Annotated in this window: 43 protein-coding genes; 22 read left to right on the plus strand and 21 right to left on the minus strand. The window is 59.3% G+C overall.

The window, feature by feature from the left end; genetic code table 11:
- Positions 1-117 precede the first annotated feature (117 nt).
- Both IC37_RS25380 and IC37_RS25385 read right to left on the minus strand, forming a co-directional pair.
- Positions 118-1,068 (minus strand): homoserine kinase, encoded by a 951-nt coding sequence (locus IC37_RS25380; protein WP_030127885.1) that lies wholly within the window; start codon positions 1,066-1,068, stop codon positions 118-120.
- A gap of 59 nt (positions 1,069-1,127) precedes the next feature.
- Entirely contained in the window at positions 1,128-1,415 is a 288-nt protein-coding gene (locus IC37_RS25385; RefSeq protein WP_030127884.1) for a DUF2782 domain-containing protein, read from the minus strand.
- A 74-nt stretch (positions 1,416-1,489) separates the two neighbouring features.
- Here IC37_RS25385 and polA point away from each other — a divergent pair, with 74 nt between their 5' ends.
- On the plus strand, positions 1,490-4,258 hold the full coding sequence (gene polA / locus IC37_RS25390; RefSeq protein ID WP_030127883.1) for a DNA polymerase I: 2,769 nt from the start codon (positions 1,490-1,492) through the stop codon (positions 4,256-4,258).
- Between the two features lie 300 nt (positions 4,259-4,558).
- On the opposite strand, the gene yihA is transcribed toward polA, so the two are convergent.
- The gene (gene yihA / locus IC37_RS25395; RefSeq protein ID WP_030127882.1) at positions 4,559-5,200 is read right to left on the minus strand and encodes a ribosome biogenesis GTP-binding protein YihA/YsxC; all 642 of its coding nucleotides are present in this window, start codon (positions 5,198-5,200) and stop codon (positions 4,559-4,561) included.
- 191 nt (positions 5,201-5,391) lie between these two features.
- Here yihA and IC37_RS25400 point away from each other — a divergent pair, with 191 nt between their 5' ends.
- The 7 genes from IC37_RS25400 (at position 5,392) to IC37_RS25435 (ending at position 12,655) form a co-directional block, all read left to right on the plus strand.
- Entirely contained in the window at positions 5,392-5,682 is a 291-nt protein-coding gene (locus tag IC37_RS25400) for a cytochrome c5 family protein (protein ID WP_030127881.1), read from the plus strand.
- A 46-nt stretch (positions 5,683-5,728) separates the two neighbouring features.
- On the plus strand, positions 5,729-6,340 hold the full coding sequence (locus IC37_RS25405; protein ID WP_030127880.1) for a cytochrome c4: 612 nt from the start codon (positions 5,729-5,731) through the stop codon (positions 6,338-6,340).
- Positions 6,341-6,537: 197 nt separating this feature from the next.
- Positions 6,538-7,179, plus strand: a complete 642-nt coding sequence (locus IC37_RS25415) for a thiol:disulfide interchange protein DsbA/DsbL (RefSeq protein ID WP_030127879.1) — start codon at positions 6,538-6,540, stop codon at positions 7,177-7,179.
- Between the two features lie 14 nt (positions 7,180-7,193).
- Positions 7,194-8,054 carry an endonuclease/exonuclease/phosphatase family protein gene (locus IC37_RS25420; RefSeq protein WP_030127878.1) on the plus strand — a complete coding sequence of 287 codons (861 nt, stop codon included), beginning with the start codon at positions 7,194-7,196 and terminating at the stop codon, positions 8,052-8,054.
- Positions 8,055-10,079, plus strand: a complete 2,025-nt coding sequence (locus IC37_RS25425) for a GGDEF domain-containing protein (RefSeq protein WP_030127877.1) — start codon at positions 8,055-8,057, stop codon at positions 10,077-10,079.
- A gap of 106 nt (positions 10,080-10,185) precedes the next feature.
- Positions 10,186-10,965 carry an N-acetylmuramoyl-L-alanine amidase gene (locus tag IC37_RS25430; protein ID WP_030127876.1) on the plus strand — a complete coding sequence of 260 codons (780 nt, stop codon included), beginning with the start codon at positions 10,186-10,188 and terminating at the stop codon, positions 10,963-10,965.
- A gap of 73 nt (positions 10,966-11,038) precedes the next feature.
- Positions 11,039-12,655, plus strand: coding sequence for an EAL domain-containing protein (locus IC37_RS25435; protein ID WP_030127875.1), 1,617 nt, complete (start codon positions 11,039-11,041; stop codon positions 12,653-12,655).
- A gap of 12 nt (positions 12,656-12,667) precedes the next feature.
- Here the strand turns inward: IC37_RS25435 and IC37_RS25440 are convergent, their stop codons facing one another.
- Both IC37_RS25440 and algB read right to left on the minus strand, forming a co-directional pair.
- Complete coding sequence (locus tag IC37_RS25440) at positions 12,668-14,458, minus strand: KinB sensor domain-containing domain (RefSeq protein WP_030127874.1); 1,791 nt, start codon at positions 14,456-14,458, stop codon at positions 12,668-12,670.
- A gap of 10 nt (positions 14,459-14,468) precedes the next feature.
- Positions 14,469-15,815: a sigma-54-dependent response regulator transcription factor AlgB gene (gene algB / locus IC37_RS25445; protein WP_030127873.1), complete on the minus strand. Its 1,347-nt coding sequence runs from the start codon at positions 15,813-15,815 to the stop codon at positions 14,469-14,471.
- Positions 15,816-16,255: 440 nt separating this feature from the next.
- On the opposite strand from algB, the gene IC37_RS25450 reads away from it, so the two are divergent.
- The 4 genes from IC37_RS25450 (at position 16,256) to IC37_RS25470 (ending at position 20,270) form a co-directional block, all read left to right on the plus strand.
- Complete coding sequence (locus IC37_RS25450) at positions 16,256-16,543, plus strand: hypothetical protein (protein ID WP_030127872.1); 288 nt, start codon at positions 16,256-16,258, stop codon at positions 16,541-16,543.
- 81 nt (positions 16,544-16,624) lie between these two features.
- The gene (locus IC37_RS25455; RefSeq protein WP_003177151.1) at positions 16,625-16,789 is read left to right on the plus strand and encodes a DUF1328 domain-containing protein; all 165 of its coding nucleotides are present in this window, start codon (positions 16,625-16,627) and stop codon (positions 16,787-16,789) included.
- Between the two features lie 700 nt (positions 16,790-17,489).
- Entirely contained in the window at positions 17,490-18,821 is a 1,332-nt protein-coding gene (gltP, locus tag IC37_RS25465) for a glutamate/aspartate:proton symporter GltP (protein WP_030127871.1), read from the plus strand.
- A gap of 219 nt (positions 18,822-19,040) precedes the next feature.
- Entirely contained in the window at positions 19,041-20,270 is a 1,230-nt protein-coding gene (locus IC37_RS25470; protein ID WP_030127870.1) for a nucleoside recognition domain-containing protein, read from the plus strand.
- A 117-nt stretch (positions 20,271-20,387) separates the two neighbouring features.
- On the opposite strand, the gene IC37_RS25475 is transcribed toward IC37_RS25470, so the two are convergent.
- From IC37_RS25475 to IC37_RS25515, 9 genes are all read right to left on the minus strand, one after another.
- Positions 20,388-21,014: an ABC-type transport auxiliary lipoprotein family protein gene (locus tag IC37_RS25475; RefSeq protein ID WP_030127869.1), complete on the minus strand. Its 627-nt coding sequence runs from the start codon at positions 21,012-21,014 to the stop codon at positions 20,388-20,390.
- Positions 21,011-21,949 carry an MlaD family protein gene (locus tag IC37_RS25480; RefSeq protein WP_030127868.1) on the minus strand — a complete coding sequence of 313 codons (939 nt, stop codon included), beginning with the start codon at positions 21,947-21,949 and terminating at the stop codon, positions 21,011-21,013. The genes IC37_RS25475 and IC37_RS25480 overlap by 4 nt, the downstream gene beginning before the upstream one ends.
- Position 21,950: 1 nt before the next feature.
- Positions 21,951-22,754 carry an ABC transporter ATP-binding protein gene (locus tag IC37_RS25485; RefSeq protein WP_030127867.1) on the minus strand — a complete coding sequence of 268 codons (804 nt, stop codon included), beginning with the start codon at positions 22,752-22,754 and terminating at the stop codon, positions 21,951-21,953.
- Entirely contained in the window at positions 22,751-23,899 is a 1,149-nt protein-coding gene (locus IC37_RS25490) for an ABC transporter permease (RefSeq protein ID WP_030127866.1), read from the minus strand. Before IC37_RS25490 ends, IC37_RS25485 begins: the two co-directional genes overlap by 4 nt.
- 54 nt (positions 23,900-23,953) lie before the next feature.
- The gene (locus IC37_RS25495) at positions 23,954-24,982 is read right to left on the minus strand and encodes a DUF5924 family protein (RefSeq protein WP_030127865.1); all 1,029 of its coding nucleotides are present in this window, start codon (positions 24,980-24,982) and stop codon (positions 23,954-23,956) included.
- A 256-nt stretch (positions 24,983-25,238) separates the two neighbouring features.
- Positions 25,239-26,618, minus strand: a complete 1,380-nt coding sequence (locus IC37_RS25500; RefSeq protein WP_030127864.1) for a pitrilysin family protein — start codon at positions 26,616-26,618, stop codon at positions 25,239-25,241.
- A 56-nt stretch (positions 26,619-26,674) separates the two neighbouring features.
- On the minus strand, positions 26,675-28,333 hold the full coding sequence (locus tag IC37_RS25505; protein ID WP_030127863.1) for a Na/Pi cotransporter family protein: 1,659 nt from the start codon (positions 28,331-28,333) through the stop codon (positions 26,675-26,677).
- Between the two features lie 306 nt (positions 28,334-28,639).
- Positions 28,640-29,407 carry a TerC family protein gene (locus IC37_RS25510; protein WP_030127862.1) on the minus strand — a complete coding sequence of 256 codons (768 nt, stop codon included), beginning with the start codon at positions 29,405-29,407 and terminating at the stop codon, positions 28,640-28,642.
- An 83-nt stretch (positions 29,408-29,490) separates the two neighbouring features.
- The gene (locus IC37_RS25515) at positions 29,491-30,798 is read right to left on the minus strand and encodes a CitMHS family transporter (protein ID WP_030127861.1); all 1,308 of its coding nucleotides are present in this window, start codon (positions 30,796-30,798) and stop codon (positions 29,491-29,493) included.
- A 320-nt stretch (positions 30,799-31,118) separates the two neighbouring features.
- Between IC37_RS25515 and IC37_RS25520 the strand changes: the two genes are divergently transcribed.
- Positions 31,119-31,520: a GFA family protein gene (locus IC37_RS25520; protein ID WP_030127860.1), complete on the plus strand. Its 402-nt coding sequence runs from the start codon at positions 31,119-31,121 to the stop codon at positions 31,518-31,520.
- On the opposite strand, the gene IC37_RS25525 is transcribed toward IC37_RS25520, so the two are convergent.
- A complete protein-coding gene (locus IC37_RS25525; protein ID WP_030127859.1) occupies positions 31,521-31,847 on the minus strand; it encodes a DOPA 4,5-dioxygenase family protein in 327 nt (108 codons plus the stop codon).
- 83 nt (positions 31,848-31,930) lie between these two features.
- Here IC37_RS25525 and IC37_RS25530 point away from each other — a divergent pair, with 83 nt between their 5' ends.
- The gene (locus IC37_RS25530) at positions 31,931-32,596 is read left to right on the plus strand and encodes an NAD(P)-dependent oxidoreductase (protein ID WP_030127858.1); all 666 of its coding nucleotides are present in this window, start codon (positions 31,931-31,933) and stop codon (positions 32,594-32,596) included.
- 6 nt (positions 32,597-32,602) lie between these two features.
- Here IC37_RS25530 and IC37_RS25535 read toward each other — a convergent pair whose 3' ends face one another.
- Positions 32,603-33,553 carry a LysR family transcriptional regulator gene (locus IC37_RS25535; protein WP_030127857.1) on the minus strand — a complete coding sequence of 317 codons (951 nt, stop codon included), beginning with the start codon at positions 33,551-33,553 and terminating at the stop codon, positions 32,603-32,605.
- 114 nt (positions 33,554-33,667) lie between these two features.
- On the opposite strand from IC37_RS25535, the gene betC reads away from it, so the two are divergent.
- The 3 genes from betC to IC37_RS25550 all read left to right on the plus strand — a co-directional run bounded on the left by betC (position 33,668) and on the right by IC37_RS25550 (position 37,853).
- Entirely contained in the window at positions 33,668-35,182 is a 1,515-nt protein-coding gene (gene betC, locus IC37_RS25540) for a choline-sulfatase (RefSeq protein ID WP_030127856.1), read from the plus strand.
- A 16-nt stretch (positions 35,183-35,198) separates the two neighbouring features.
- Positions 35,199-36,131, plus strand: coding sequence for a choline ABC transporter substrate-binding protein (gene choX / locus IC37_RS25545; RefSeq protein ID WP_030127855.1), 933 nt, complete (start codon positions 35,199-35,201; stop codon positions 36,129-36,131).
- Between the two features lie 153 nt (positions 36,132-36,284).
- Positions 36,285-37,853, plus strand: coding sequence for a SulP family inorganic anion transporter (locus IC37_RS25550; protein WP_030127854.1), 1,569 nt, complete (start codon positions 36,285-36,287; stop codon positions 37,851-37,853).
- A gap of 174 nt (positions 37,854-38,027) precedes the next feature.
- Here the strand turns inward: IC37_RS25550 and aroE are convergent, their stop codons facing one another.
- Together aroE and hemF are read right to left on the minus strand one after the other, a co-directional pair.
- On the minus strand, positions 38,028-38,849 hold the full coding sequence (aroE, locus tag IC37_RS25555; RefSeq protein WP_030127853.1) for a shikimate dehydrogenase: 822 nt from the start codon (positions 38,847-38,849) through the stop codon (positions 38,028-38,030).
- An 81-nt stretch (positions 38,850-38,930) separates the two neighbouring features.
- A complete protein-coding gene (gene hemF, locus IC37_RS25560; protein WP_030127852.1) occupies positions 38,931-39,845 on the minus strand; it encodes an oxygen-dependent coproporphyrinogen oxidase in 915 nt (304 codons plus the stop codon).
- A gap of 159 nt (positions 39,846-40,004) precedes the next feature.
- Here hemF and IC37_RS25565 point away from each other — a divergent pair, with 159 nt between their 5' ends.
- On the plus strand, positions 40,005-40,982 hold the full coding sequence (locus IC37_RS25565) for an NADPH:quinone reductase (protein WP_030127851.1): 978 nt from the start codon (positions 40,005-40,007) through the stop codon (positions 40,980-40,982).
- 134 nt (positions 40,983-41,116) lie between these two features.
- Here the strand turns inward: IC37_RS25565 and IC37_RS25570 are convergent, their stop codons facing one another.
- The 3 genes from IC37_RS25570 to IC37_RS25580 form a co-directional block, all read right to left on the minus strand.
- Positions 41,117-41,674, minus strand: coding sequence for an L-threonylcarbamoyladenylate synthase (locus tag IC37_RS25570; RefSeq protein WP_030127850.1), 558 nt, complete (start codon positions 41,672-41,674; stop codon positions 41,117-41,119).
- A gap of 54 nt (positions 41,675-41,728) precedes the next feature.
- Positions 41,729-42,835, minus strand: coding sequence for a DNA-processing protein DprA (gene dprA / locus IC37_RS25575; protein WP_030127849.1), 1,107 nt, complete (start codon positions 42,833-42,835; stop codon positions 41,729-41,731).
- Between the two features lie 80 nt (positions 42,836-42,915).
- On the minus strand, positions 42,916-43,941 hold the full coding sequence (locus IC37_RS25580) for a LysM peptidoglycan-binding domain-containing protein (protein WP_030127848.1): 1,026 nt from the start codon (positions 43,939-43,941) through the stop codon (positions 42,916-42,918).
- A 169-nt stretch (positions 43,942-44,110) separates the two neighbouring features.
- On the opposite strand from IC37_RS25580, the gene def reads away from it, so the two are divergent.
- From def to trkA, 4 genes are all read left to right on the plus strand, one after another.
- The gene (gene def, locus IC37_RS25585) at positions 44,111-44,617 is read left to right on the plus strand and encodes a peptide deformylase (protein ID WP_008007919.1); all 507 of its coding nucleotides are present in this window, start codon (positions 44,111-44,113) and stop codon (positions 44,615-44,617) included.
- Positions 44,618-44,687: 70 nt separating this feature from the next.
- The gene (gene fmt / locus IC37_RS25590; RefSeq protein ID WP_030127847.1) at positions 44,688-45,647 is read left to right on the plus strand and encodes a methionyl-tRNA formyltransferase; all 960 of its coding nucleotides are present in this window, start codon (positions 44,688-44,690) and stop codon (positions 45,645-45,647) included.
- A complete protein-coding gene (gene rsmB / locus IC37_RS25595) occupies positions 45,644-46,954 on the plus strand; it encodes a 16S rRNA (cytosine(967)-C(5))-methyltransferase RsmB (RefSeq protein WP_030127846.1) in 1,311 nt (436 codons plus the stop codon). The genes fmt and rsmB overlap by 4 nt, the downstream gene beginning before the upstream one ends.
- Before the next feature lie 22 nt (positions 46,955-46,976).
- The gene (gene trkA / locus IC37_RS25600) at positions 46,977-48,350 is read left to right on the plus strand and encodes a Trk system potassium transporter TrkA (RefSeq protein ID WP_030127845.1); all 1,374 of its coding nucleotides are present in this window, start codon (positions 46,977-46,979) and stop codon (positions 48,348-48,350) included.
- Positions 48,351-48,509 lie beyond the last annotated feature (159 nt).

Genomic DNA, 48,509 nt, shown 5'->3' on the forward strand with positions numbered 1-48,509 from the left:
TGGTTGGCATACATGCACCTCTTCAACATGTTATGCCCGAACACAAAATTTATGACAGTCCCTGCTCCGCAGCCCAACGGGGCGGTGCGGCGTTCCGACAAGCCCCCTCGCCACAATTTAAAGGGCGAACGGCAGCGGCGTACTGACCTTCTGCCGCTGTGCCAAGCGCAGCTGAAATTCCATCGGGTCGTGAATCAACACATCCTGCCCGGCGAAAGACTCCGCGGCGATCAACCGCGACAACCAGAACCGTACGCACGCCACGCGCAGCATGGTCGGCCATAGCTCGGCTTCGGCAGCGGTAAACGGTCGCAGCGCCGCATAAGCGCCCAGCAATGCCCGCGCCCGAGCGCCATCAATCTGCCCTTGCTCATCCGAACACCAATCGTTCAAGGCAATTGCCACGTCATAGAGCATCGGCCCCGAACAGGCATTGTAGAAGTCAATCAACCCGGTCAGGTGCGTGCCTTCGAACATCGCGTTGTCGCGGAACAAGTCCGCGTGGATGTTGGCCCGCGGCAGTGCCAGAATTTTCGTCTTCTGCTGCGTGATTTCATCCAGAGCCCGTTGCAGCAGATCGCTTTGCTCGGCATTCAGGTGTGAGAGCAACTGCGTGCCCTCCTCCAGCATCCAGTCCAGGCCACGATCGGTTTTACGTTTGATCATGTTGGCCTGGGTCGCCAGATGCAGATGAGCCAGCAACTCGCCGACCTGAGCGCAATGCTGCGCATTGGCGTCCTTGATGTGCTTGCCCGCCAGACGTGGCTGCAACAGCGCAGGTTTACCGGCCAGTTCGCGCAACGCGACGCCGTCGGTAGTACGCAGTGCATAAGGCACCGGCAGGTCGGCGTCATGCAGCACGTCGAGCAGTTCAATGAAGAACGGCATCTCCTGCACCGGACCGCGCTCGACCAGGGTCAGGACAAATTCGCCCTGCTCCAGGCTGATAAAGAAATTGGTGTTTTCGCTACCGGCGGCGATCCCCTGGAAATCAAGCAGGCGGCCAAGCCCGAAAGGGGCGAGAAAGGTTTCCAGCTCGGGCCGAGCCAGGGGGGTGAACACAGACATGGTTAAAACTGCCAGTACGGGCGCCGCGACTGCCGACGCCGATTTAAGTTAGGAGCGGTTTACCACTCGAATATTTTCCACGACGGAATCAGCATATCCGGCTGGTCCGAGCGGATGAAGTTTGCATCCGTCCCATCCGAGCGCACCAGGAAGTACGGTTTACCGCCCTTCGGAGTGATCTTGATGGCATACAGAAAACCGTTTTGCCGGTATTCCTGAATGGTCTTGTCGCCTTCCGTGCGGATCGTTACATCCGGGTCCGCCGAGGGCGCGTCGTCCGCCGCCATGACAGCCAATGGGGTGATTGCAAACAAACCAGCCAGCAACAAGCGATTTAGTGTGCGCATGATAACCTTGTCCCTTTGTCGTCAACGGTCCCGCTATTCTAGCGCCGGACCCGCCGAAAAGGTTGATCCTGCTCATGAGCCAAGCCCCCCTCGTCCTGGTGGACGGTTCTTCTTATCTGTACCGCGCCTTTCACGCGCTGCCACCGCTGACCACGTCCAAAGGCCTGCCGACCGGTGCGGTCAAAGGCGTATTGAACATGCTCAAGAGTCTGCGCAAGCAGTACCCGGACAGCCCGTTTGCCGTGGTGTTCGACGCCAAGGGCGGTACATTCCGCGACGCGATGTTCGCCGAATACAAGGCCAATCGACCAAGCATGCCCGACGACATGCGGGTTCAGATCGAACCGTTGCACGCCAGCGTCAAGGCCTTGGGCTTTCCATTGCTGTGCGTGGACAACGTCGAAGCGGACGACGTGATCGGCACTCTGGCCCGCAGCAGCGCGGCCGCCGACCGTCCGGTGGTGATCTCCACCGGCGACAAGGACATGGCGCAACTGGTCGACGGGCACATTACCTTGGTCAATACGATGACCGGTAGCGCGCTGGACGTGGAAGGCGTGAAGGAGAAATTCGGCGTCGCTCCCGAGCAGATCATCGATTATCTGGCACTGATGGGCGATTCGTCCGACAACATTCCGGGCGTTCCGGGCATCGGTCCCAAGACCGCTTCCGGCCTGCTGGTCGGCGTGAACGGCGGCCTGACCGAGCTCTATGCACAGCTCGACATCGTCCCGACCCTGCCGATTCGCGGTGCCAAGACCCTGCCGGCCAAGCTCGAAGAGCATAAGGAGATGGCGTTCCTCTCCTATCAACTGGCAACCATCAAGATCGACGTACCGCTGGACATCGGGCTCGACGATCTGCAAATGGGCAAGCCGGATCACGACAAGCTCGCCGAGCTCTACACCCTGCTGGAATTCAAAAGCTGGTTCGAAGAGAACCAGCGTGACGCCAAGCGCTCGGGTCAGGACATTGTCGAGGTCGTCCAGGAGCAGCCGGGCGCCGCCGAAGCGAAATACGAAACCATCCTCGACCAGAAGCACTTCGAGGCCTGGCTGGACAAGCTCGACAAGGCGCCGTTGATCGCCTTCGTCACCGAAACCAATGGCAGCGATGCCCAACATGCACAACTGGTGGGTCTGTCGTTCTCCGTCGCGGCCAACGAAGCGGCCTACATTCCGCTGACCCATTCCTACATGGGCGTGCCGGAGCAACTGAATCGCGACACTGTGCTGCTGGCGTTGAAACCGCTGCTGGAAAACCCGAATAAGCTGAAAGTCGGCCAGCACGCCAAGTTCGAAACCAATATCCTCGCCAATTGCGCCATCGGAGGTGATCAGAACAACGGGATTGTTGTTCGGGGTATTGCCTACGACACCATGCTCGAGTCTTACGTACTGGACTCGACGGCCACCCGCCACGACATGGACAGCCTGGCGCTCAAATACCTGGGCCAAAGCAAGACCGACATTCAAGAGATTGCGGGCAAAGGCGTCAAACAGCTGAGCTTCGACCAGATATCTCTTGAGCTCGCTGGCCCCTATGCCGCCGAAGACGCCGACGTCACGTTCCGCCTGCATCTGGCATTGCAGGAAAAACTGGCAGCGACGCCAAGCCTGGGCAAAGTGCTCAACGACATTGAAATGCCGCTGATGCCGGTTCTGGCCCGAATCGAGCGCCAGGGCGCGCTCGTGGACGCCAACCTGCTGGGCATCCAGAGCGTCGAGTTGGGCGAGAAACTGGTCGCCCTTGAGCGTGAGGCTTTCGCCATTGCCGGTGAAGAATTCAACCTGGGTTCGCCGAAGCAACTGGGCGTGATCCTCTACGAAAAGCTCGGCTTGCCCGTACTCAGCAAGACCGCCAAGGGCCAGGCCTCGACGGCCGAAGCGGTATTGGCCGAGTTGGCGGAACAGGACTACCCGCTGCCCAAGGTACTGATGCAGTACCGCTCACTGAGCAAACTCAAAAGCACCTACACCGACCGTTTGCCAGAGCAGATCAATGCTCGCACCGGGCGCATTCATACGTCTTACCAGCAAGCGGTCGCCGCCACCGGACGTTTGTCGTCCATCGACCCGAACCTGCAGAATATTCCGATCCGTACCGCCGAAGGTCGTCGAATTCGTCAGGCGTTCGTCGCACCGAAAGGCTACAAGCTGCTGGCGGCGGACTACTCGCAAATCGAACTGCGGATCATGGCGCATCTGGCCAAGGACGAAGGTTTGCTGCACGCCTTCCGCAATAACCTTGATGTACACCGGGCAACGGCCGCAGAAGTGTTTGGCGTCGAGCTGGACGCGGTCACCAACGATCAGCGTCGTAGCGCGAAAGCCATCAACTTCGGTTTGATCTACGGCATGAGCGCGTTTGGCCTGGCCAAGCAGATCGGCGTTGACCGCAAACAGTCCCAGGCCTACATCGACCGCTACTTCGCCCGTTATCCCGGCGTGCTGGAGTACATGGAGCGCACGCGCGCCCAGGCCGCCGAGCAAGGTTTTGTCGAAACCATCTTTGGTCGTCGCCTGTACCTGCCGGAAATAAACGCGAAAAACCAGGCCCTGCGCAAAGCTGCCGAGCGCACGGCAATCAACGCCCCGATGCAAGGCACCGCGGCGGACATCATCAAGAAAGCCATGGTAACGGTGGATAACTGGCTGACATCGTCAGGCCTGGACGCCAAAGTCATCCTGCAGGTACACGATGAATTGGTGCTTGAGGTGCGTGAGGACCTGATCGACCAGGTCAGTGAGGACATTCGCGTGCACATGAGCAGCGCCGCACAGCTGGATGTGCCGCTCCTGGTCGAGGTGGGCGTAGGCAACAACTGGGATGAGGCGCACTGAACCGCCCCAAAAAGCTCGTGCTGCGGCCTTATGCCGCAACACAAAATAACGAAGGGCTATAGTGCGGAAATTGACGTCGATTATTTCCAAAGGTTTTTGAAAATAGTCTGAACTAAATCCGTGAACCGCCACTCAGAGATACTGAATGGCTGGTGAAGCCCTTCGATGCTCCTATGTTGTGTTAAGTGTTGGCAGATATCTGGACCCCGCCCTAGCGGTCCGGAAACTTGAACCCCGGAACTTCTCCCTCCCCATACGAAGTCCGGGGTTTTTTTTGTCTGCTGATTTGTCTGGAGAGCTTTACTCGGCAGCCTCAGCGCCTTTGTCCGCCAACTCCATCCAGCCTGCCAATACAGTGTAGGCGTCTTCCAGACCCATGCGTTTGGGTGCCGAAAACAGCTGGATAGTGATCGTGTCGCCCCAGCCCTTGCGGATTTCCGACTGAACCTTGAGCAGCGTGTTCTTCGCCGCGCCGTAGGTCAGCTTGTCTGCCTTGGTCAGCAAAATATGCATCGGCATGCCACTGGCGACGGCCCAATCGAGCATCAGCAGGTCGAAATCGGTCATTGGATGACGGATGTCCATCATCAGAATCAAACCTTTCAAACTCTCGCGACCGCCCAGATAGGCTTCCAGGTGACGCTGCCAGTGCATCTTCAACGGGATCGGCACTTTCGCGTAACCGTAGCCCGGCAGGTCGACCAGACGGCGTTCATCGTCTAGCTTGAAGAAGTTCAACAGCTGCGTGCGACCCGGAGTTTTCGAGGTCCGCGCCAGGCTGGCGTGTGTCAGGGTATTCAACGCGCTGGACTTGCCGGCGTTGGAACGCCCGGCGAAGGCCACTTCAAAGCCTTCGTCGTCGGGGCATTGGTCGACTTTGGCGGCGCTGAGCATGAAGGTGGACTGTTGGCACAGGCCGAGGATGGGATTCTTGAGTTGCATGGGATTTCCGATGTGGGCGGCGCCGGGAATGGACGCGGCAAGCAGTGTCGTTTCCGTTTCAGTGACGCCAGTATATAATGCCGCAGATTTTGTGTGCGCTTTGTCCCAGCGTAGGATGAAGTTCACGAGAGCGATTGACCTTGATTGCGCACTAGAACGCAGCACGCTCTCAACCCTGAAAAGGTCGTTTTATGACGAAATGGCTGCTAGCTGCCGGTGTCTTGATGCCGCTTTACAGCGCTCAGGCTACACAGGATCCGGAAGCTGTGTACAACCGTGTTTGTGGTGCCTGTCATTCCGGCCAACTACCCATGGCGCCCCGCAAGGGCGATCAGGAAGCCTGGACGCCGAGGTTGGCGAAAGGTATGGAGACGCTGGTGCAACACGTGACCCAGGGTTTCAAGGCGATGCCGCCGCGTGGTTTGTGCATGGACTGCAGTGCCGAGGATTACCGAGCCATCATCCACTGGATGAACGAGTAAACCCGGTCCATAACTCTTTAACCCTTAGCCGTAGTTGGATTAGCTGATGAACAAATTGATCGTGAGTCTGCTGTTGACCGTGGGGATCTCCGGCATTGCCCATGCTGCAGGTGATGCGACTGCTGGTCAGGCGAAAGCCGCAGTATGTGGCGCCTGTCATGGCCCGGATGGCAATAGCATGGCGCCTAACTTTCCGAAACTGGCAGGTCAGGGCGAGCGTTATCTGAACAAGCAGCTGCACGACATCAAGTCCGGCAAACGCACGGTACTGGAAATGACCGGCCTGCTGACCAACCTGAGTGATCAGGACCTGGCTGATATCTCCGCCTACTTCGCCAGCCAGAAAGGCAGCGTTGGCGCCGCCGACCCGAAAGTCGTGACTCGCGGTGAAGCACTGTTCCGTGGTGGCGACCTGGCCAAGGGTCTGCCGGCCTGCACCGGCTGCCACTCTCCGGATGGCAAGGGCAACGCAGCTGCCGGCTTCCCGCATCTGGGCGGTCAGCATGCTCAGTATGTTGCCAAGCAATTGACGGACTTCCGCAAAGAAGAAGGCGGTCGGGCCAACGACGGCGATACCAAACCCATGCAGAGCATCGCTAAAAAGCTGAGCGACGAAGATATCGCCGCAGTCTCCAGCTATATTCAAGGCTTGCACTAAGGTCTGCGATCGAGCGTTGCGAGGGGTGTAGATCTCTTGCAACGTTAACACTCGATTAATCCGTCGATGCAAACATAAAAAGGGTAGCTTTGGCTGCCCTTTTTTGTGGCCTCTGCCGTTACACTACAAACTCAAGCCCGCCAGGATCTGTCTGAAAACAGGTCGCGCGAGGCGACCCAATTGTCCAGGAGTAAAGCATGCGTAATCTGATCATCAGCGCCGCACTCATCGCTGCCAGCCTGTTCGGCATGACTGCCCAAGCCGCCGAAAAACCTGCAGCGCCCTATGTCGAGCTGAGCAATCCGGTCCCGGTGGCCGTGCCTGGCAAGATCGAAGTCGTGGAACTGTTCTGGTACGGCTGTCCGCATTGCTATGCCTTCGAACCCGTTGTTAACCCGTGGGTTGAAAAACTGCCTTCCGACGTGAACTTCGTGCGCATTCCGGCCATGTTTGGCGGCCCTTGGGACGCACACGGCCAGATGTTCCTGACCCTTGAAGCCATGGGTGTCGAGAGCAAGGTTCACGCGGCAGTTTTCGAAGCGATTCAGAAAGAACACAAGAAACTGACCGACAAAGAAGACATGGCCGACTTCCTGGCGACCCAAGGTGTAGACAAGGACAAGTTCCTGGCCACCTTCGACTCCTTCGCCATCAAGGGCCAGATCAACAAAGCCAAAGAACTTGCCAAGAAATATGAAATCACCGGCGTGCCTACCATGATCGTCAATGGCAAGTATCGCTTTGACATCGGCTCTGCCGGCGGTGCCGAACAAGCGCTGAAACTGGCCGACCAACTGGTCGCCAAAGAGCGAGCGGCAACCAAGGCCGTCGCCAACTAAGCGCGGCACCTGCCATGCGCCGCTGGGGAACTGAACGCATCGTTGGCCTGCATCATCCGCGGGTCAACGAGCATCACCTGGAATCGACGGGGTTGCCCGTGGACAGCCGTCTGCGTTTGCTCAGTTTCAATATCCAGGTCGGCATCAGTACCGAGCGCTATCGGCACTATCTGACCCGCGGCTGGCAGCATCTGTTGCCGCACACCGGGCGTGCCGACAACCTGCAAAAAATCGGTAATCTGCTGGGCGACTTCGATCTGGTCGCCTTGCAGGAAGCCGATGGCGGCAGCCTGCGATCAGGCTACGTCAATCAGGTCGAACACCTGGCGCAACTCGGCGCCTTCCCCTACTGGTATCAACAACTCAATCGCAATCTCGGTCATCTCGGCCAGCACAGCAATGGCGTGCTCAGCCGACTGCGCCCGTGGGCGATTGAAGATCATCCGCTGCCGGGGCCAAAGGGTCGCGGGGCGATTCTGGTGCGCTTCGGCGAAGGTCCGGAGGCGCTCGTGGTGGTGATGATGCATCTGGCGCTGGGCGCTCGCGCCCGCAGCCTGCAACTGGCCTACATCCGCGAGTTGATCGGCGGTTATAAACACCAGGTGCTGATGGGCGACATGAACACCCATGCCAGTGACTTGCTGCAAAACTCCCCGTTGCGTGATTTGGGCCTGCTCGCGCCGCAACTGGAAGCGACCTTTCCCAGCTGGCGCCCACAGCGTTGCCTGGACCATATTCTGCTCAGCCCCACCCTGACCCTTGAAAAGGTCGAAGTGCTGGCACACCCCATTTCCGATCACCTGCCGGTCGCGGTAGAGATTCGTCTGCCGGGTTCGCTCACGGCCGATGCATTGCCCGCGTTGAGTCCTGCCTGAATGAGCGACGAAGCACAGCGCTGGAAAGAGAAATACCTCAAAAGCATCGAACAACAAGAAAAACTGGAACGTCGATGGGACGCCCGGCTCGATCTGCTGCGTCGCGGGCTGGTGCGCAGCACCCTGGCCGCAGAAGGTACCGATCGCGCTGTTGACCAATGCATGAAGGAAATGCGCGAAGTCGTCCGCACCGATGACATGGACGCCGGCCTGGCTGCCTTGCTGCCGCGCCTGGAAAAAGCCGTGCTTGACTCCGAGCAACGCCGGGAAACCCGGGTCAATCAAGTCAGTGCCGCCCTGACGTCGCTGGTCTCTCAGCTGCAAGCGTTGCCACTGCCCCGGGAAGTGAGCCGGCCACTGAAAAAATTCGCCAAACAGCTCGACGGACGCGTAAGCCAGGCTCGCGAAATTCCGTTGCTGCTTAGCGAGCTGAGCGGCTTGCAAGGCAAAGCCTTGAACCTGCTGGAGAACCCTGCCGAACCTGATCGTCCGGGTTTTCTGCAGCGGTTGTTCAGTAGGGAAACGGAGGAGACCGCTTCACAGATCCTCGCCCCCGAATCGCAAATACCTGCCGCGCAACCTGTCGACCCGGTTGCAGCAGCGCCGGCCGTGCCCCTAAAAGCGACGGTTAATTTCGCGCCAGCCGCCGAGAAACCGCAAGCGGTGCTGCCAACTATAGAAGTCGCTCTGCCCGCCGCTGCACCGCTGCAAATTCAGGCGCCAACAGCAATCGCACCTGCGTCTGAAGTCATGGCGTTTGTCCCGCCCGTCCTTGAGCCAGAAGCTACGAGCAGCCAAGCCCCGGAGGTACAACCTCGGCCGAATATCGAACAACCAAAAGAGCCGGTTCCATCGATCGCCCTACCGGCCACTCAGGCTCCGTCGGCAGTCAATCCAGATGAACTGACACCGGAGGCCATCGATCCAGAGCCCTCCGAGCACGACATTCTGTATGCCCTGCCGGACTCGCCAGAACCGTCCTACAGCTCTGTCGCCAAGCACATCGAAGACACCCTGCTGGGCCTTCTCGATGACCTGGCATTGCCCGAACGCTATCGTCCGCAAGCCGAGGCGATGCGCGATCGTCTTCAAAACGGCTTGAACTGGTACGAACTGCTGCCAATCCTCGATGACTTGGCAACGTTGATGCTGGCAATTACCGACAGCGGCCAGCACGAATTCGAGGCGTACCTGCAACAACTCAACGAACGCCTCGAGTCATTTCAGAGCAACCTGCAAGCGGCGAGCGACGGCCACGCCGACAACCGCTCGGCCGCGCGGGAAATGGACACGCAGATTCGCGAGCAAGTCGATGGCTTGCAAAGCAGCATGCAAGAAGCGGCGGACCTTGATGATCTCAAGCATGTGCTGGAAAACCACCTCGAAGGCTTGCTCGGCACCATGGACCTGCACCAGAAACAGCGCGACGAGCGTGAGCAGGAAGTAGCCGCCCGCTTGCAAAGTCTGGCCGAAAGGGTTGCCCATATGGAGGAGGAAGCCCTGAGCTACCGCGAGCATCTCGAAGAGCAGCGTCAGAAGGCGCTGATCGATCCATTGACCGGCCTGCCGAATCGAGCTGCCTGGGGCGAACGCCTGGAGCATGAAATCGGCCAATGGCAACAACATGGCAATACCTTGTTGCTGGCAATGCTCGACCTCGACCATTTCAAACGCATCAATGACAACTATGGCCATCTGGCAGGCGACAAGGTGCTGAAAATCATCGCCAGCGTGCTAAGCAAGCGTCTGCGCGGGACTGATTTCATTGCCCGGTTCGGCGGTGAGGAGTTTGTACTGTTGATGCCTGCCACATTACCTATGGTCGGCGCGAAACTGCTGGAAACCTTGCGCGCATCGATCGAAGCCTGCCCGTTTCACTTCAAGGGCAAGCGAGTCACCATTACCATTTCCATGGGACTGACCGCCTTCAGACCCGGCGAACATAGCGATCTTGTGCTTGAAAGAGCTGATCAGGCGTTATACCGGGCGAAAAATACCGGACGAAATCGAATTGAACTGGGCTGACGGCCAATTGTTCCATTTTGTTTAAAGGAGCGTTTTTTGCCATTAGCGCCGCAAGGCAATACGTTACACTGTTGCATTATTGTCTTTGCGTGTACTGTCTTCTGCCATGAAATGTCTTATTTTTATTGCGTCGCTGCTTCTATTAGCCGGTTGTGCCAGCGGCCCACGAATCGATACCAGCCACCCTTCAGCCAATCACGACAGCCGTATTCAGTTCGTGGTGATGCATTACACGTCCGCATCCCTGGAGAACTCGTTGCAATTGTTGACCCATGGCGAGGTCAGCAGCCACTACCTGATTAGCGACGACAAGCGCGCCACTATTTATAAGCTAATGGATGAAAATGTCCGGGCCTGGCACGCTGGCGAAAGCGAATGGCAAGGCCGGACCTGGCTGAACTCCAGTTCCATTGGCATCGAAATCGTTAATCAGGGCTTTGAGGACACCCCGACCGGGCGTCTCTGGTACCCCTATAGCGAAGCCCAGATTGAGTCGATGATCTTCCTGCTCAAGGACATCAGCAAGCGCCAAGGCATCAGCCCCCGCCATATCATTGGCCATAGCGACATCGCACCGATGCGCAAGCTCGACCCCGGCCCGCTGTTCCCTTGGAAGCGCCTGGCTGCCGAAGGCTTGGGGATCTGGCCGAACGAACAGGCCGTGGCGCGGCAGCAAGCGCAGTTCGCCGTGCAATTACCAAGTATCAGTTGGTTTCAGGCACAGCTTGCCCGCGTGGGATACGCCACGCCGCAAACCGGCGAACTGGATGCAGCGACACGCAATGTGCTGGCGGCCTTTCAGCTGCATTTTCGCCCTACCCGTTTCGACGGCACACCGGACGCACAAACCGCGGCGATTCTTCAGGTGTTGAATCAGACAAAATAATGACGCCCGCCCGACGGTCAGCGCTTTTTCCAAATCAGCAGCTATAACTCATTGGTAATTCTTCGGATATTCCATGATGCCTGCTGCTCGGGAGAGACTGCATAGCTGGTTCTATCGCCCTTGGTTTTTGGCGATGCTGGCTACTGCCTTGAGCGCAACGCTTCTGACGGTCGGCAGTTTGTTCGTGGCGATGAATCAAGTCGAGCACAACGAAAGCCAGGAAATGAATGCCCAGGGAGAACGCTTCCTGGTCCGCCTGGAGCAGCTGTTCGGGCAGTTGCGCGAAAGCCTCGATGACCTGCAAGCCCAACCGCTGCGAGGTTGCGATGACGAAATGATCGCCACCCTGCAGCAGGTCAGCTTCAATTACCGCTTCGTTTATGAAGCCGCTTATATGGACACTTCGCGAACCTGCTCCAACCGCCCCCGCCAGGAAGGGGTGTCGCTGATCCGACCGCCGGACATCAAGGGCCCCACCTACAGCTATTGGCTGAACACCACCACCGAACCCGATGAGAACCGCGCCGCACTGATGCTTGGGCGTGGCAATTTCCGGGTTGCGACGTCGCGCGGGCATTTGACCGACATGGTCGATCTGTCTCCGGGGAGTAGTCTGTTGGTGGTGCTCGACCACGGCAGCCGGGCGGTTCCGGTACTCGGTGTCGCGCAGGCCTGGCCCCCGGCGAAACCCTGGCCCCCGAAAAGCCGCGATGCGCTGCAAGTTACTCATACCCACCTGATTTACCAAATGCCCACTAACACACCCGACTACCAACTGGTACTGATCACCCCTCGCACCGGAATGCATGTACCAGCGGTATGGTGGTGGCTACTGCCGGCCAGCCTGGCGCTGAGTGCTTGTGTCGGCATTCTGGTGTTTCTACTAGTGCGCCAGCGGCAATCGCTGGATGCCGAACTGCAAGGCGCCATTCGGCGAGGCGAGTTGCAAGTGTTGTATCAACCGATCTTCGACCTCGACAGCCGCAACTGCGTCGGCGCCGAAGCCCTGCTGCGCTGGCGAAGGCCGGACGGTACGCTGACCAGTCCCGACCTGTTCATTCCGATGGCGGAGAATACTGGCCAGATCCGCCAGATGACTGACTTCGTATTGCAGCGCCTGCTGGAACAGCTCGGGCAACTGTTGCGGTCCAATCCGCAACTGTACATTTCGGTTAACCTGGCGGCCTGCGATGTCATGGTGCCGCGTATTGGTCAGGTGATGGCGCGCCTGTTGAGCGTGCACCGGGTGGCGGCCAGGCAGATTGCCTTTGAAGTGACCGAGCGCGGTTTGGTGGATGTGGTGGTGGCCAGAGAAAACCTGCAAGCCCTGCGGGATGTCGGGCATCAGGTGCTGATCGACGACTTTGGCACCGGCTATTGCAGCCTCGCCTACCTGCAAACCCTACCGGTGGACTGCTTGAAAATCGACAAGGCGTTTATCGACGCGCTGGGCCATGATGCCGCCAGCAGCGGCGTAGCACCGCACATCATTCGCATGGCTCAGGCCCTGCAACTCAAGGTCATTGCAGAAGGCATCGAACATGAAGCCCAAGTGGTGTTTCTGAGCAGCGAAGGGGTGAAGTTCGGTCAAGGCTGGCTGTTCTCCCACGCACTGAGCGCCGTGCAGTTCATCGAACTGATCACCCGTGGCCGCCGACTGACCACCCGACGTCTGGATGACGAAGCCTGAGATGGATCAGGCTTATACCACCAGCGCCATGTAGAACTGCGTACCCTGTCCAGGCCGAGAGTAGACACCCATTCGCCCGCCATGCAGCTGCACGATTTCCTTGCACAGCGCCAGACCGAGCCCGGCTCCGCCCTTTTTGCGGCCGACCTGGACAAAGGGTTCGAAGATCCGTCCCTGCTGGCCGTAGGCAATGCCTTCGCCGTTGTCCTCGACACTGATAATCATCCGCTCCCCATGCCGCCTGGCCTGCAAACGTATCAGCCCGTCACGGGAGGTATGGCGCAAGGCGTTGTCGATGAGGTTGTCGAGCACCCGTTCCAGTTGCGCCTGATCGGCTTGTAGCCGCGGTAATGGTCCCTGCACTTCCACCAGCAGCTCAATGCCCTTCTCCTGCGCCGGGCCGGCAAAGCGTATCTGGGCCTGATCCAGCAAGTCTTTGATGGAGCACGGTGCCAGGGTGAGTTTTTGCAGGCCGTTTTGATAGCGAGAGAAATTCAGCAGGTCGTTGATCAACTGCATCAGGCGCTGCATTTCTTCGTTGACGGTGTCCAGCAGGTCGGCTTCGCGAGAGTCTGCGGCAAAATGCGTACGCTCGCGGAACAGACCGAATGCCATGTGCATCCCGGTAACCGGAGTGCGCAACTCATGGGAGGCGCGCAAGACAAACTCGCTGCGTACCCTTTCGAAAGCACGCTGTTCGGTGACGTCGTGCAACACCATCACGGCGCCGAGAATATGACCTTCGGTATGGCTGACCGGGGTCAGGCTATACGTCAGCAATCGCGACTCGCCATCGACCTCGATACTCAGGTCGTCCGGCGCCCGCTCCAGAGTGCCGCCGCGCAACACCAATTGCAGTTGTGCATCCAGTTCGGGACGCTCAAGCGCTGTGCCCAGCCCTTGGCCGAGACGCTCGGTGTCCCAGCCTAACTGGCGCTGGGCCACCGGGTTGAGGTGCTCGAGATGACCTTGACGATCGATAATCAGCAACCCGTCGTCGATGCTGTCGAGCACCGCTTGCAAACGTTGCTGGCCGGCGAGCAGCTCGTCGATATTGGTCGCCTGGTGCTCACGCAAGGCCTCGGCCATGATTCCGAACCGCCGGGTCAACAGGTTCATTTCCACCGCGGAAGAAATCGGCAGGGTCACTTCGAAATTGCCCTGGCCGATATTGTCAGCTGCCTGCACCAGAGCCTCGATCGGAGCCCCGAACCGCCGGGCGATCGCATGGGCGGTAATGAACCCGATAAACAACACCGCCACCCCGACCAATCCAAGCAGGCCGGCAATTAACAGTGCCCGCTCCCGGGCCTTGCGTTCGATCTCAGTGATGTTTTCCAGCGCGCGCTTCTGTTCAGAGATCAAACCGTTACGCAAGGCGTTGAATTTTTCCGTGAGCCCCCCGTCATCATTGACTACCTGTACCGGAGCGCGGGAAAGATCAAAGGCCTGCAGTAAGCTCTGATAATCAGCCTTCGCTTTTTTGAAACCATACTGGGCACCCTCGCTGGACGGCTCGCGAGCAATGCCTTCATCAAGCAACTCAAGGGAATGCTGCCTGGATGCCTCGAACGCCGCAGGGTCAGGGTTTTCGCCAAGCACGATCATCAGTTGATCACCCAGGGTCTGACGCAGCTTCAATCCCAGGTCCAGCGTGACGAAGTTGTCACGGATCAGGGCTTCCTGAGTCCCTGCCATCTGCATCACGCTGACCAGCCCGAGCAACAGCCCAAGCAGCGCCACGGTCATCAGCGCGGAAATACTCAGAAACAGCCGGGTGCGCAACGTCATCGCCAGTTTCATCTATTACGACTCACAGATTGTACTGCTTGCGTTTGCGGTACAGGGTCGAAGCATCGATACCCAGGGTCTTGGCCGCCTGATCCAGCGTATCGGCCGTGGCCAGGACCGCGCCAATGTGAGCTTTTTCCAATTCATCCAGGCTCAGCGCAGCACCGATGCGCGGCGTATGGTTGGTCGGGGTCTCGGCCATGCCCAAGTGGCTGAGCTCTACCCGATCCTGCGGACAAATAATGCTCGCGCGCTCCACCACGTTACGCAGCTCGCGAATGTTGCCCGGCCAGCGGTAGCCGAGCAGCGCTTCGCGGGCCTCGTCGCTGAAACACCGGGCCGGGCGCGAGTATTCCTTGACGAAGCGTGCCAGGAAACGGTCAGCCAGGTTCAGAATGTCTTCCCTGCGTTCGCGAAGTGGCGGCAGGTGCAAGGTGATGACGTTCAGGCGATAGAGCAAGTCTTCCCGAAAACGGCCATCGCGAACCATGTCTTCAAGGTTGAGGTTAGTCGCTGCGAGGATTCGCACATCGGCACGGCGGGTCACCGGGTCGCCCACGCGTTCGTATTCCTTGTCCTGAATGAAACGCAGCAATTTTGGCTGCAAGGTCAATGGAAAATCGCCGATCTCGTCGAGAAATAACGTTCCGCCGTCGGCCTGGTTGACACGACCCAAGGTACTTTCACTGGCACCGGTGAACGCGCCGCGGCTGTGTCCGAAGAGCTCGCTGTCCATCAACTCTGCTGTCAGGGACGGGCAGTTGACGGTGACGCAGGACTTCTTCTGGCGTTTGCTCCAGCCGTGAATGGCCCGTGACAGCTCACCTTTACCCGTGCCGGATTCGCCGAGAAGCAGAATATTGGCGTCAGTACTGGCGACCTGGCGCGCGGTTTCGAGCACCACTTTCATGGCTGGACTGTGGGAATCCAGGCCCTCCTTGGGTTTCCGCACTTCACCTTCGAGGGCTTCCAGGCGCGCCGAGAGTTGCCGTACTTCCAGCTGTTTGGCAGTGGCCAGACGCAACTGGTCGGGGCTGCAAGGTTTGACCAGGTAGTCGGCGGCGCCAGCGTGAATCGCATCCACGGCAGTGTCGACGGCCGAGTGAGCAGTGACGATCACCACCCGCATCCAGGGCGCCTGGATGCGCATCTGGGCCAGCACATCCAGGCCGTTATCTTCGCCCAGGCGCAAATCGAGGAAGCACAGATCGAAAACCTGGCGCTGCAACAAGGCTTCGGCCTGAGCAGCGCTGGTCGCGGTGGCCACACTGTAGCCTTCGTCTTCGAGGCAATAGCGAAAGGTTCGAAGGATGGCGGACTCATCATCCACCAGCAGAATGCGGCCTTGATGCTCAGTGGCTGATTCCATGTTCCTGCGCTCCTTTAATTGATGATTTAGTTAGCCCGGAAAAATCGGGCAAGTTGCATGATTGAGTGTGGTCGATTCCAGACAAAACAGCGGAGCTATCTACTCAACGACAATATAATTCACTGATTTATCTGATTTTTTATTAATAGACCCTTCCTCGGCGATTGCCTGCGTCCCTTTCTGACATCTGTGCCCTTGCGTCAATTCCAAAAATATTGAAAGTTTCGGCGAGCTCATCGTGCATTACGCACGACCTCAGAAGAGGCATCGTGCAGGATGCCTCCGAAACAATTTTCACAAATCATATAACTTATTGATTTTAATCATATTAAACCTAACAAAAAGGTGGCATGCAGGCTGCAGGAGTCTGGGTAATCAGGGCATTTAATGAACCAGCGCCCGCCAAAAGAATACGACCCCGCGTGGGGAGGAACTTCAGGATGAATCGCCAAGGTGCCGCCCAATTGCGTATCTCGCCATTGCATGTCCAGCAGGGCCTGTTTGCCTTGCTGGCGCTGTTGATCACCTTGATTGGAGGCCAGCAATTCTTGCGCTGGGAACAGAGCCAGCAGCCGGAGACACCGCACCTGTCGATTCCACATCCCCCCCAAACCCACTTCAGCGCTGGCAGCAACCTGACTGACAACGACTCAATGCGAATGATGGATGTCGACCAGGCCCAGCCTGTTGATGTTGATGAGACGCCTCAAGAACGTTGGGTGTTTTAAGCAAACGAACTTGGCGTGCTCGCCACGCCCGGAAAAGCACCACAAGCAACACCTTTAAACAGATGTGTAAGGAGAATCACCATGTTGAGCTGGGCAATCACATTCTTGATCATTGCCATCATCGCCGCAGTACTGGGCTTCGGTGGTATCGCGGGCACCGCCACGGGTATCGCCAAGATTCTCTTTGTCGTGTTCCTGGTGATGTTCATTGCTTCCTTCTTCTTTGGCCGCCGCGGTCGAGGCTGAAATAACTGAAGAAAGAGTTCGAAACATGAAAGAGGCCACAGCGCTTCTTTCCACGCGCTACCCGAGGACGGTAGACACATGACCAAGGGGTCGGGACGCTCTGACTGTTTCAGGGTCGGAGTGACCTACAGGTACAGGGGAGTACCTGCGTAAGGGCCGGGTCAGGCAAAGCTGCGACGCAAGTTCGCCGGGGCCCGACGTGGCTCGACGAACTTGCGGAGGGCTTCAACGTGCAAAACGTTGATCTAGAGCACTCAGCTCATCTGCTATTGCTGCATATTCCCCCGCAAAACCGTTTCGCGGTGTTTCTTCGTGACCGTATATCGAGAAAGCCCCGACGTTATCGATAGGATAATTCGCAGCCAAACGTAGGCCTTTTCCCAAATTTTCCATCTATTTAAAAAACATCGACCTGCGCTGAAATGGCCGGTTCACGGCACTTATGCCCGCCTGAATGTCGTATCCAAACCGGCTGGGACGCGGGTTTCAGTTGGAAAATCTCATGCCGATTCGGCATAGGGTAGGCGTTTACGGCATTAGACGGCGCTTCCCGGCATCGGAATAGTTGCGCCTTTTTCGCTGCCTGAGAGCTGTAAATGCTCGCTCGCGGGGACCTTATACGGGGGCCGGTGCAAAACTTCGCCATTGGGCGTTTCAGTTCATGCATCGGCCTGAGTCAAACGCAAGTAAGGGTAAAGATATGAAGAAGGCAAAGCTTAGCCTCGCCTGGCAGATCCTCATCGGTCTGGTTCTGGGGATAGCAATTGGTGCACTGCTCAACCATTTCAGTGCCGAAAAAGCCTGGTGGATCAGCAACGTCCTGCAACCGGCAGGCGATATCTTTATCCGTCTGATCAAGATGATCGTGATCCCGATCGTAATCTCCTCGCTCGTCGTCGGCATTGCTGGGGTGGGCGACGCGAAGAAACTCGGTCGCATCGGTCTGAAGACCATCATTTACTTCGAAATCGTCACCACCATCGCCATTCTGGTCGGTCTGGTGTTGGCCAACGTGGTCCATCCGGGCACCGGCATCGACATGAGCACCCTGGGTACGGTGGATATTTCCAAGTACCAGGCCACTGCCGCCGAGGTTCAGCATGAACATGCGTTCATCCAGACCATCCTCAATCTGATCCCGTCGAACATCTTTGCGGCCATGGCGCGTGGCGAGATGTTGCCGATCATCTTCTTCTCCGTGTTGTTCGGTCTCGGTCTGTCGAGCCTGCAATCGGATCTGCGCGAGCCTCTGGTGAAGATGTTCCAGGGCGTATCGGAAAGCATGTTCAAGGTCACCCACATGATCATGAACTACGCCCCGATCGGCGTGTTCGCATTGATCGCGGTGACCGTGGCCAACTTCGGCTTCGCCTCTCTGCTGCCGCTGGCCAAACTGGTCATCCTGGTTTACTTCGCCATTGCCTTCTTCGCCTTCGTGGTGCTGGGCCTGATCGCTCGCCTGTTCGGCTTCTCGGTGATCAAGCTGATGCGCATCTTCAAGGATGAGCTGGTCCTGGCCTACTCCACCGCCAGTTCCGAAACCGTGCTACCGCGCGTGATCGAGAAGATGGAAGCCTACGGCGCGCCGAAAGCCATTTGCAGTTTTGTGGTGCCGACCGGTTACTCGTTCAACCTCGACGGCTCGACCCTGTACCAGAGCATCGCGGCGATCTTCATTGCCCAGCTCTATGGCATCGACTTGTCCATCAGCCAGCAAGTGCTGCTGGTGCTGACGCTGATGGTCACCTCCAAAGGCATCGCCGGCGTACCGGGTGTGTCCTTCGTGGTCCTGCTGGCCACTCTGGGCAGCGTCGGTATTCCACTGGAAGGCCTGGCGTTCATCGCCGGTGTCGACCGCATCATGGACATGGCCCGTACCGCGCTGAACGTGATCGGCAACGCCTTGGCCGTGCTGGTCATCGCACGCTGGGAAGGTATGTACGACGACGCCAAGGGCGAGCGCTACTGGAACTCCCTGCCGCACTGGCGCAGCAAGGAAAAGCTGCCGGTTGGCGAGATTTCCAGCAACTGACGCAAAACCCTGTGGGAGCGGGCTTGCTCGCGAAAGCGGTGGATCAGTCAACAGAGGTGTTGAATGTTCCGGCCTCTTCGCAAGCAAGTCGAATCGTCGCACCGCCGCTCCCACATTGGTCTTTTGCTAGCAGTACTAAACAAACCCCGGAGAAATCCGGGGTTTGTCGTTTCTGCCTACCCCGCTATCATTCGCCGCATCTTCCGGGGGATTTGACTGATGCTTAATGGGCTGTGGCTAAGCTTCTTCATCGTGGCGGCCGTGTCGGCGCTCGCGCAGTGGCTGATCGGCGGTAACGCCGGGATCTTTGCGGCGATGGTGGAGAGCATTTTCGCCATGGCCAAATTGTCGGTCGAGGTCATGATCCTGCTGTTCGGCACCCTCACCCTCTGGCTGGGCTTTCTGCGGATTGCCGAAAAGGCCGGGATCGTCGAATGGCTGGCCAAGGCGCTGGGCCCGCTGTTCCTGCGCCTGATGCCGGAGGTGCCGCCAGGGCACCCGGCCATCGGCCTGATCACCCTCAACTTCGCCGCCAATGGCCTGGGCCTGGACAACGCCGCCACGCCGATCGGCCTCAAAGCCATGAAGGCGCTGCAAGAGCTCAACCCCAGCGACACCATCGCCAGCAACGCGCAGATCCTCTTCCTGGTGCTCAACGCATCATCCCTGACCCTGCTGCCGGTGACGATCTTCATGTACCGCGCCCAGCAAGGCGCACCCGATCCGACCCTAGTGTTTCTGCCGATCCTGCTGGCGACCAGCTGCTCGACCCTGGTCGGCCTGTTGTCGGTGGCGTTCATGCAGCGTCTGCGCCTGTGGGACCCGGTGGTGCTCGCCTATCTCATTCCCGGTGCCCTGGCCCTCGGTGCGTTCATGGCGCTGCTGGCGACGCTCTCGGCGACCGCTCTGGCGGGCCTGTCATCGATCCTCGGCAACCTGACGCTGTTCGGGCTGATCATGCTGTTTCTAGTGATCGGCGCATTACGCAAAGTGAAGGTCTACGAGGCGTTCATCGAAGGCGCCAAAGAAGGCTTCGACGTGGCCAAGAACCTGCTGCCATATCTGGTGGCGATGCTCTGTGCCGTTGGCGTGCTGCGAGCATCCGGGGCGCTGGATTTCGGTCTGGACGGGATTCGTCATCTGGTGGAGTGGGCCGGTTGGGACACACGCTTCGTCGACGCGCTGCCAACGGCCATGGTCAAACCCTTCTCCGGCAGCGCCGCACGGGCAATGCTGATCGAAACCATGAAGACCTCCGGAGTCGACAGCTTCCCGGCGCTGGTGGCGGCGACGATTCAGGGCAGTACCGAAACAACTTTCTATGTATTGGCAGTGTACTTCGGCGCGGTGGGCATTCAGCGCGCGCGGCATGCGGTGGGGTGTGCATTGCTGGCGGAGTTGGCGGGTGTGCTTGGCGCGATCGGCGTCTGTTACTGGTTCTTTGGTTAACCAAAAAACCTGTGGGAGCGGGCTTGCTCGCGAAGAGGCCGGTACATTCAACATCTCTGTTGACTGACACACCGCTATCGCGGGCAAGCCCGCTCCCACAGGGGTTCAGCGGTGGCTTCAGGGCCTCAGCGGCGGCGCAACCTTCTGACCTTGCTCCACCGTCCAAGCCACCACCTGTGCCGTCAACAGGTCGCTCGCCTGGCCAAAACCGGCGATAACCGCGGGCACCTTCACATCGCTCAACGGCTGATGCACTTCAAAGCGCCGGCTGGCGAGGATTCGCTGGTCATACCCACGCACCAGCAACGCATCCAGGCGCACGACCACGCTCGCCGCCGTGCCCTGGTACTCGGTCTGGAACGCTTGCAGGTTACCGCCCAGTTCCAGGTCCGCCTGGAAGTTGCTGTCATCAGTGCTGAGCAACGGCACGCGACCGTCACGCTGGAAACCATCAAGCAGACGATTGCGCAACAGCACCGGTGCCGGATCGCTCCAGCGTGAAGCCTTGTAGCTGCTGATCAGGTCACCTTGAGGTATCACCGCGATTTTCGGGTTGTTCAAGGCTTCGCTGGTCTGAGGCTTGGCCAGCCGCAACGACCAGCGCTGCGGCGTGCCGTGATGGGCCGGTGCGTCGCTCTGTGCCGACGGCAGTCGATAGACATCGGACGGCTCGGTCTTGGGGAAAATCGAACAGGACGCGACCAACGCAAAACCGGCGAGGAGGGCGAGATGAGCCAGCTTCATGGCGTGAACTCCTTGTTCTTGTCATTGCCCAGCAGGTAACCGCTGGGGTTGGCCTCAAGCCGCTGGGAAATGGTCCGCAACGAACTCAAGGTATCGCGCAGCTCACGCACCGCCGGTGCCAGGCCATTGAGGCCCTGCATGCCGTTGTTGAGGGAATCCTGATTGGCGGAGAGCAACGTGTTGATGGTCGCGCTGCTCTGTTCCAGGGACTTCATGGCTTGCTCGGCACTGCCGAACATCTGCTTGCCCTGATCGTTGAGCAGGCCGTTGGCGTTACGCATCAACGCGGTGGTCTGTTCCAGGGTGGCGCTGGCCTGCTTGCCAACCGAAGCCAGTTGCTGCATCGCCTGACGAATGTCGCCACGTTGGTCGGCGATGGTGCCGGTGGTTTGCTCCAAGTGCTCCAGGGTCTTGCTGATGCTCGCGACGTTCTCCGAGGAAAACAACTGATTGGCGTTGTGCATCAACACGTTCACGCCCGCCATCAGATCGTTGCTGTCATTCATCAACCGGGCAATGGGCGAGGGCGACGCTACGATTGTCGGCAAATTGCCGTCCTTGCCCTTGAGCGTCGGACTTTGCGGCGTGCCACCGCTGAGCTGGATGATCGAGGTTCCGGTAATCCCGGTCAGCGCCAGTTTGGCCTGGGTGTCTTCTTTGATCGGAGTGTCTCCGCCCAAGCGAATCCGCGCCAACACCCGGCGCGGATCGTTCGGGTCCAGGCGCAGCATCACCACGTCGCCGACCTTGATCCCGCTGTACTGCACGGCGCTGCCCTTGGAAAGGCCGCTGACCGCCTCGTTGAAGACGATTTCGTAATCCTTGAATTCGGTATCGACGCTGGACTTAGCCAGCCACAGACCGAAGAGCAGGGCGCCTGCCACCACTATGACGGTGAACAGGCCGATCAATACGTGATGAGCTCGGGTTTCCATGTCAGACCTCGTTGAGCTGGTTAGCGGCCGTCAGCGCCGCGCGGCCGCGAGGGCCATGGAAGTATTCGTGAATCCACGCATCATCGGTTTCCGACACCTTGTCGATGGCGTCCGCCACCAGCACTTTCTTCTGCGCCAGCACTGCCACCCGGTCGGTGATGGTGTAGAGCGTGTCGAGGTCGTGGGTCACCAGAAACACACTCAGGCCCAAGGCATCGCGCAGGGTCAGGATCAGTTGATCGAAGCCTGCGGCGCCAATTGGGTCTAGACCGGCGGTGGGCTCGTCGAGAAACAGGATGTCCGGGTCCAGCGCCAGTGCCCGGGCCAGGGCCGCGCGTTTGATCATGCCGCCGGACAATGAAGCAGGGTATTTGTCGGCCGCCGACAACGGCAGCCCGGCCAACGCCAGTTTCACCGCCGCCAGGTGCTCGGCGTCGGCACGGCTCAGGCCGGCGTGTTCAATCAGGGGCAGGGCGACGTTCTCGGTCACGGTGAGCGAAGAGAACAAGGCACCTTTCTGGAACAACACACCAAACCGCCGTTCGACCAGCGAGCGCTCGTGTTCCGACAGGCTCGGCAAGTTCTTGCCGAAGACCTTCACCATCCCTTCGCTGGGCTGACGCAGGCCGACAATGCTGCGCAGCAGCACCGATTTGCCGCTGCCGGAACCGCCAACCACCGCCAGAATCTCGCCCTTGTACAAATCCAGATCGAGGTTCTCGTGCACGCTCTGGCGGCCGAAGCGATTGCACAGCCCGCGGACTTCAATCACCGCCTCTGAAGGCGCTCGGGGTAAACGACTCACCAGTCCATCTCCATGAAAAACAACGCAGCCACGGCGTCGAGCACGATCACCACGAAAATCGATTGCACCACACTGGACGTGGTGTGCGCGCCGACGGACTCCGCGCTGCCGCTGACCTTGAAGCCCTCGAGGCAACCGATGGCGGCAATCAGGAACGCAAAAATCGGCGCTTTGACGATCCCTACCAGAAAGTGCTGAACGCCGATGTCCGATTGCAGCAGTGACAGGAACATTGCCGGCGAGATACCCAGCGACAGCGCGCAGACTACGCCACCGCCGACAATCCCTGACACCATCGCCAGAAAGGTCAACATCGGCAGCGCCACCAGCAACGCCAGGACGCGGGGTACTACCAGCAACTCCATCGGGTCGAGGCCGAGGGTGCGGATCGCGTCGATTTCTTCGTTGGCCTTCATCGAACCGATCTGCGCGGTGAACGCACTGGCGGTGCGACCCGCCATCAGGATCGCCGTGAGCAACACGCCGAACTCCCGCAGAAAAGAGAACGCCACCAGGTCCACGGTGAAAATACTCGCGCCGAAACTGGCCAGCACCGTTGCCCCGAGAAACGCCACCACAGCCCCCACCAGAAAGGTCAGCAGGGCGACGATGGGCGCGGCGTCGAGACCGGTCTGCTCGATATGGGCGACCATCGGCGTGAGGCGCCAGCGCTTGGGACGAAACAGTCCGCGAGCGATGGTTTCCAGGATCAGGCCGACGAAACCCAACAGTTGCAGCGTGTCCCGCCAGACTGCGTCGACCGCGCGGCCGATGCGGGCCAGCAGTTGAATGCCGACGCTGATTTCCGGCTCTTTGATCGGCACGCAGAAATCGGTGAGTGAGCAGTACACCGTCTGCAACAAGGCGCGATCAGCGGAAGAAAGGGTGCAATCGGGGTGTTCGGCAGACTTGCCCAGACGCTCGGCCCCCAGCAGCTCCACCAGCAATGACGCACCCGCCGTATCGAGCGCGCCGAGGCCATTGAGATCGATGTGGGCGTTGCTGTCATATTGGCCACGGAGCTTTTCGCTCAGGTGGCTGAGATTGGCGTAATGGGCGAGCGTCCAGTCACCCGTGACCCGCAACAGGGCAGGGTTGTGCGAGGTGTCCAGTTGGGCACTGCCGGGCATTGTGCTGCTGGTCATAAGCTCCGTGCTTGTTCGGCTATTACGCAGATCTGACTAATAGCACGAACCGCGTTACTTTTCTTTGACGGGTGTGCTGTCCATGACCTTGAAGCGCAGCACGCCAATCAACTGACCGTCCTCAGTCAGCACCCGAACCTGCCATTTGCCCGCGGGGTTACCGGGGAAGTTCTGCTTGTGGGTCCAGGCGCGGTAGCCTTCCTTGCGCCCCCCGTTGATGTCCAGAGGGATTCGGTCGACTTCTTTACCGTTGAATATCCAGACGTGATAAATCCGCTCGGCCAGCCCCCGCGGAGCGTTGATGGCGGTGTACGCGTACAAACCACCTCCGCGAATCTGCGCGGCGCTGACTTCTTCCAGGCTCTTGCCGGGGGTTCGATCCTGCATTTGGGTGCTGATCGCTACATCGGTCATCCACAGGGTCGCCGGCGGAACCCAGGAACGCAGCACCCAACCGGCGGCGCCGATGCCGACGGTGATGCTGAGGATCGCCAACGCATTGCGCACGGTGCGAATCGGGAAGATCGAGGCCAGGCTCGGGAACGACAGCACCATGGCAATGCCCAGCGCCAGCTTGAAGCTCTGGGCAGTGGTCAGGTGCAGGATGACGGGCAGGGCGGTCAGCAGGGCCGCGAACAAGGTCAGGGTGTGCAGCGCCAGGAACGCCCAGCGGCGCGGTGCCAGCCATTTGTAGTAGAGCGGGTCGATGATCGAAATCAGCGCCGCCATGCTCAGTAATCCCGTGAAGAACAACTGGCCGCTGTTCCAGGTGGTGGTGATTAAAAAGAACGGCAGGACGAAGAACAGGCTTTCCTGATGGATCATCTGCGTTGCGTAACGCAGCAGTGGCTGGGGTATTTCGCGCTTGAAGACCCTGGCGAACAGCTTGGTGAGGCTGTTTTCCAGCATCAACCAGACCCAGCTGACCAGCATGATGGTGGTGATCCACGTCGCCAGACCTTGTTGGCGATCCACCAGCATGAAGCTGCCGACCCCGGAGATGAAACCGCCAAGCGCAATGACCCCGGGATAGCGCTTCATCAATTCGAGGATGCGCTGTACGTACAGGGTCAGATTCGGCATTCGGCGATTCACAATAGTCGTGGGAAAAATCCTCGACAGGGTACCGCCCGGGGGGCCCTGTGGCGAGGCTTGCGGTCACTTTGATCGAACCCAAAACCTTGTGGTGAAGGGGGCTTGCTCCCACTCGGCTGCGCAGCAGTCGCAATATCGGCGAATGCGGTGTGTCTGATAAACCGGGGTGCCGTTTTTCAGGGCCGCTTCGCAGCCCAACGGGAGCAAGCTCCCTCGCCACACAAAACCCATTGCAACAGGGGAATCATTGCTTTCTGCGGTGAACACGCCACCCCAATATTCCGAGCACCATCAATCCAAATCCCCCGACAATCGCCCACATCACCTGGTCATAACTCATCAGCGGCTTCTCGATCCGCAGATACCCCGGCTGCAGCAGCAACTCACGCATCGCCTTGTTCGCCTCGGTCAGTGTCACGTCTTGCAGTGCCTTGGCCGGGTTGACGAAATGTCCGTCCTGGTAGTCGCCAAGGGCGCTCCAGTAATAGTCCGCCAAGACGCTGTTGCCTTGCACGGCCCAGGTCTGGCGAGCGATGGCGGCTTGCTTGAGACGGGCGAAGGTGGCCGCGTCGAGGCCGTTCTTGAGCAAATCGGCTTTGAGCTCATCCAGCACCTGTTCCGCTGCCAGCACGTCGTCGCGATCAAGGTCGGCGTTCAGGCTCATGAAGCCCACCCCGCCAAATACCTCGCGCTCGGCCGATGGCCCGTAAGACAACCCATGGGTCAGGCGCAATTGGCGATAGAGCGCCCAATCCAGATAGTCCTTGAGCAGGTCGAAGGTTTCGTCATGCTGGTCTTGCAGCACCGGTTCCGGCACCAGCCAATGCAATTTGGCACCGCCGCCGACGAAACCGTTACTCAAATTGCGCTCGTGGGCCGCGCTGGCCTGAATGTCTGGCAGCGGCAGGTGAGCGCTAGGCTCAACCGCTTCGAGCGCACCATAGGCCCGTTCCAGATAGGCCGGCAGCAGGCGGTCGAGGTCACCGACCACGATCAGGGTCATGTTGTTGGGCGCGTACCAGTCCTTGCGCACCTTCTCCAGCTGCTCGCGGGTCAGGTGATCGACTTGCGCGCGCTCGGGGCATTTGAGGCCCAGTTCCACCGCCAACTGATTACTCGCGGTGTGGCCCAGATCCTGGCGATCCAGCCAGCGTTGCAGGTGCGAATAATGGCCACCGTCTTCGCGCTCGACCACTTGCTTGGCGACGTTGATCGCATTGTCGTCGATACGGGTCTGAGTCAGCAGCGCCAACAACAGGTCGAGGACCTTGCGCTGGTTTTTCGCCGGGGCTTCGATGACGAAAGTCGTGTCGGCATTGCTGGTGTAGGCATTCCACTCACCGCCCAAGGCCTGCATGCGTTCTTCCAGGCCGCCTTCGCCGGTGGCGTCGATGCCGCTGAACAGCAAGTGTTCGAGCAGATGCGGCAGCTCCTTGTCGGCACAGCTGAAATCATCCAGGCCTACGCCAACCACCAATCGGATCGCCACATGCCCGCGCTCAGTGCCGGGTTTGAGGACCAATTGCAGGCCGTTGCGCAACGTGTAGCCCTCGACCTGAAAGCGATCCAGGGCAAATGAAGGCAGTGAGCCAAGCAACAGACAAGCGAACAGCAGACAACGCATAACGAGTTTCCGTACGACCAGCGTAAGTTCAACAGACTTCAGGCAACTGTGGACGTTCAGGGTGAATGAGTGATGTCAGTCAAATCGTCGACCGCCAGAGCGCCGGTGTCCGAAGTGCCCAACACTGCATAGGCGCTGCTGCAGAACAGCGAATTCAAGCGTCTCATGTCAGCAATCAGTTCCAGATGCAGCGAACTGGTCTCGATACTTTGCACGATCTTGCGGTTTAAACGGCTGACATGAGCGTGGGCCAGGCGGCGTTCCTGTGCGCGAAAGCGACGTTTCTCACGCAGTAACTGTCGAGCACTTTCCGGGTCGGCACTGAGGAACACCGACAACCCCAGACGCAGATTGGCGATCAGCTGACTGTGCAGCCCCGCCAACTCTTCCAGTCCGACCTCGGAGAAAGACCGGCGCTGCGAGGTTTTCTGCTGCTGAACTTTGCGCAGCATGCGTTCGATCACGTCGCTGGAGAGTTTCAGGTTGATTGCCAGCTCGATGGTTTCCGCCCAGCGCCGACTGTCCTGTTCGCTGAGGTCTTCGCGGGGCATTTGCGCCAGATAGAGTTTGATGGCGCTGTAGAGCGCTTCGACATCATCGGTCAGGCGACGCATTTCCTGGGTGACGGCGGTCTGTTTGCCGCGCAGCACATCGAGCATGGCTTCGAGCATGCTGTCGACCAGATCGCCGATGCGCAGGGTTTCCCGAGCAGCATTGGCCAGCGCCAGACTCGGGGTAACCAATGCAGTCGGGTCAAGATGACGCGGTTTGGCCGTGCCATTGATGTCCGGCCGCTCTGGCAGTAACCACGCACAGAGCTTGGCCATCGGCCCGACGCTGGGCAAAAGGATCAGGCAGCGCGCGGTGTTGTAGAGCAGGTGGAAGCCGATGACCATTTCCTGAGGGCTGAAGTTGAGGCTGTCGATCCAGTGCACCAGCGGATCGAGCACCGGAATGATCAGCAGCAGACCAATCAGTTTGTACAACAGGCTGCCAAGCGCCACCTGACGGCCGGCCGCGTTCTGCATGCTGGTGCTGAGGAAAGCAAGAATGCCGCTGCCGATGTTGGCGCCGATCACCAGACCGATGGCCACTGGCAAACTGATCACGCTGGCACCGGCAAGGGTCGCGGTCAGCAGGACGGCAGCCAGGCTGGAATAGGAAACCATCGCGAACAGCGCGCCGACCAAGGCATCGAGCAAGATATCGCCGGTCAGTGAGGCGAAGATGACCTTCACCCCTTGCGCCTGAGTGATCGGGGCCGCGGCCTCGACGATCAGTTGCAGCGCGAGAATGATCAGCCCCAGACCGATGCTGACCCGGCCCATCTGTCCGACCCGGGTCTGCTTGCGCGACAGAAAGAAAATCACCCCGAGGAAAATCAGCAACGGCGACAGCCACGACAAGTCGAGGGTCAGTACCCGCGCCATCAGTGCGGTACCGACGTCAGCACCGAGCATGGTCGCCAGAGCCGGGGTCAGCGCCATCAGGCCCTGACCGACAAACGAGGTCACGAGCATGGCGGTGGCATTGCTGCTCTGGACCATGGCGGTCACCATGATCCCGGCGAGAAACGCCAACCAGCGCCTGGACATGTTATGGGCGATCACGTGACGCAAGTTGGAACCATAAACCCGCAGGATGCCGGTTCGGACGATGTGCGTGCCCCAGATCAACAAGGTCACGGCTGATAACAGATTGAGCAGGGTGAGCATGCAGACCCCCTGTGGTGGCAGCGCCCCAGTGGGGCAAGTCGACGGTGCCGCGCGTTTTTCTACGTTCTGTACTTAAGCTGTAGTTGGCTAACGGTCTGGGCGCCAGCATCGCATAGCTAAAGAAGGGATTGAAACAAAAGTGTCATAAAAACAGTTTGCTGCAGAGGGGGAGGAAGGGGGCGTACCGATAGCTACAAATGCCTGCTCGTTGAGCAAAAAAATGTGGGCGCGAACCTGTCCTACAGGGCAGGCTCGCTCCCACAGGTTTTGTGCACTGACGGACATTCGTCAGTGCACAGATTCAGGTTACTGCCCCGGAACATCCTTGCGCAGTTTCACTGGATCTTGCTGCTTCTTCTTTTTCATCATTGCGGTGCGCATCTTGATGTTGATCGCTTCCACTGCCAACGAGAACGCCATGGCGAAGTACACGTAGCCTTTTGGCAAATGCACTTCGAAGGACTCGGCAATCAACACGGTACCGACCAGCAACAGGAACGACAGCGCCAGCATTTTCAGCGACGGGTGCTTGTCGATGAATTCGCTGATGGTGCCCGCCGCCAGCATCATTACCAGTACGGCGACGATAATCGCAGCGACCATGACCGGCACATGGGAAACCATACCCACGGCGGTGATCACCGAGTCCAGGGAGAACACGATGTCGATAATCGCAATCTGGATGATGGTGTACAGGAAGCTGCCACCCTTGGCGGTCGGTTCCTCGTGGGTTTCGTCTTCGCCTTCCAGCGCGTGGTACATCTCTTGCGAGCTCTTCCACAGCAGGAACAGACCACCGAAGAACAGGATCAGGTCACGCCCCGAAATGCCCTGGCCGAACATTTCGAACAGGTCTGCGGTGAGGCGCATGACCCAGGTGATCGACAGCAGCAACAGGATCCGCGTGATCATGGCCAGCGCCAGGCCGAAAATCCGGGTGCGCGCCTGCATGTGCTTGGGCATGCGGCTGACCAGGATCGAGATCATGATGATGTTGTCGATGCCCAGGACGATCTCCAGGGCGGTCAGGGTGAAGAAGGCAACCCAGATTTCAGGGTTGGTCAGCCATTCCATGTGTATTCCTTTGAGCGAGTGTTTAAACCACGAAGGGCCCAGGCTTCAAACAAAGCCTGGACCCCTCATGGTGAGTCTTGGGCTTATAGAGTGCTGAACAGCGGAAAAATCCCCATCAGCAACGCAGCGACCAGTATGCACAGGCAAACCAGCACTGCCCACTTCAAGGTGAACCGCTGATGGTCACCGAATTCGATACCGGCCAGGGCCACCAACAGATAAGTCGATGGTACCAGCGGGCTCAGCAAGTGGACGGGCTGACCGACGATCGAGGCACGTGCCATTTCCACCGCGGTTATACCGTAATGACTGGCGGCTTCGGCAAGTACCGGTAACACGCCGTAATAAAATGCATCGTTCGACATGAAGAACGTGAACGGCATGCTCACCAGCGCGGTGATCACGGCCAGGTACGGGCCGAGGAAATCCGGGATAACCGCCAGCAGGCTTTTCGACATGGCGTCGACCATGCCGGTGCCCGTCAGGATACCGGTGAAGATACCCGCGGCAAAGATCAACCCGACCACCGCCAGTACGCTACCGGCGTGGGCCGCAACGCGGTCCTTCTGCTGTTGCAGGCACGGGTAGTTGACGATCATCGCGATACTGAACGCCACCATGAACAGTACCGGCAGCGGCAACAGGCCGGCGATCAAGGTGCCCATCAGCGCCAGGGTCAGGGCGCCGTTGAACCAGATCAACTTCGGACGACGGGCATCCGGGAACTGCGAAACGCTGATTTCGCTGTGATCGATTTCATCGCCCACCAGGTGCAACTCACCCAGACGAGCGCGCTCGCGTTTGCCGTAGAAGTAGGCAATCGCCAGGATCGCCACCACGCCGGCCAGCATCGCCGGAATCATTGGCACAAAGATGTCGGACGGGTCGACATGCAGCGCACTGGCCGCACGAGCGGTCGGGCCGCCCCAGGGGGTCATGTTCATCACGCCACCGGCGAGGATGATCAGACCGGCCATGATCCGCGGGCTCATGCCAATACGGCTGTAGAGCGGCAGCATGGCGGCCACGCAGATCATATAAGTCGTGGCGCCATCACCGTCCATGGACACGATCAACGCCAGTACGGCGGTACCGACCGAAACTTTGAGCGGGTCGCCCTTGACCAGTTTGAGGATCTTGCGCACGGCCGGGTCGAACAGGCCGGAGTCAATCATCAGGGCGAAGTAGAGAATGGCGAACATCAGCATCACGCCGGTCGGCGCGAGCTTGGTGATGCCTTCGAGCATCATCGGGCCGATCTTCGGTGAGAAACCACCGAACAGGGCGAAAATGATCGGGATGATGATCAGAGCGATCAGCGCAGACAGGCGCTTGGTCATGATCAGGAACATGAACGTGATGACCATGGCGAAGCCAAGGAAAGTCAGCATAGGAATACTCCAGGCGTAGCGCGGCTAGTAAATGGGCGAACCGGATGGGGTCAGCGCAGAACGGGAAGCACGAGACGTACGGGCGGAGTTGCAGCGAAGAGGCGGGTAGTAGCGGACATCAGAATCACCATTGTTGTTGTTTAATGGACCGGGCGGGCGATAAAACACTCGCATTGGCCAACCGGTCTGTTGCCGGCAGTGAGGGCGATCCTAATGGGGGAAGCTTTCAGCCAGCTTTCGAGAGTGAAAGCATTGACCGAATGTACAACCGGTCGTCGACCGGGTTGAGCGTCCGTAAACACGGGTCAGGAGGGAAAAACATGGGCGAACTTCACACCGGCGGCTGCCACTGCGGACAGATGCGCTATCAATTCAGCGGGCCATTGCACGATATCGCCCACTGTCATTGCTCAATTTGCCGCCGGGTCAGCGGCGGGATCGTGACCACCTGGATCACTGTGCCCGCCTCAGCATTTAAATGGATGGCGGGGACGCCGTCCCGGTACGAGTCTTCGTCCACTTGCGCACGATATTTCTGCCCCAACTGCGGGGCGCATCTGGCGTTGGTGACAAAGCTCAGCCCCGAGAGCATCGATGTGACCATCGCCACCCTCGACCATCCCGAGCAGGCGCCGGCCGAGCGGCATATCTGGACCGACAGTCGTTTGCCGTGGCTGCATCTGGACGAGCACTTGCCCGGTGAGGCCCAAGAACAACTCTGATCAGAAAACAGACAGGTTCAGCGGCCGGATCGCGCCCATCCAGATCGCATGTTCGGTGTGATCGAGCAGATCGTCGCCCGTGTCCGGGTGCAGGAACACCACCAAACCCTTGCGGTTGAGCGCCAGCCACGGCAACACCTGGCCAATGTATTGCGGCTCGAAAGCCAATTGGCAGCTCCAGTTCGGGTGCGGGCCGACCGGGCGTTCATGCAGGCGACCCATCTTCAGTGGAAACAATTGCTCTGCCTGCTCACACAAGGCCCGTGCCTGTGGCAGGGTGCTGGCGTCGAAATAGACATGGGCGTGGTAGCCCTTGATCGTTTGCATGTGACTCCCTCTGAACCGTGTCGAACCCTCGCCGCTTCCCGCAGGTCACACACCATATACGCAAGAAAGAAGGGAGCACGGCCATGAAAAATGCCGAAACCCCGGTGGTGAAGGTAGTGCTTTATGGTGCCATGAGTAGCTTGGGCAGTGCGCTGATGGCTGAAATGCTGCGGCGCCAGCATGAAGTGATCGCGATTCTCGACGACCTGACGGCGCTCGCACCGCGCCCGGGATTGCGCACCAAGACCGGCGACCTGTTCGATGCCAAGCGGGTCAAGCAGAGTGTGGCCGGCTGTTCGGCGGTGATCTGCCTGCTGGATGCGCCAGGGTTGCCGATGGACAGTGAACACATCGAAAAATCCTTTGTGCCCGGCCCGGTCGAAGAGGTGCTGGCGGTGGATGCACTGATCGACGGCATGCAGGCCGCAGGCATTGCCCGGCTGTTTGTGGTGGGCGATTTCGAGGTGCTGGACGATCCGGAAATAGAAGACCCATTGCAACGCCACGCCGCCGAAGAAATCCGCGAGGCTCTGCAAAGCAGCTCTTTACACTGGACCTTGGTGAATGCACCACGTCGCGTGCCCGGGCTGACCATCGAGCATTTCAGTCACGTCAGCAGTAGCCTGGAACCTGGCCTGGCCGCAGCGCTGGAACAGTTGAATCGAGTCGCCGTGGGGATTGCCGATGAGCTATGGCTGAATTTGCATGTCGGGGAGCATGTGAGTTTTGTTGCGACTTCGGAACCGTAAAAGCGTTCATACCGCAATCGAAGGTAAAGGAAGACCCTCGAGCGATTGCGCACTGCTGGCCTGTTCCGCCATCAGCCAATCCACAAACTTTTGAATCAACGCCCCACGCCGTTTGCGCTGGGGCAGGACCACGTAATAACCCAGCCTGGACATCACCGTGTCGGCAATCGGGCGACACAACAGACCTTGCGCCAACAAGTTATCCACAAGGTGCCGCCAGCCGATTGCAACGCCTTGGCCGCCAATCGCCGCCTGAATCAGCAAGGTGTAATTGTCGAAGCGCAGTTGCCCCGGCGCTGGGGCAGAGGTGATCCCCAACTCGCGAAACACGCCGCTCCAATCGAACCAATTGCTGCTGTGTTCGCCTCGCAGGTGCAGCAGTGGAAACTCCAGCAACGACTGAGCCGGCAAGGGCAGGGGACGGTCCCTCAATAGCAGTGGGCTGCACACCGGAAACACTTCTTCGCTGAACAGCCAATGGCTCTCGCCTTGCTTGAACCGGCCATCGCCGAACAGCACCGCCACATCGATATCGGTACGCAGCATGTTGTGGCTGCGTTCACTGGTGACCAGGCTGACGTCCACTTGAGGGTTGGCGGCATGGAAGCGGTGCAGGCGAGGCATCAGCCAATACGCAGCGAAAGCAAAGTCGGTGGCCACCTGCAGCACTTCGTGTTGCTGCTGTGCACTGATTGCGCTCAATCCTGCATCGATATTCTGTAAACCGAGCTGAACTTGCTCGAACAGAATCATCCCGGCCTCGGTCAGCTCAATACCGCGATAAATCCGATCGAACAACCGTATAGCGAGTTGTTCCTCCAGCCGTTTGATCTGCTGACTGATGGCAGGTTGTGTGGTGCCAAGCTCCACCGCGGCGGCGGTGAAGCTGCGCTGACGGGCCGCCCCTTCAAAAGCGCGGAGCAAATCCAGGGACAGATCACCAAGGGCGTCATACATAAGCTGTGCTTATCCTAGTCATTGCCTGACATGGGCTTTACCACAAAGGTAATGGGTTTCATGCTCGATCCCAGCACTCTCGCATAAATATCCACTATGGAATGCCGCGATCACATGAAGCGCAAAAATATTCTTTTCATCATGGCCGATCAAATGGCCGCGCCAATGTTGCCGTTCTACGGCCCCTCGCCTATTAAACTGCCGAATCTCAGCCGCCTCGCCGCCGAAGGCGTGGTGTTCGACGCCGCTTATTGCAATAGCCCTCTTTGCGCGCCGTCGCGTTTTACTCTGGTCAGCGGTCAGTTGCCGAGCAAGATCGGCGCCTACGACAACGCCGCCGATTTCCCCGCCGACATACCGACTTATGCCCACTACCTGCGTCGCCTTGGTTACCGCACAGCGCTGTCGGGCAAGATGCATTTCTGCGGTCCGGACCAGTTGCACGGCTATGAAGAACGCCTGACCAGCGACATCTACCCGGCCGACTACGGTTGGGCAGTGAACTGGGATGAGCCGGATGTGCGGCCAACCTGGTACCACAACATGTCATCGGTGCTGCAAGCCGGGCCCTGCGTGCGCACCAATCAGCTGGATTTCGACGAAGAGGTGGTGTTCAAGGCCCAGCAATACCTGTTCGACCACATCCGCGAGGATGGCGATCAACCGTTCTGCCTGACCGTCTCAATGACTCACCCACACGACCCGTACACGATTCCCAAGGCCTTCTGGGATATGTACGACGACGCCGACATCCCCTTGCCCGAGACACCCGCACAGGATGAACTCGATCCTCATTCCCAGCGTTTGCTCAAGGTCTATGACCTGTGGGACAAGCCGCTGCCTGTGGATAAGATTCGCGACGCGCGTCGTGCCTACTTCGGTGCGTGCAGCTATATCGACAGCAACGTCGGCAAACTTCTGCAAACACTCGAGGAAACCGGGCTGATCGATGACACCATCATCGTATTCTCCGGTGATCACGGCGACATGCTCGGCGAGCGCGGCCTCTGGTACAAAATGCACTGGTACGAAATGGCTGCCCGTGTACCGCTGCTGATCAGTGCACCGGGGCAATTCGGCCCTGGCCGGGTCAGCGCAGCGGTGTCCACTGCCGACCTGCTACCGACTTTTGTGGAATTGGCTGGCGGCTCACTGGAACCGGGCCTGCCACTGGATGGCCGCTCGCTGGTTTCGCACCTGCAAGGGCAGGGCGGTCACGACGAAGTCTTCGGTGAGTACATGGCCGAAGGCACCATCAGCCCGTTGATGATGATTCGCCGTGGTGCCTACAAATTCATCTACAGCGAAGACGACCCTTGCCTACTCTTCGACGTATCTAACGACCTGCGTGAACAAGAAGAACTCAGCCAGTCGCCGCAACATCGGCAGCTTTTCGAGGATTTTCTCGCCGAAGCGCGGGCTAAATGGGATATCCCGGCGATCCACCAGCAGGTGCTCGCCAGTCAACGACGCCGGCGTTTCGTCGCCGACGCCCTGACCATCGGCAAGCTGAAGAGCTGGGATCACCAGCCTCTGGTGGACGCCAGTCAACAGTACATGCGCAACCACATCGACCTCGACGATCTGGAACGTAAAGCACGTTATCCACAACCCTGCCAAAACCAATAATGTTAAGGGGAAGTCCATGCAAAGGTTATCCACAGTACTGACGGTCGGGCTTCTGGCTCTGGGCAGCGCCTCGGCCTATGCCGAGCAAAACTGCGAGACGGTGAAAATGGCCGACCCTGGCTGGAGCGACATCGCTGCAACCAACGCCATCACCGGGTTTCTGCTGGACGGCATGGGCTACAAAGCCAAAGTCGACACGCTGGCGGTGCCGATCACCTTTGGCGGCCTGAAAGATGGCCAGGTGGACGTGTTTATGGGTAACTGGATGCCAGCGCAGCAAGGCTTCTACGACAAATTCGTGGCCAACGGCGACGTTACTCAACTGGCGAAGAACCTCGACGGCACCGAGTTCACGCTGGCGGTCCCGGATTATGTTTGGGACGCGGGTGTGCATAACTTTAACGACCTGAACAAGTATGCCGAGCTACACCCAAAAGAAGTCGACAAGAAGATCTATGGCATCGGCTCTGGCGCGCCGGCGAACATTTCGCTGCAGGAGATCATCAAGAAGAACGACTTCGATCTGGGTCAGTGGAAGCTGGTCGAATCCAGCGAGCAGGCGATGCTGGCCGAAGTGTCTCGTGCGGTGAAGAAACAGAAGTTCGTGACCTTCCTCGGCTGGACGCCACATCCGATGAACGTGCAGCTGAAAATGCATTATCTGAAGGGCGGCGAGAAATATTTCGGCGACACCGGCAGCGTTTATACACTGACCCGTAAAGGTTATGCACAGGCCTGTCCGAATGTCGGCAAGCTGCTCACCAACCTGAGTTTTACCCAGGAAATGGAGAACAGCATCATGGCCGAGGTGGTGAACAAAAAGATCAGCAATGCCGCGGCGGCCAAGGCATGGATCAAGGCCAATCCGGAGGTGTTGGATAAGTGGCTGGACGGTGTGAAAACCGTGGACGGGAAGGATGCGTTGCCGGCGGTCAAAGCCAAACTCTAGTTTCATGTGGGAGCGGGCTTGCTCGCGAAGGGGTCATCAGATCCGGCATTTATGTCGACTGACACACCGCATTCGCGAGCAAGCCCGCTCCCACAGTGGGAACGATCAGCGTCGGCCTGATACTCTTCCGTAAAACCCCGCCCGAGAGGACCCATGGCCTTCCCCAGCCGCCATTCACTCTTTCCCTTCCTGACCTGGTTGCCCCGGCAAACCCGCGCCAGCGTCGGCCGTGACCTGATTGTCGGCCTGAGCGGTGCAATTCTCGCGTTGCCACAATCGATTGCCTACGCGCTGATCGCCGGTCTCCCACCGGAATATGGCTTGTACGCCGCCATCATCCCGGTGCTGATTGCCTGCCTGTGGGGTTCGTCGTGGCATTTGATCTGCGGTCCTACGGCGGCTATTTCCATCGTCCTGTACGCCAGCGTCAGTCCTCTGGCCGTCCCCGCGTCGCAGGACTACGTCACGCTGATCCTGCTTCTGACATTCCTGGCGGGCATTTTCCAGTGGTTGCTGGGTTTGCTGCGTTTCGGCGCCTTGGTGAATTTCGTCTCTCACTCGGTGGTGCTCGGCTTCACCCTTGGCGCAGCGGTGGTGATTGCCATTGGGCAATTGCCGAATCTGCTGGGGCTGGATGTGCCCAACCAGGCCACGGCGCTGAACAGCCTGGTGCTGCTGTTCAGTCATCTCAGTGAGGTGGACAAACCCTCGCTGGTACTGGGCCTGGCCACGGTGGTGGTGGGGATCGTGCTGAAACTGCTGGTGCCGCGCTGGCCGACGCTGTTGATCGCTCTGGCCCTGAGCGGGTTGCTGGTGTGGCTGTGGCCAGCGATGTTCGGTCATGTGAAGCTGGTCAGCGCCTTTGTCGGGCGGTTGCCGCCCTTCAGCCCGCTGCCTCTGGATCTGGACCTGGTGTTGCGCCTGCTGCCTAGCGCGGTGGCGGTCGGCATGCTCGGGCTGGTGACGAGCCTGTCGATTGCCCGCTCCTTGTCGGCGCGTTCGCAGCAGTTGCTCGACGCCAATCAAGAAGTCCGCGCCCAGGGTTTTTCGAACATGGTCGGTGCGTTTTTTTCCGGCTCACTGTCAGCCGGCTCCTTCACTCGCTCGGCCCTGAGCTATGACGCCGGGGCCTGTTCACCGCTGGCGGGTGTTTTTTCAGCGGTGTGGGTGGCGTTGTTCGCTATCTTCGGTGCGGTATTGATCGCGCACATTCCGATTCCGGCCATGGCCGGCAGCATTTTGTTGATCGCCTGGGGATTGGTCGACCATCGCGGCATTCGCGCCTTGTTGCGGGTCAGCCGTGCCGAGTTTCTGGTCATGGCACTGACCTGTGTCGCGACGCTGTTGCTGGAGTTGCAAACGGCGATCTACGCCGGCGTGCTGGCCTCGCTGTTCTTCTACCTCAAGCGCACCTCGCAACCACGGGTGCAGCATTGGCGTGAGGGCGACGAAGACATTCTGCGAGTCGGCGGTTCAATCTTTTTCGGCGCCAGCCATTACCTGCAAGTGCGTTTGCAAAGGATGCACGGTGCACGGGTAGTGATCGAGGCGCAGCAGATCAACTTCATCGACTATTCAGGCGTGGAAATGCTGCACCAGGAAGCGCGACGGCTGCTGCGCCAGGATCGCAGCCTGACCCTGCGGCGGGCACGGCCGCAGGTGGTGGAAGAATTGAGAAAGCTCGAAGGTGCGGAGAAATGCCCGATTCGCTTCGAAGATTGAAACTCTGACGTTGATGCAACGGCATAACCTGTGGCGAGGAAGCTTGCTCCCGCTCGGGTGCGAAGCGCCCGCAGATTTTAGGGCTGCTTCGCAACCCAGCGGGAGCAAGCTCTTATAGAACAAAATTTATCTCATTGATTTTAAAGATAAATTTATTTGCCGATTTATCGGCANCTAGAGCGCGAGCTGGCGGCGGAGTTCGGCCAACACCGGCGCTGTGTCCGGGCGCACACCGCGCCACAGATAGAAAGCTTCTGCCGCCTGCTCGGCCAACATCCCCAAGCCATCCATCGCCACCGCCGCGCCATGCTCGCTGGCCCAGCGGCAGAACGAAGTCGGGTCTTTGCCGTACATCATGTCGTAGCAAACCGTCTTGCCCGGCTCGATCAAACTGCTGGCAATCGGCGGTACATCGCCTGACAGACTGGCGGACGTGGCGTTGATGATCAGGTCCACCGGCTCCAGCAACCAATCGAAACCACTGGCCGATACCGGCCCCAGATCCGCGAACAATTGCGCCAGCAATTCTGCTTTTTCCACCGTGCGGTTGGCGATGATCACCGACGCTGGTTGCTCCGCCAGCAGCGGCTCCAGCGCCCCGCGCACCGCACCGCCAGCACCCAGCAGCAGGATGCGTTTGCCCTTGAGGCTAAAACCCGCGTTAACCGTCAGATCCCGCACCAGTCCGGCGCCGTCGGTGTTATCGCCCAGCAACGTGCCATCGGCGAGTTTGCTCAAGGTGTTTACCGCGCCGGCCCGTTGCGCCCGCTTGGTCAAGCTGTTCGCCAGGCGATAGGCGTCTTCCTTGAACGGCACCGTCACATTCGCCCCACGCCCTTCGCGGAAAAATGCCCGGGCACAGCCGGAAAAATCCTCGAGAGGCGCCAGCAAGGTGCTGTAGTCCAGTTTTTGCCCCGTCTGCTCGGCGAACAAACGGTGGATCAGCGGCGACTTGCTGTGGCCAATCGGGTTACCGAATACGACGTAACGATCCATCTACATTCCTCAACCGTAGGAGCTGCCGAAGGCTGCGATCTTGACTGCAGCCCCGACGATGCAAAAACTCAAACCCTGGAATCAGGCCTTGGCCAACCAATCGCGGTCTTGCAGGAAGTACTCGGTCAGACGCGCTTCTTCACTGCCCGGCTCGGCCTTCCAGTCGTAGGCCCAGCGCACTTGCGGTGGCAGCGACATCAGAATCGACTCGGTACGCCCACCCGATTGCAGGCCGAACAACGTGCCGCGGTCATAGACCAGGTTGAACTCGACGTAACGACCACGACGAAACTCCTGGAATTCACGCTGTTTGGCAGTGAACTCATCCTGTTTACGGCGTTGCACAATCGGCAGGTACGCGTCGATAAACGCATCGCCAATGGCGCGCATGAAAGCGAAGCTGGTGTCGAAGTCCCACTCGTTCAAGTCATCGAAAAACAGGCCGCCAATGCCGCGCGGCTCGTGGCGATGCTTGATGTGGAAGTAACTGTCGCACCAGGCTTTGTAGCGCGGGTAGACGTCCGGGCCGAACGGTGCGCAGGCCTGTTCGGCGACGCGGTGCCAGTGCACGCAGTCTTCTTCATTACCGTAATAAGGGGTCAGGTCGAAGCCGCCACCGAACCACCAGACCGGCTCTTCACCTTCTTTTTCAGCGATGAAAAAGCGCACATTGGCGTGGGATGTCGGTACATGCGGGTTGTGCGGGTGAATCACCAGAGACACGCCCAGAGCTTCAAAGCCTCGGCCGGCCAGTTCCGGCCGATGAGCACTCGCGGAGGGTGGGAGACCGCTGCCAAAGACGTGGGAAAAGTTGACGCCGCCCTTTTCGATGACCGCGCCGTTTTCGATCACCCGGGTGCGACCGCCACCGCCAGCAGGCCGGGTCCAGGCGTCTTCGACGAAACACGCGCCACCATCTTCGGCTTCCAGAGCAGCGCAAATACGGTCTTGCAGGTCAAGCAGGTAGGCTTTTACGGCCTCGGTGCGGGTAGTCATGGCATCACCTTGAATCGGGCAAAGCTACGCGGCGCTCATACAGGCCGGCGGCAAATTGCTGCGTAGGATAACACTGCACCTTGTGCCGTCGCAGTTGACGAAGATCAAGCTTGGGAGTTCGATAGGGCGCTCGGCAAAATGACCTAAAGGAAAGTGCAGATGGCAAAGCGTATCCAGTTCCGTGCTCATGGCGGTCCCGAAGTACTCGAGCATGTAGATTACCAACCCGCCGAACCCGGCCCGCTGCAGGTACGCGTGACCAACAAGGCCATCGGCCTGAACTTTATCGACACCTATTACCGCGGTGGCCTTTATGCGCCGCCAGCCTTGCCGTCGGGCCTGGGCGCTGAAGGCGCGGGCGTGGTTGAAGCAGTCGGAAGCGAAGTTACCCGCTTCAAGATCGGCGATCGCGTGGCGTACGGCAGCGGCCCGTTGGGCGCTTATAGCGACGTTCATGTCTTGCCGGAAGCCAATCTGGTGCATCTGCCGGATGCCATCAGCTTCGAACAGGCCGCCGGCGTGATGCTCAAAGGCCTGACCGTGCAGTACTTGCTGCGTCAGACGTATGAACTCAAGGGTGGCGAAACCGTTCTGTTCCATGCCGCGGCTGGCGGCGTCGGTTCCCTGGCCTGCCAATGGGCCAAGGCCTTGGGCGTGAAGCTGATTGGCACAGTCAGTTCAGCAGAGAAAGCCGCCTTGGCGAAAGCCAATGGTGCCTGGGCGACCATCGATTACAGCCATGAAAACGTCGCACAACGCGTGCTGGAATTGACTGACGGTAAAAAAGTGCCGGTGGTGTACGACGGTGTAGGCAAAGATACCTGGCTGACGTCGCTCGACAGCGTCGCGCCTCGAGGGCTGGTCGTGAGCTTCGGTAATGCTTCGGGCGCAGTGGACGGAGTGAATCTGGGGATTCTCGCGGGGAAGGGTTCGCTGTACGTGACCCGTCCGACCCTGGCGACCTACGCCAACAACGCTGAAAACCTGCAAAGCATGGCCGATGAGCTGTTCGGGATGATCATCAGCGGCAAGTTGAAGGTGGACATCAGCCAGCGCTATCCATTGGCTGAAGCGGCCAAAGCGCAGACCGAATTGTCGGCGCGGCGTACGACTGGCTCGACCGTTTTGTTGCCTTAAGATTTTTGGTGCCTGTAAGGGCCTCTTCGCGAGCAAGCCCGCTCCCACACTCGATTATTGTTGAACACACAATTTGTGTTCACTGAAGATCTACTGTGGGAGCGGGCTTGCTCGCGAATGGAGGCACCTCGGTCTCAATCCGGGCGCACAACGTGGCCGGTGGCCAGATCACGAATCACGCTCGGATTCTTGCGCCCACCCAGATTACCACCCAGCACCCAATCAACCTGACCACGGAAATACTGCTCCACGCGAAGCCGCGTCCGTGCTGCAGGCCGCCCCTGAGGGTTGGCCGAGGTCGACACCAGCGGCCCGACCAACGCACACAAATCCCGCACCAATGGGTGATCGCTAACCCGCAACGCCACGGTTTCGTGCACACCGGTAATCCACTGGGGCAACATATTTTGATGCGGCACCAGCCAGGTGTTGGGGCCAGGCCAGGTGCTGGCCATACGGTCCATCCACAATTCAGGGAAGTCTTCGAAGAGGAAGTCGAACTGGCGAATATTATCGGCCACCAGAATCAGGCCTTTATCCACAGACCGTCCCTTGATCAGCAACAGACGATCCACCGCCTCTTCGTCCCATGGGTCGCAACCCAGGCCCCAGACAGCTTCGGTTGGATAGGCAATGACCGCCCCAGCGCGAATTTCTCGTGCGGCTTGTTGCACACGCCAACTGTTGACCATGAAAGACTCTCCGGAATAAGGCTCTGCGCAGTTTACCGATCTTCCCTATAAAACCTAGAGTCCGCGCGCAAGCCAGCGGCCGCTTTCACAGACCACACGGCCGTCCATTTCCAGTTCCGTCAGCGCTGCCAGCACTTTCGGCAACGCCCAGCCGCTGGTGCCCGCCAAGGTTTCGCTGGTATGGGGCGCCGCGTGGAGCAACAGGAGCAGCGGATGAGTTTCTCTCACCGGCGGCGTTTCTGTGGATAACGGCAGCCGTTGCCAGCCGCGCAAGGCTTCGAGGATGTGCTCGATGGTTTCCACCAGCACCGCACCGTCGCGGATCAGCTGATGGCAACCCTTTGCCCCAGGGTGGTGGATCGACCCTGGAATCGCATATACCTCACGCCCCTGTTCCGCCGCCAGCCTCGCGGTGATCAACGAACCACTGGCAACGCTCGCCTCGACCACGAGCACGCCGAGGGACAAACCGCTGATGATTCGATTGCGCCGGGGGAAATTGCCGGGGGAAGGGCCGGCGTCCAGCGGGAACTCCGACAGTACCGCGCTTCCCGAAGCGATCATGGCATCCGCCAGTCGCCGATTGCGCTGTGGATAAAAATTTTCCAGCCCCGTGCCAAGCACCCCGACCGTTTGCCCGCCAACGTCCAGAGCCGCCTGATGCGCGGCAGCATCAATGCCCAAGGCCAGACCGCTGGTGATGACAAAACCGGCGCCGGCCAGAGTGCGGGAAAACGCGGTGGCAGTGTCCATTCCCGGTCGCGAAGCACGACGGCTGCCGACCATCGCCAGCTGTGGTTTTTCCAGAATTCCCGGATTGCCCGCGACGAATAACAGCGGCGGCGCATCACTGATTTGCGCCAGCAATGCGGGGTATTCAGGTTGGTCCCACATCAGTAAATGCTGGCCCGTGCGCTCTAACCAGGCCAATGCGTGACTGGCGCCGTCACGGACTTCAATAGAGCGCCGGCCCTCCGCGCAAGCGAGTGGCAGGCCCAACGCACGCCAGGCGCTGGCCGGTGCGCTGATGGCTTTGGAGGCAGAACCGAAGGCCTCAAGCAATTTCTTGAAACGCGCAGGGCCGAGCTCTGGCAAACGGTGCAGGCGTAAACGGGCTTCCAGTTCCGCAGGGGAAACGGACGTACAGGCAGACAGCGACATGGATCATCCTTGATCGTTATAGAGTCCCGTCGAATCGGGAATAAGCTGTGGATAACTCTGTTGGTAACTTGTGAGCAGGCTTAAGGATTTCGCACCTTGTCCATTACCGCCAAAGAGCGCGATGCGTTAAGGACAAGCCCGTAACTGAGCTTGTCGTAGGTGCGGAAGACCATCAGCAAACCGGCCCGCTCGTCGGGAATTTTCAATGGCTGACCGGTAATCCGGTCACGCACGGTTTCACCGGTTTTCATCACCACCAATACATTGCCTTCGGCCAGGCCATCGCGCTGCCCCTTGTTCAGCGTGACGACATCCAGCGCGCCGATCTGGGTGACCCCACGCGGCACATCAATGATCAAGCCGTTGATTTCGGTTGTCGGGGCACTGGGCATGAAGGTCGAATTGATCGAGCGCTCTTCGCCGCTGAACAGCCGGTCGCCAAGTCGCACTTCCTGCGTGGTGCGTTGCAAGGCCAGGGTGGCGACGTCGCCTTCAGTGGCAATGATCTCGCCGCCACCGATGTCGTCGGCGTTGATCCCCAGAAACTCCTTACTCTGCGGATCGGTGTAGACCTTGCCCTGACGGAAGATGCCGTACACCGGTTGGGCCGGGTCAAAATGGCCACGGGCGAATATTCGATCACCGGTGCCGCTGAGCACCCGTTCGGCATCGCCGGCGACGATGTAGGGCGCGTTGTCAAAATCCTCTGCCTTGTCGACGATGCGATTGCTCAGCAGGAAGCTGTTGATCGATTTCAGCGGAATGCTCGGAATGGCATCGGCCACCGGCGAGCTGCGGATTCGTGGCGACAGCTTGAGGGTGCCTCGTGAAGCGCCGCGATTGAGGGTCAGGCGTGGCTGACCGTTGACGTAGACCAGCGACAGCGTATCGCCAGGGTAGATGAGATTGGGGTTTTCGATCTGTGGATTGGCCTGCCAAAGCTGCGGCCATTCCCACGGTTCACGCAGGTATTTAGCGGAAATGTCCCAGAGTGTGTCCCCTGCCACCACGGTGTATTGCTGTGGAAAACCTTCCCTGAGTTGCACTTGCCCGTGCGCAAAACCGGCCGAGGCCAGAAGGAGCAAGGCGAGTAGTGATTTCCTCATGCGGTGAATCCCTTTATTATGTACGTTCGCGTGAAACGCCAGAGCCCTCGTGGCTCGCTTCCGGCTCATTATTGAAAAGCCGGAAGCTACGTTCACAACGGTAGCCTGCATCCTCGGACTCGCCAGGCCATCGACCCGACTTTACCTCACACGTGCAGCAATTGAGCTTATGGCCATTTTAGACATCCTCGAATTTCCCGACTCGCGCCTGCGCACTATCGCCAAACCAGTGGCCGTAGTGGACGACGAAGTGCGTCAGTTGGTCGATGACATGTTTGAAACAATGTATGAAGCGCCAGGCATCGGCCTCGCCGCGACCCAGGTCAACGTGCACAAACGTATCGTCGTGATGGACCTCTCCGAAGACCGCAGCGAACCACGGGTGTTCATCAACCCCGAGTTCGAAGTCCTGACCGACGAGGTGGACCAGTACCAGGAAGGCTGCCTTTCGGTGCCGGGTTTCTACGAAAACGTCGACCGCCCGCAAAAGGTCAAGATCAAGGCTCTGGACCGCGACGGCCAACCGTACGAACTGATTGCCGAAGGCCTGCTCGCGGTATGCATCCAGCATGAATGCGACCACCTCAACGGCAAATTGTTCGTTGATTACCTGTCCACGCTCAAACGCGACCGGATCAAGAAGAAACTGGAAAAGCTCCATCGCCAGAACGCTTGATGCCCTTCTTTCAAAGGCTTGCCGCGGCAAGCCTTTTTCTTTTCAAGACGCTTTGTAATTGAGAGCTTTCATGACTGAGCCACTGCGCATTGTCTTTGCCGGTACCCCGGAATTCGCCGCCGAACACCTCAAGGCCCTGCTCGACAGTCCTTACGAGATCGTCGCGGTCTACACCCAACCGGACCGTCCGGCGGGCCGTGGGCAGAAGCTGATGCCGAGCCCGGTCAAGCAGTTGGCTCTGGAGCACAACATCCAGGTATTGCAACCGCTAACCCTGCACAACGAAGACGCTCAGGCTGAACTCGCCGCACTGAAACCGGATTTGCTGGTGGTGGTCGCCTACGGCCTGATCCTGCCGCAAGTGGTGCTGGATATTCCGCGTCTGGGTTGCATCAACAGCCATGCGTCCCTGCTGCCACGCTGGCGCGGTGCGGCGCCGATCCAGCGTGCCGTCGAAGCGGGCGACAGCGAAAGCGGCGTGACCGTCATGCGCATGGAACTGGGTCTGGATACCGGGCCGATGCTGCTCAAGGTCACCACGCCGATCAGCGCCGAAGACACCGGCGGCAGCCTCCACGATCGCCTCGCAGAGATGGGCCCACCGGCCGTGGTTCAGGCGATTGCCGGCCTGGCTGCAGGCACTCTGGAAGGCGAAGTGCAGGACGACAGCCTCGCCACTTACGCACACAAATTGAACAAGGACGAAGCGCGCATCGACTGGAGTCGCCCGGCAGTTGAGCTGGAGCGTCTGGTTCGCGCCTTCAACCCATGGCCGATCACCCACAGCACGCTGAACGGTGAAGCGTTGAAAGTGTTGGCTGCAAGCCTGGCCGAAGGGCAGGGCACGCCGGGTGAAATCCTCAGCGCCAGCAAGGACGGATTGATCGTCGCCTGCGGTGAACAGGCACTGTGTCTGACCCGTCTGCAATTGCCCGGCGGCAAGGCGCTGAACTTCAGCGACTTGTTCAACAGCCGTCGTGAGAAATTCGCCCTCGGCACCGTCCTTGGTCAAACGGCGGACGCTCAATGAATCCACGTCTGGCCGCCGCCAAGGCACTGGCTGCAGTTCTTAACGGAAAAGCCTCACTCAACAGTTCTCTGCCGACGCAAATGGACAAGGTCGAAGACCGTGATCGCGGCTTCACCCAGGACCTGGCGTTCGGCACGGCTCGCTGGCAGCCACGTTTGTCGGCGTTGGCGGCCAAATTGCTGCAAAAGCCGTTCAAAGCGGCTGATGCCGATGTCGAGGCGCTGTTGCTGGTCGGTCTCTACCAACTGCTCTACACCCGGGTTCCGGCCCACGCGGCCATCGGCGAAACCGTCGGTTGCGCCGACAAGCTGAAAAAGCCGTGGGCCAAAGCCCTGCTCAATGCCGTGCTGCGCCGCGCCCAACGGGAAAGCGAAGCGCTGCTGGCCGAGCTGGAGCACGACCCGGTGGTGCGCACCTCTCACCCGCGCTGGCTGCAAAAATCCCTCAAGGCCTTCTGGCCTGAGCAGTGGGAAGCCATTTGCGCGGCGAACAACGCTCACCCGCCGATGATTTTGCGGGTCAACCGTCGCCATCACACCCGCGATGCTTATCTCGGCTTGCTGAGTGACGCCGGCATCGCTGCCAAGCCCTGCGTTTATAGTCAGGACGGCATCATCCTCGACACAGCGGCCGACGTGCGCAGCCTCCCGGGTTTCGCCGAAGGCTGGATCAGCGTGCAGGACGAAGCCGCACAACTGGCCGCCGATCTACTGGACCTGGCACCGGGCCAACGGGTGCTGGACGCCTGCTGCGCACCGGGCGGCAAGACCTGCCACATCCTTGAGGCAGAGCCAAAACTGGCCGGGGTGGTGGCGGTGGATCTGGAAGCCAAGCGTCTGGTGCGAGTGCGGGAAAACCTTGCACGCCTGGGACTGAGCGCCGAACTGATCGCCGCCGATGGCCGTGACACCGCGACCTGGTGGGACGGCAAACCGTTCCAGCGCATTTTGCTGGACGCGCCGTGCTCGGCCACCGGGGTGATTCGTCGTCACCCGGACATCAAATTGACCCGCCAACCCGATGACATCGCCGCGCTGGCGGTGCTTCAGGGCGAATTGCTCGACGCCATGTGGATAACGTTGGAAGTGGGCGGCATTCTGCTTTACGCCACTTGCTCCACGCTGCCGACCGAGAACACCGAAGTCATCGAAGCGTTCCTCGCTCGCACGCCGGGCGCCCGTGAACTCGACATCGCCAGTCAGGCCGGCATCAAGCAGCCCCACGGTCGCCAATTGCTGGCCCAGGAAGGTGGCCACGACGGGTTCTACTACGCCAAGCTGATCAAGATTGCCGCCGCGCGCGGTTAACCGGTTTTAAAGGAGTGACTGGATGAAAATCATCATCCTCGGCGCAGGGCAGGTCGGCGGTTCGCTGGCAGAACACCTGGCCAGCGAAGCCAACGACATCACCGTGGTCGACACCGATGGCGAACGCCTGCGCGACCTCGGCGATCGGCTGGACATCCGTACCGTGCAGGGTCGCGGTTCGCTGCCGACCGTACTGCGTCAGGCCGGTGCCGACGACGCCGACATGTTGGTTGCAGTGACCAACAGTGACGAAACCAACATGGTGGCCTGTCAGGTCGCCCACACCTTGTTCCACACCCCGACCAAGATCGCCCGGGTCCGCGAAGCCGCGTACCTGACCCGCGCCGAACTGTTCGATAACGAAGCGATTCCGGTCGACGTGCTGATCAGTCCGGAGCAAGTCGTTACCAACTACATCAAGCGCCTGATCCAGCATCCGGGTGCGTTGCAGGTAATCGACTTCGCCGAAGGCAAAGCGCAACTGGTGGCAGTGAAAGCCTATTACGGCGGTCCACTGGTGGGTCAGCAACTGCGCCAGTTGCGTGAACACATGCCGAACGTCGAAACCCGCGTTGCGGCGATTTTCCGTCGTGACCGGCCGATCCTGCCCCAGGGCGATACGGTGATCGAGGCCGACGACGAAGTCTTTTTCATCGCCGCCAAAGCGAATATTCGCGCGGTGATGAGCGAAATGCGCCGCCTCGATGAGAGCTACAAACGCATCGTCATTGCTGGCGGCGGGCAGATTGGCGAACGTTTGGCCGAGGCCATCGAAAGCCGCTATCAGGTGAAGATCATCGAGATGAACCCGGCTCGCTGCCGCCATCTCTCGGACACCCTCGACAGCACCGTGGTGTTGCAGGGCAGCGCCTCCGACCGCGACTTGCTGATGGAAGAGAACATCGCCGACGCCGACATCTTCCTGGCGCTGACCAACGACGACGAAGCCAACATCATGTCGTCGCTGCTCGCCAAGCGTCTGGGTGCGAAGAAGGTGATGACGATCATCAACAACCCGGCCTACGTCGACCTGATCCAGGGCGGCGACATCGACATCGCCATCAGCCCGCAATTGGCGACCATCGGCACCTTGCTGGCCCATGTGCGGCGCGGCGATATCGTCAGCGTGCACTCATTGCGTCGAGGGGCGGCGGAAGCCATTGAGGCCATCGCTCACGGTGATGCGAAGTCGAGCAAGGTAATCGGCAAAGCCATCGAAAACATCGGCCTGCCACCGGGGACCACCATTGGAGCGATCATCCGCGACGAAGAAGTGATCATCGCCCACGACGACACAGTGATTGAAGCCGGCGACCATGTGATTCTGTTCCTTGTGGATAAGAAGCATATTCGGGATGTGGAAAAGCTGTTCCATGTGGGGTTGAGCTTTTTCTGATGATCGTTCCCACGCTCTGCGTGGGAATGCCTCAACGGACGCTCCGCGTTCGGCTTTGAATGGGACGCAGAGCGTCCCGGGCTGCATTCCCACGCGGAGCGTCACTAGTGTCCGGTAAACATGTTTCATAGCTGAAGGCTGCCTTGGGCAGCCTTCAGC

The sequence above is a fragment of the Pseudomonas sp. QTF5 genome, assembly GCF_000512695.2.
Taxonomy (GTDB): domain Bacteria; phylum Pseudomonadota; class Gammaproteobacteria; order Pseudomonadales; family Pseudomonadaceae; genus Aquipseudomonas.

Coding starts and splice junctions, on each gene's coding strand:
- IC37_RS25565 (WP_030127851.1), top strand. CDS start 40,005: ATGGCAAAGCGTATCCAGTTCCGTGCTCATGGCGGTCCCGAAGTACTC.
- IC37_RS25510 (WP_030127862.1), bottom strand. CDS start 29,407: ATGGAATGGCTGACCAACCCTGAAATCTGGGTTGCCTTCTTCACCCTG.
- IC37_RS25570 (WP_030127850.1), bottom strand. CDS start 41,674: ATGGTCAACAGTTGGCGTGTGCAACAAGCCGCACGAGAAATTCGCGCT.
- IC37_RS25425 (WP_030127877.1), top strand. CDS start 8,055: ATGAGCGACGAAGCACAGCGCTGGAAAGAGAAATACCTCAAAAGCATC.
- trkA (WP_030127845.1), top strand. CDS start 46,977: ATGAAAATCATCATCCTCGGCGCAGGGCAGGTCGGCGGTTCGCTGGCA.
- choX (WP_030127855.1), top strand. CDS start 35,199: ATGCAAAGGTTATCCACAGTACTGACGGTCGGGCTTCTGGCTCTGGGC.
- IC37_RS25440 (WP_030127874.1), bottom strand. CDS start 14,458: ATGAAACTGGCGATGACGTTGCGCACCCGGCTGTTTCTGAGTATTTCC.
- IC37_RS25505 (WP_030127863.1), bottom strand. CDS start 28,333: ATGCTCACCCTGCTCAATCTGTTATCAGCCGTGACCTTGTTGATCTGG.
- dprA (WP_030127849.1), bottom strand. CDS start 42,835: ATGTCGCTGTCTGCCTGTACGTCCGTTTCCCCTGCGGAACTGGAAGCC.
- IC37_RS25515 (WP_030127861.1), bottom strand. CDS start 30,798: ATGCTGACTTTCCTTGGCTTCGCCATGGTCATCACGTTCATGTTCCTG.
- IC37_RS25550 (WP_030127854.1), top strand. CDS start 36,285: ATGGCCTTCCCCAGCCGCCATTCACTCTTTCCCTTCCTGACCTGGTTG.
- rsmB (WP_030127846.1), top strand. CDS start 45,644: ATGAATCCACGTCTGGCCGCCGCCAAGGCACTGGCTGCAGTTCTTAAC.
- IC37_RS25380 (WP_030127885.1), bottom strand. CDS start 1,068: ATGTCTGTGTTCACCCCCCTGGCTCGGCCCGAGCTGGAAACCTTTCTC.
- IC37_RS25530 (WP_030127858.1), top strand. CDS start 31,931: ATGAAAAATGCCGAAACCCCGGTGGTGAAGGTAGTGCTTTATGGTGCC.
- betC (WP_030127856.1), top strand. CDS start 33,668: ATGAAGCGCAAAAATATTCTTTTCATCATGGCCGATCAAATGGCCGCG.
- IC37_RS25455 (WP_003177151.1), top strand. CDS start 16,625: ATGTTGAGCTGGGCAATCACATTCTTGATCATTGCCATCATCGCCGCA.
- IC37_RS25430 (WP_030127876.1), top strand. CDS start 10,186: ATGAAATGTCTTATTTTTATTGCGTCGCTGCTTCTATTAGCCGGTTGT.
- IC37_RS25405 (WP_030127880.1), top strand. CDS start 5,729: ATGAACAAATTGATCGTGAGTCTGCTGTTGACCGTGGGGATCTCCGGC.
- fmt (WP_030127847.1), top strand. CDS start 44,688: ATGACTGAGCCACTGCGCATTGTCTTTGCCGGTACCCCGGAATTCGCC.
- IC37_RS25400 (WP_030127881.1), top strand. CDS start 5,392: ATGACGAAATGGCTGCTAGCTGCCGGTGTCTTGATGCCGCTTTACAGC.
- algB (WP_030127873.1), bottom strand. CDS start 15,815: ATGGAATCAGCCACTGAGCATCAAGGCCGCATTCTGCTGGTGGATGAT.
- IC37_RS25450 (WP_030127872.1), top strand. CDS start 16,256: ATGAATCGCCAAGGTGCCGCCCAATTGCGTATCTCGCCATTGCATGTC.
- aroE (WP_030127853.1), bottom strand. CDS start 38,849: ATGGATCGTTACGTCGTATTCGGTAACCCGATTGGCCACAGCAAGTCG.
- IC37_RS25535 (WP_030127857.1), bottom strand. CDS start 33,553: ATGTATGACGCCCTTGGTGATCTGTCCCTGGATTTGCTCCGCGCTTTT.
- IC37_RS25500 (WP_030127864.1), bottom strand. CDS start 26,618: ATGCGTTGTCTGCTGTTCGCTTGTCTGTTGCTTGGCTCACTGCCTTCA.
- IC37_RS25490 (WP_030127866.1), bottom strand. CDS start 23,899: ATGACCAGCAGCACAATGCCCGGCAGTGCCCAACTGGACACCTCGCAC.
- IC37_RS25415 (WP_030127879.1), top strand. CDS start 6,538: ATGCGTAATCTGATCATCAGCGCCGCACTCATCGCTGCCAGCCTGTTC.
- IC37_RS25580 (WP_030127848.1), bottom strand. CDS start 43,941: ATGAGGAAATCACTACTCGCCTTGCTCCTTCTGGCCTCGGCCGGTTTT.
- def (WP_008007919.1), top strand. CDS start 44,111: ATGGCCATTTTAGACATCCTCGAATTTCCCGACTCGCGCCTGCGCACT.
- IC37_RS25475 (WP_030127869.1), bottom strand. CDS start 21,014: ATGAAGCTGGCTCATCTCGCCCTCCTCGCCGGTTTTGCGTTGGTCGCG.
- IC37_RS25480 (WP_030127868.1), bottom strand. CDS start 21,949: ATGGAAACCCGAGCTCATCACGTATTGATCGGCCTGTTCACCGTCATA.
- gltP (WP_030127871.1), top strand. CDS start 17,490: ATGAAGAAGGCAAAGCTTAGCCTCGCCTGGCAGATCCTCATCGGTCTG.
- yihA (WP_030127882.1), bottom strand. CDS start 5,200: ATGCAACTCAAGAATCCCATCCTCGGCCTGTGCCAACAGTCCACCTTC.
- IC37_RS25435 (WP_030127875.1), top strand. CDS start 11,039: ATGATGCCTGCTGCTCGGGAGAGACTGCATAGCTGGTTCTATCGCCCT.
- IC37_RS25520 (WP_030127860.1), top strand. CDS start 31,119: ATGGGCGAACTTCACACCGGCGGCTGCCACTGCGGACAGATGCGCTAT.
- hemF (WP_030127852.1), bottom strand. CDS start 39,845: ATGACTACCCGCACCGAGGCCGTAAAAGCCTACCTGCTTGACCTGCAA.
- IC37_RS25525 (WP_030127859.1), bottom strand. CDS start 31,847: ATGCAAACGATCAAGGGCTACCACGCCCATGTCTATTTCGACGCCAGC.
- IC37_RS25385 (WP_030127884.1), bottom strand. CDS start 1,415: ATGCGCACACTAAATCGCTTGTTGCTGGCTGGTTTGTTTGCAATCACC.
- IC37_RS25470 (WP_030127870.1), top strand. CDS start 19,041: ATGCTTAATGGGCTGTGGCTAAGCTTCTTCATCGTGGCGGCCGTGTCG.
- IC37_RS25495 (WP_030127865.1), bottom strand. CDS start 24,982: ATGCCGAATCTGACCCTGTACGTACAGCGCATCCTCGAATTGATGAAG.
- polA (WP_030127883.1), top strand. CDS start 1,490: ATGAGCCAAGCCCCCCTCGTCCTGGTGGACGGTTCTTCTTATCTGTAC.
- IC37_RS25420 (WP_030127878.1), top strand. CDS start 7,194: ATGCGCCGCTGGGGAACTGAACGCATCGTTGGCCTGCATCATCCGCGG.